Below are 56331 nucleotides of genomic sequence, written 5' to 3'. Positions count from 1 at the left end.
CGATGAGTTCGCGACTTTTGTCGCCCAATTGCCCAGCGCCTATCCGGGCATCACCGCGGTGAGCTGGGATCCGCTGATCGGCGCCCAGCAACGCGCGCCCTTTGAAGCCCAGATAATTGCCGAAGGCTTTCCAGGCTTCCGCGTCAGTGAACACGACGCCTCGGGCGAACTGGTGGCGGCCGGCGAGCGGGACGCCTATGTTCCGGTGACCTTCGTCGAGCCCTTCGCCAGCAACGCCAAGGCACTGGGCTTCGACGTGGCCTCCAAGCCACAACGACGCATCGCCCTGGATCAAGCCCGCGACAGCGCCCGCACGGTGATGACCGCCCCCATCACCCTGATCCAGGACAAGGAGGCACCCCAGCCCGGCGTGCTGCTGCTGCACGCGGTCTACGCCGGCGAGCCGCCGGTCGACCTCGAGCAGCGCCGCCGCCAGTTGCGCGGCTATGCAGCCGCTGTGCTGCGCATGGCCGACCTGATCGACAATGCGCTCGGCGCCTATCCGGCGGACAGCTACCGGCTGCAACTGGAGGACATCACCAATGCCACGCCGCAGCCGCTCTATGGCCAGTCCGAAGCAACAGTGCCGCCCTACGCGGCGGAGCTGGTCTGGCGCGAACGCTTCGAGGTCGGCGGACGCAAGCTGGCGCTTGCCATCTCGCCGACCGAGGCCTTCCTGCAACGCAACCACGGCCTGCAACCCTGGGCGGTGCTCGCCGGCGGGCTGCTGCTGTGCAGCCTGCTCGGCGGCTACCTGCTGACCATCACCGGCCGCGCCGAGCAAATCCGCCATCAGGTCCGGCAACGCACCCTGGAACTGAGCGCCATTCTGGAGAATGCCGCCGAAGGCATCCTGATCTTCGATCAGCAGGGTCTGATCGAACGTGCCAACCCGGCCAGCGCCAGCCTGTTTGGCCACTCCACCAGAGAACTGACAGGGCGCCAGATCGGCGGCCTGATTCCCGCTCTACGCGGATGCTCCGCCGCCGAGCTTGCCGGCCTGCTCGGCAGGCCATGGGAAGTCAGCGCAAGCCAGGCCCAGGCACAGAGCCTGGAGCTGGAAATCAGCCTGAGCCGCTACGAGCTGCCGGGGCGGCGCCTGTATATCTGCATGCTGCGCGACATAGGCCCACGCAAACGGGTCGAACGCCTGAAAAGCGAATTCGTCGCCACCGTCAGCCATGAACTGCGCACGCCGCTGACCTCGATCAAGGGCTCGCTCGGCCTGCTCGCCGCGGGCGCGGTCGGCGAACTGCCCAAACCAGCCCAGGAACTGATCGGCATCGCCCAAAGCAACTCGGAGCGCCTGATCTGCCTGGTCAACGACATCCTCGATGTGGAAAAGCTCGAGTTCGGCCAGGCCGGCATCCACCTCAGCCGCACCGAGCTGCGCCCGCTGCTGCAGGAGGCGCTGGCGCACAACCAGGGCTATGCCGACAGCTTCCAGGTACGCCTGGTTCTGGACGACAGCGCCCTGCCCGAGCAGGTGCTGGTCGAGGTCGACAACCTGCGCCTGCAGCAGGTGCTGAGCAACCTGATCGCCAACGCCGTGAAGTTCTCCGAGGCGCAGCAACGGGTCGAAATCTCGGCGGCGATCGTCGACGCCAGCGTACGCATCCAGGTGCTCGACCATGGCCCGGGGATCGCCGACGATTTCCGCGAGCGCATCTTCCAGAAGTTCGCTCAGGCCGACGGCTCCGACAGCCGCCGCCGCGGCGGCACCGGCCTCGGCCTGAGCATCTGCAAGACCCTGGTGGAGCGCATGAACGGCAAAATTGGCTACAGCAGTGTGCTGGGCGAAGGCAGCACCTTCTACTTCGACCTGCCGCTGACCGAGGCCTGAGTCTGTCTCTTTCGGCGTACCGCCTGGGCCGAGCACGCCCGCTTTCCGGCCAGGAATAGGAACGATCAGCCGGTGGCCGGGCACGGCACGCAGTCGCGAGCGCAGAGATCGACGACCGCCACCCGGCCGTCTACTCGCTTCGCTCGCCCCTGCGGGGTCGCGCTAAAGTGCGTTAGCCGCAAGCGGCTTGCCGAGCCTGTTGTTAACGCCGTATCGGCAACCTAGGTGGTTTTTCAACGGCCTGCCAGCCGCAACCTGTTCGGTGCAGTCTGCCGCGCCAGGCTTTACCCTGACGACCTGGCAGAAGGAGTTAAGCCTGCGCATGTTGATCGTCGAAGACCTGCATAAATCATTCGCCACCGCTCAGGGCCGTCTGCCGGTGTTGCGCGGCGTGCAGTTGCAGCTGGCCGCTGGCACCAGTCTGGCCCTGATGGGCGAGTCCGGCAGCGGCAAGAGCACCCTGCTGCACCTGATCGCCGGTCTGGAGCGGGCCGATAGCGGGCGGATCCTGATCCATGGGCAGGCGTTGAACGGACGCAACGAAGCCGAGCTGGCGCGCTGGCGCCGCGAAGGCATCGGCCTGGTGTTCCAGCAGTACAACCTGATCAGCAGTCTCAACGTCGCCGCCAACCTGGCCTTTCAGGCGCGCCTGGCCGGGCGCCAGGATGCGCAGTGGCAGAGCCATCTGAGCCAGCGTCTGGGGCTTTCGCCCCTGCTCCAGCGCTATCCAGAGCAGCTCTCCGGCGGCCAGCAGCAACGCCTGGCCATTGGCCGCGCCCTGGCCGCGCGACCGCAGCTGGTGCTCGCCGACGAACCCACTGGCAGCCTGGATGAGGCCAGCAGCGAAGCGGTGCTGGAGCTGTTCCTGGAATTGGTGCGCGAGGCTGGCAGCAGCCTGCTGATGGTCACCCACAGCGCCCGCCTGGCGGCCCGTCTGGCCCAGCGCTTGTACCTGCACCAGGGTCGGGTGCAGGCCCTGGAAGGCTGATGGACAAGCTGCGCATTTGTCTGCTGGCGCTGCTCAGCCATTGGCGCCGCCATCCGCTGCAGTTCTTCAGCATCCTGATCGGCCTGTGGCTGGCCACCACCCTGTGGACCGGCGTGCAGGCGCTCAACAGCCAGGCGCGCGGCGATTACGCGCGGGCCAGCGCGGTGCTCGCCGGCCCGGCGCAGGCCCAGCTCGTCCCGCTGCATGGGGAGCGTATCGCCCAGTCGGCCTACATCGGCCTGCGCCGTGCCGGTTGGCCAGTGTCGCCGCTGCTCGAGGGGCGCCTGCGCTTCGCCGGCGAGCCGCCGATCAGCGTGCAGTTACTGGGGATCGAACCCTTGACCCTGCCCGCCGGATTGCAGGTAGCCGGGCAGCCCGGCGAGCGACTCGACCTGGCCAGTTTTCTCGGCGCGCCCGGACAAGCCTGGATTGCCCCGGATACGCTGCAACGCCTGGGTCTGCAGGTCGGCGACCTGGCGCTGACGCTGGACGGTCAGCGCCTGCCGCCCTTGCAGCTGCAGGCACAGCTGGCGCCCGGGGTGATAGTGGTGGACATCGGCCGCGCGCAAACGCTGCTGCACGCGCCCGGCCAGCTGTCGCGCCTGCTGCTGCCTGCCGGCTTCAGCGCGCCGGCGCTGCCGCCCAGGCTGCGCGACAGCCTGCAGCTCCAGCCAGCGGCGGACGGCGACGACCTGCAGCGCCTGACCGACAGCTTCCACCTCAACCTCACGGCGCTGGGCCTGCTGGCCTTCATCGTCGGCCTGTTCATCGTGCATGCCGCCATCGGCCTGGCCCTGGAACAGCGCCGCGCACTGCTGCGCACCCTGCGCGCCTGCGGCGTCAGCCTGGCTACCCTGCTTGGCGCTCTCGGCCTGGAACTCGGTTTGCTGGCCCTGCTCGGCGGCTTGGCCGGGGTCGCCAGCGGCTACCTGCTGGCCAGCCTGCTGCTGCCGGATGTCGCCGCCAGCCTGCGCGGGCTGTACGGCGCGGAAGTAGCCGGACAGCTCAGCCTGTCACCCCTGTGGTGGCTGAGCGGCCTGGCCATCAGCCTGCTCGGCGCCTTACTGGCCGGCGCCAGCAGCCTGCTGCGCGCGGCCCGTCTGCCGTTGTTGGCGCTGGCGCAGCCGCAAGCCTGGCGTGTGGCCCAGGGGCTCTGGCTCAAGCGCCAGGCCCTGGTCGCCTGCGCCTTGTTGCTAGTGGCCTGGGCCGCCTGGCGTTACGGCGACAGCCTGCTGGCCGGCTTCGTTTTACTCGCGAGCCTGCTGCTGGCGGCCGCGTTGCTCCTGCCCGCCCTGCTCGACGGCAGCTTGGCCCTGCTCGCGCGCCTGTGCCGAGGGCCGCTGAGCGAGTGGTTCGTGGCCGACAGCCGCCAGCAATTGCCGGCCCTGTCGCTGGCCTTGATGGCCCTGCTGCTGGCCCTGGCCGCCAGCGTCGGGGTCGGCAGCATGACTCAAGGTTTTCGCCAGACCTTCAGCGGCTGGCTCGAGCAACGCCTGGCCGCCGAGTTGTACCTGGCGCCCCGCGACGGCGCCCAAGCCGACGCCATGATCGGCTGGCTCGAGGATCAGCCCGGGGTCGAGGCAATCCTGCCGCAACGGCGTGTCGAGCTGCGCCTACAGGGTCGGCCGGTGCAGTTGCAGGGCATCGTCGATCATCCCACCTACCGCCAGCACTGGCCCTTGCTGCAAACCCAAGCGGACGCCTGGGACAGGCTGGCGGCGGGCCAGGGGGCGATGCTCAGCGAACAGCTGGCCCGCCATCTGCGGCTAACCCTGGGCGCCACCCTGCAACTGCCGAGCGAGACCGGCGTAGCGCGGCTGCCGGTGGTGGCGCTGTACGCCGACTACGGCAATCCCAAGGGCCATGTGCTGGTCAACGGCGACTGGCTGCGCCGGCACTGGCCGCAAGCCCCCATCAGCAACATCAGCCTGCGCGTGGCCCCCGAGAGGGTTGCAGAGCTGAAGAACGCCCTGGAACAACGCTTCGTCCTGGAGGGCGCGCGACTGATCGACCAACAAGGCCTGAAGAGCTGGTCGACGCAGGTATTCGAACGCACCTTCGCCGCCACCGCGGCGCTCAACAGCCTGACCCTCGGCGTGGCGGGCGTGGCCCTGTTCATCAGCCTGCTGACCCTCGGCCAGAGTCGCCTGAGTCAGCTGGCGCCGCTCTGGGCCCTGGGACTCAGCCGCCCACGTCTGGCCTGGCTGAGCCTGGCGCAGACTTTAATGCTGTCCGGCCTGACGGTGCTGCTGGCCATGCCGCTGGGCCTGTTGCTGGCCTGGTGCCTGGTCGCGGTGGTCAACGTGCAGGCCTTCGGCTGGCGCCTGCCGCTGCATGTATTTCCCGTGCAACTGTTGCAACTGGCCCTGCTCGGCCTGCTCACCAGCCTGCTCGCCGCGGCCGGGCCACTCTGGCAACTGGCGCGCCAGTCTCCTGCCGACCTGCTGAGGCAATTTGCCGATGAACGCTAAGACCGCCTGGCTGCTGAGCCTGCTGCTACTGCTCGGCGCCTGCGAGGAGGCCACGCCACCGCCCCAGGGCTTTGCCGGCCTGGGCCAGGCCAGCGACGCCTTCCTGGCCGTGACGCCTGAGCGCCGCCTGCAATTCCCCGCCGATCATGGCGCCCATCCGGGCTATCGCATCGAGTGGTGGTACGTCACCGCCAACCTGACCGATGAGCAGGGCCACGACTGGGGCGCACAGTGGACCCTGTTCCGCTCGGCCCTGCGCCCCGGCGCCGAACAAAGCGGCTGGAACAGCCCCAACCTGTGGCTGGGCCACGCCGCGCTGAGCGGGCCCTTCGGCCATCAGCTCGCGGAAGCCCTGGCGCGCGGCGGCGTCGGCCAGGCCGGGGTGGAAGCACAGCCGTTTCACGCCTGGATCGATGCCTGGTCGCTGCGCAGCACCCACGGCTCAGGTCTCGATCATTTGCAGATGCAGGCGCGGGGCGAGGCTTTCGCTTACCGCCTGCAACTCGACAGCGAGGGGCCGTTGGTGCTGCATGGCAAGCAGGGCTACAGCGAGAAATCCGGCCAGGGCCAGGCCTCGTATTACTACAGCCAGCCGTTCTATAAAGTCAGCGGCGAAGTCGAACGCGATGGCCAGCGCTATCGGGTCAACGGTCAGGCCTGGCTCGACCGCGAGTGGAGCAGCCAGCCGCTGGCAGCGCAACAGCAGGGCTGGGACTGGTTCTCCCTGCACCTGGAGGGCGGCGCCAAGCTGATGCTGTTCCAGGTGCGCCAGGCCGAGGGCGAGCCGTACCGGGCCGGCACCTGGATCGCCGCCGACGGCCAGACTCGGGCGCTGTCCGCTGAGCAGATTCGCCTGACGCCACTGCACTGGAGTCGCCAGCAAACGGGCCGCCAGGTACCCACCCAGTGGCGGGTGGAAGTGCCTGAGTACCAGCTGTCCTTGGAGGTGCAGGCCATCGACACCCAGGCCTGGATGAGCACACGTTTCCCCTACTGGGAGGGGCCGATCCGCCTGAGCGGCAGCCACCCAGGCCGCGGCTACCTGGAAATGACCGGCTATTGAGCATCCGCCTGCGCAGCCGCTGCACGGACAGCCGCCTTGAATCCTCACGACGGCCTGCCCGGGTGCAGCCTGCAGAACCGAATCAGCTGACGGAACTGGCCACGGCGCCATCGTCCGCTTCCGCCGAATAGGCGCCCGCGATCATCTGCTTGACCTTGTAGGCGCGCCAGCCAAGCATGCGCGCAGTGGTCAGCACCCCGCCCATCAGCGCCCCGCCGACCCCGGCGGTGACCACATCGGAGCCGGTCAGGTAGAAGTTCTTGATCGGCGTCTGCGGGTGAATCCAGTGCTGCTGAAAGCGCTCGACGCTGTGCTCGATGCCATAGATTTCGCCGACCTGGTTCCACTGGAACCACTCGGTGGACAACGGCGTAGACAGCTCGCAGTAGTCCAGCGCCTCACGCAACTGCGGCTGATGCTGGTACAGCGCCTCCAGCAGCACCGTGGTGATCTCCTGCTTGAAGGCCTCGTAGTCTTCGCCGCGCTTGTTCCAGGTGCTGCCCTTCCACCGTTCGAACCATTGCGGGAAGCTCGGCGCGACGATCTCCACCGTGCTCTTGCCGGGGTAGCGGCGGTTCCAGTCCGGATCCTTGGCCGAGGGGAAGGAGATGTAGATCATCGGGAACTCCAGCCCCGGCGAATCCATGAAGCGCTTGACGCTCAAGTCGTGGTCGAACTGCGGGTACAGCCAGAAGTTGGTCTTGGGCAGACCCAGACTGGCGGCATCGCCCTTGAAACCCGCGTAGAGGCACACATGCGAGGCCGAGGGTTCGACCTGCTTGAGGTGCTCGAGCAGACCATGCTGCTCGACCACCTCCTTGGGCAGCAGGCGCTGGTAGGTCGGCAGCAGACCGGCGCAGCTGACCACCGCGTCGGCGCTGATCTCATGGCCATCCTTGACCAGGCGCACGCCATAGGCACGGTTGTCCTTGACCAATACTTGCTCGACGCCGGCGTAGGTGAAGACATGGCCGCCCGCCGCCTCGATCACCGGAATAATGGTTTCGGCGATGCGCACCGAGCCGCCGACCGGGTAGTTGCCGCCGGTGATGTAATGCTTGGCCACCATGGCGTGCATCATGAAGGCGGCTTGCGCCGGCGGCAGGCCATAGTCGCCCCACTGCGCGGTGAGCACGCCGATCAGTTGCTGGTTGCCGGTCAGACCCTCCAGCACCTCGCGGGTGCTCTTGAAGAAATACGCCGGGAACAAATGCTGGCGCAGCTTGTTGTACAGCACGCCCAAGCTGCGCGGCAGCGCCTGACCGGCGAAGAAGCGCGGAATTTTCTGACTGACCTCGGAGATCAGCTCGACATAACGGTCGATGGCCGCGCCCTCCTCGGGGAAATGCTTCTTCACCTCGGCCTTGAAGGCCTCGCGCCCGGCCAGATACCGGAAGGGCTGATCCCCGATGACGATATGGTCGTAGTGCTCATCCATCGGCGCCCATTGCAGCTGGCCATCGCTGATCACATCGAACACCCGACGGATCATCGACCAGGGTTTATGCACCTCGCCGATGTAGTGCACACCCACATCCCACTCGTAGCCGCCCCGCTCGTAGACGTGGGTGTAACCGCCGGCGGTGTAGTGCTGTTCCAGCACGCAGACTTTCTTGCCGGCCTTGGCCAGCAACGCGGCGTTGCACAGCCCGCCTATGCCTGAGCCGATGACGATCGCGTCGTAATGGCTAAGGGCTTTGTGCGGACGAAAACGGCTGCCTGTGCGCTTCATGGAGACTCCAGCGTGTTTTTGTTATGCAAGTATTTGCATAAATATGCCAGTCGAGCGAGAAATGCAACTTTTTGCATATCCATTTAGAATGGCCGCCCCCTTCGACCGCGGACTCAGCATGTCTCTACGTCACGCCATCCTCACCCTGCTGGCAACCGAACCGGCCAGCGGTTACGACATCGTCCGTCGCTTCAAGCAGTCGCTCGGTTACTTCTGGAACGCCAAGCACCAGCAGGTCTACCAGGAACTGCGGCGCCTGAGCGACGAAGGCTGGTTGGAGTGTGCCGAGCAAGCGCAGGCCGACAAGCCGGACAAGAAGGTCTACAGCATCGGCCCGACCGGACGCGCCGAGCTCAAACGCTGGCTGGCCGAACCGGTGCCGCCGAACAAACTCAACGATGCCCTGCTGGTCAAGCTCTTCGCCGGCGCCCTGGCGGAGCCGGACAACCTGCGCGAGGAGATGGCCCGCCATCGCGCCACCCACAACGCCACACTCGACAGTTTGTTGGAGATAGAGCGGCGCTACCTGGCCCTCCCGCCTGCGCAACAGGCCCAGCAGCGTCTGCCCTACCTGACCCTGCGTCGCGGCATCCTCGGCGAACGGGCCTGGCTGGCCTGGGCCGACGAGGTGCAGACGGAGCTGGCGGCACGCGCCGACGGCTGAACCCAGCGCCCCCCTTTCGCTCGCCGGCGCAACCGCGCAGAATCACAGCCTCTGCGCCCCTTGCGCCGCCGCCCCTGGAGACCCTGGAACCATGGCCCTGCACACCTGGCTGCTGTACCTCACCGCCGTCATCGGCCTGGTGCTGACCCCCGGCCCCAACAGCCTGCTGGTGCTGACCCACGGAACCCTCTACGGATACAAGAAGGCTCTGTGGACCACCGCCGGTGGGGTGATCGGCTTCGCCGTGCTGATGGCCCTGTCGATGTTCGGCATCGGCGCCCTGCTGCAAGCCTCGGCCAACGCCTTGAGCGTGCTCAAGTGGATCGGCGGCGGCTACCTGATCTGGCTCGGCTTCCAGCTCTGGCGCGCGCCGCCGCTGCACCTCGAATCCTCCGGCCGGGCCAGCGACAAACCCGGCCCGAGCCTGTTCCGCCAGGGACTGTTGTCGGCGCTGTCCAACCCCAAGGTGATCCTGTTCTTCGGTGCCTTCCTGCCGCAGTTCCTCGACCCCCAGGGCGATCTGCTGCTGCAGTTCGCGGTGATGGCGCTGACTTTCGCCGCGGTCGAAGCACTGGCGGAATTACTTCTGGCCCGCGCGGCCCACCGCATCCGCCCCTGGCTGCAGCGCAGCGGCAGAGGCTTCAACCGCTGCTGCGGCGGGCTGTTCGCGCTGATGGGCGCGGCGCTGCCGCTGACCCGCTGAAGACCTTCAGGCGACCAAACCGAGCGGGTTCGGGATCTACGCCTGCCGAATCAAACCGGCGATATCGGCGACCCGGGCGCTGAGATCGTCCTCGATGCGCTGGACTTCCTGACGATGGCGCTGCTCCAGCTCGACCTGCTGGGCACACAGCTTCAAGGCCGTCAGCACCAGCAGGCGGTCGCCGATCAGGGTCGGCGCGGCGGCCTTGGTCTCGGCCAGCAGCTGCTTCAGCAGCAACACCGAATCGTTCAGGGCCTGCTGCTTGCTGGTCGGCGCCTTGATGCTGTAGTCATTGCCGAGGATGGAAATGACCGTGACCGTTTCACCGACCTGGCTCATACGTTGGCAGCACTCGCGTTGGCGTGGCTACCGCTGGCCAGTTCGACCAGGGCCTGGATACGCGCAGCGGCGCTGCTGTGCAGTTCTTCCTGCTCCAGCGCGCTCAGCTGCAGGGTCTCGTTTTCATCCTTGAGCTGCGCCAGCTCGTTGCTCAATTGCGCGTTGGTGCCGCGCAGCGCCTTGTTCTCTTGTACAAGGTCACTGACGAGCTGTTCCAACTGACTTAGGCTACTTTCCAACATATTGATTACTCGAGCTTTTTGGCGGGCCGCCACAATAAAGAAAAGCCCCGGGAGAAGCCAGGTGTCGGCGCACACCATTGTCGACCACAAGTTGCCCTCGCGAGGTCGGGGTTTTGCAGTCGCCAACCCCGCAGGACAAGCACACTTCAGTCGCTCGGACAGCCCCGGCCCACAGTGAGTTCCCCGTGGCGGGCAGGCGTCGCAGCCGTAAGCCGGGCGCACAACTCGCATACCGGCAATACCACCGCCATGGCTCGGCCAACCCAGGTAGTTTTTCAACGGCCTGCTAAGCGCCCCCACAGCACAAGCCACCCCTGACCAGACCTCCCCCTGCCGCATTATCGCGCCTATGCCGGTTTGAGCACCCGGTACAGACGCCCCAGCGCCATTACCCCGAGCAGCACCAGCGCGCCGGCCAGCACTCCCAGCAGCATGTCCAGCAGGGTCGGGGTAATCGCCGCCAGTGCGCCGCCGAGCACAGGCACGGTTTGCAGGCCGTGGGCGAAACCTGCAATCAGCGCGTGAGCGGCCGGAATGCCGTGGCTGAGGATGCCGCCGCCGACCATGAACATGGCCACGGTGCCGATCAGCGCCAGGCTCTTCATCAGATAGGGCGCGGCGCTGAGGATGCCCGCGCCGATGCTGCGCTGCAGGCGTTCGAGCAGCCCGCTGCCACTGCGCCGGGAGAGGTACAGGCCGCCGTCGTCCAGTTTGACGATGCCAGCCACCAGCCCATAGACCCCGCCAGTCATCAGCAGGGCGATGCCGGCGAGCACGGCGAGCTGAGTGCCCAACGGCTGACCGGTCACGGTGCCGAGGCTGATGACGATGATTTCCGCCGAGAGGATGAAGTCGGTACGCACTGCGCCCTTGATCTTGTCGCGCTCGAAGGCGACCAGGTCGATGACGGGGTTGACCAGCGCCGCCGTCAACTCGGCCTTGTGTGCCTGCGCCTCATCTTGGCTGTGCAGCAGTTTGTGGGCCAGTTTCTCGAAACCTTCATAGCAGAGGAAAGCGCCGCCGAGCATCAGCAACGGGGTCACCGCCCAGGGCGCCAGCAGGCTGATGAGCAGCGCCGCCGGCACCAGAATCAGCTTATTCAGCAGCGATCCCTTGGCCACCGCCCAGACCACCGGCAGCTCGCGCTCGGCCTTGACCCCCGCCACCTGCTGGGCATTGAGCGCCAGATCGTCGCCGAGCACGCCGGCAGTTTTCTTCGCCGCGACCTTGGTCATCAGCGCTACGTCGTCGAGCATGCTGGCGATATCGTCAAGCAGAGCTAACAGGCTGGTTCCGGCCACGGGTATTTTCCTCGATAAGCAGATTCTGCACGGCGCGCTCGGTCGCCGTCGCCAGTTACGCGCGACATAGTAGATCAGCCCTGCCGACCGGTTGGAAATAACCAGCGGCCAAGGCCGAATCTTGCAGAAAATCAGGGCGTGGCAGGGCGGATATCGAATCCGCTCTTGGCTTCGCTGACGATGCGCAGGTGCTGGCTTTCGCCCTCTTCTACTCGCACCGCCAGTTCACGGCGCAGCCGGCCTTTGCCGCAGAGGCTGTCGTCATCCGGGTCGATGCCGATGCCGACCACCCGGTTGCCCGCCGGTACATGGAAGCGCACCTGTTCGCCGATGCCGATGCGTGCCGCCACTTGGCGGTCGACCAGCACGGCGACGTAACAGCCGCCGCCGAGCATGCCCAGGTCACGGTTGACCACGATCAGTCCGCTACCCTCGACCGGCTGTTGGTAGGCCAGCAGGCGCTCGCCGGGCACTGCGCTCACCTTGTCGGAAGCGGCCTGAAAGGACGAGCAGCCGGCTAGCGCCAGCAAAGGCAGTACTGCACAGATCAATCGCATGGGAATCCTTCATGGGGTGGATTATCGAAGTGCCGACGCACAGGACGCCGGTTCAGTATTGACGGTGCGGTTGCCGTGCTCAAGTAAAGCAGCCGGATTCAGGTTCTGCAGTCGGTACGCGCCATTGCCTTGCCGGACAGTGCCTGGCCTATCGGCCGCTGAAAAGGCTATGCCCCAGTGACGTGGCGCATGAGCGGTCGTGCTTGTGCAGAAACGGATTTATCCGCGCATTTCGCGGCTGAAGCCGCTCCAACGGAATAGACGCGTTCACCACAGTTAACGGGGTGACGGGGACATAGCCTTTGGTTATCCACGCACCGCGATCCCCCCCTGGCGGCCCGCACGGCTACTGAGTTAACTCGGGTTCGGATGGCTGAGATTCTGAGAGCAGGCGCGGCGACGAGCCATAGCGGGCGCGGTATCAGGATCGCAGACACCGAAATTGAACCCGCGCCACAGGCTGCTAGCGGCCTGATCGATTAATCCGTTTGTCCATGGACTCAAGCCTGTGCGCAACCTTGTAGGAGGCGCGCCCCGCGGCGAATGCAGCCCGCAGGGCTGCCAAGTTGTGGGAGCGCGGTGCAGGACAACGGCTTCGCCCCGAGGTCGGGCCGCCCACAGATAAGACTCAAGCCGGCGAATGTGAGCTAATCAACTAGCCAAACAGGCTGCTAGGCTTCCAGGGGACATGCCCACGGCAAAAGCTAGCCGCACGACGGCAAGGCGGGGACGCCCGCGTCGCCGACTGATTGCAACGCCGCCAGGCCGCGCGCAGGCGTTTTGCAACGGCCTGTTAACCGCACCATCCATGCGAGGGCTTGGCCATGCCTGCCGACAGCTCTGTGCGCTCAAGCGGGGTGCCCGTGGCGGCCCCCTGGGTCGCCATGGCGCTGATGCTAGTGCTGGGCCTGCAGGGCTGCGGCGAGTCGCCGCGCCCCGACCTGAAGCGCCTCTACCAGCTCGGCACGACCCACTCCGAGGCCGCGCCGGTGATCCTGATCCCCGGGGCCTTCGGCAGCGTCCTGCGCGACCGGGTCAGCGGCGAGGAAATCTGGCCGGGCGCCTGGTGGCGCATCCTGTTCTCCACCTACCCGGAGCTGGCGCTGGATATCGATCCGCAGACGAATGCGCCCCGACCGTCGCGGCTGGAGGCTGCTGGTATTGCCGAGCAGGCGCTGCGCCGCGACTTCTACCGACCCATCCTGGAAACCTTGACGCAATTTGGCGGCTACGCCCGCGCCCAACCCGGTACGCCGGCGCGCCAAGGCGAGCGGCGCTTCTATATCCTTTCCTACGACTGGCGTCAGGACACCCTGGAGAGCGTGCGAGCCCTGGATCGGCTGATAGAGGCCGTGCGCCGCGATTACGCCGACCCGACCCTGCGCGTCGATATGGTGGCGCACAGCATGGGCGGCCTGATCGCGCGCTACTACTTGCGCTTCGGCACTCGCGATGTACTGGACGGCGAGCCGCATCTGGTGACCATGGATCGGGCAGACCGGGTGCGTAAACTAGTGCTATTGGGCACGCCCAATCTGGGCTCGGTCAGCTCCTTGCACGCCTTTATCAATGGCGAGCAGATCGTCTGGCGGCGTATTTCGCCGCGCACGCTGGCCACCTTTCCCAGCGGCTACCAGCTATTTCCCCACCCGCTGAACAACTGGCTGGTGGATATCGAGGGCAAACCCCGCCACGACGACTTGTTCGACCCCAAGACCTGGGAACGTATGGGCTGGTCCGTCTACGCCGCTAACCTGGCCGCCGCGCCCGACGCGCCGGTGCTGCAGCGCTATTTCACCCAGCAACTGGAGCGCGCCCGGCGCCTAGCCTGGATGCTCTCGGTGCCGGAACCGGTATCGCCGATTCGCTATGTGCTGTTCGGTGGCGGCTGCCACATGACGCCGGCGCGCCTGCTGATGGAGACGGTCGAGGGACGCGAAATGGTGCGACTCAGCCCCTCGGAGATCACCGCGCCCCGGCCGGGGGTGCGCTACCAGGAGCTGATGATCGAACCCGGCGACGGTCGCGTCACCAAGCCGTCGTTACTGGCGCGGGAGACCCTCGACCCTGGCGCGCCGCAGAGCGAGTACACCTTCCTGCCGGTGGACTATGCGTTCTTCCTGTGCGAGAACCACGCGCTGCTGACGGGCAACATCAACTTCCAGGACAACCTGCTCCACGTACTCCTGTCACGCCAGAACCCCCTCAAGAACCCATAGCATTGCCGCTCCTACGCCCCCTCCAGGCCCATTGGGGGGCGCCATTAGCGGCGGGGCGAAGCGCGCCTCGGCGCGGAAGCAAGCAGGATTCGCCGTCCATCAACCGGGTCGATGGCCACTAGTTCAACTATCGATTTCCGCGTGGGGCCCGATAATGGTTTCATCGCCTTCGCGATAGCCCCCGCGCCAGCGCCCGACGCAGCGACCCGCCCTCCACCGCGAGTGGCACAGCGGCTGCCGGCGCCCGCAGGCCGTCGTCATAACGCTCGACCGGCACCAGGCCGCGTGCCGGATCCGGGCTGATCCCTCCCCATGATGATAGGAAGCGCCATGCCCGATCTTTCCGCCTACCCCATCACCCGCAAATGGCCCGCCAGCCAGCCCGAACGCCTGCAGCTGTACTCGCTGCCCACACCCAACGGGGTCAAGGTGTCGATCATGCTGGAGGAAACCGGCCTGGCCTACGAACCGCACCTGGTCAGCTTCGAGCACAACGAGCAGCTGTCGCCCGAGTTCCTCTCGCTCAACCCGAACAACAAGATCCCCGCCATCCTCGACCCCAACGGCCCGGGCGGCCAGCCGCTGGCGCTGTTCGAATCCGGCGCCATCCTGCTCTATCTGGCGGAGAAGACCGGCCAGTTGATCCCCCAGGACGCCGCCGGCCGCTACCAGTGCATCCAGTGGCTGATGTTCCAGATGGGCGGCATCGGCCCGATGTTCGGCCAGGTCGGTTTCTTCAACAAGTTCGCCGGCAAGGACTATGAGGACAAGCGTCCGCTGCAGCGCTACGTCGAGGAAGCCAAGCGCCTGCTCGGCGTGCTCGACCGGCACCTGGACGGCCGCGACTGGATCATGGGCGAGGCCTACAGCATCGCCGACATCGCCACCTTCCCCTGGGTGCGCAACCTGATCGGCTTCTACCAGGCCGGCGAACTGGTGCAGATCGAGCGCTTCGCCAATGTCAGCCGCGTGCTGGACGCCTTTCTCACACGCCCGGCGGTGATCCGCGGCCTGACCATCCCGGCACGCGACTGAGCCGATCCAAGGTGCGCAGATCCGCGGCTGCGGGTATCTTCTGCGCACCGCCGTTATCCAGGATCTAGCCGTCCCATGCGCACTCCCCTTATCCAGGCCGCCCTGCTCTGCGCCGCGGCGCTGTGCTCGATCACCACCCAGGCCAGGGTCGAAGTCGAAGCGACCCAACACCAGCGCCTCGGCCCGCTACTGGCCGCCAGGATTTCCGAGGACATCGCCCCCGGCGACTACGAAACCCTGCTCAGGGGCCTGCGCGCTCACCCGGGCAAATTCGCCCGCAAGATCGTACTGCTGGACAACATCGGCGGCAGCGCCCCGGAAGCCATGCGCATCGGCCGCCTGCTGCGCGAGACCGGCTTCGACGCCCTGGTGCCCGCTGACGGCGTCTGCCAGGGCAGCTGCATCTACCTGCTGGCCGCCGGCCACAAGAAGACCGTACGCGGCTATGTCGGCCTGCACCGTCCGCCCTTCCCCGCCGGCGACTCGGCCCAGGCGCAAGCCGCCCACCAGGGCCAGCGCTACAGCCCGACCGCCTACTTGCGCGAAATGAACATCCCCAGCCGCCTGGCCGACGAGATGCAGCGCATCGCCCCGCACAATATGCGCGTGCTCTCGGCCCAGGAACTGGCCGGCTACGGGCTGAACTAACCCGGCTCGCTTTCAGGCAGCCTGGGCTGCCATGGCTGGAAAAGTCTTTGCGGCATGCCACGGGATGGCAACGGCCCGTTACGGCTGACCGCAACCGGCCCAAAACCGGCAACCGGCCAGAAGCGGGCGTTCAGGCCGTGAAAATATGAGAAATAAATCACTTCCCTTCTCCCCACAGGGTTAAGCCCAGTGGCCCGTGTGGTCAGTTCAATTAGTCAATTTCGGCGCTTGAGCCCACGGAAGCTCTGTCGGTAGCTGCTCGGGGAGACCGCGAAGCTGCGGCCAAAGTGATGGCGCAAGGACACGGGCGAACCGAAACCGGCCAATTCGGCGATGCTGTCGATGGGCTGATCGGTACTCTCCAGCAGGCGTTGGCTCAGGGCCAGGCGCTCGGCCAGCAACCAGTCGCCCACCGTGGTGCCGGTGAGCTGACGGAAGTGCCGGGTAAAGCTGCGCCGGCTCATCAGCACCTTGTCCGCCAGGCTGTCCAGGCTATGCGCTTGATCCAGATTGGCCCGCACCCAGTCGAGCAGATCGCTGAGGCGGTCATCGCGCGCCGTCGCCGGCAACGGTTGTTCGATGAACTGGGCCTGGCCGCCCTGTCGATGGGGCGGTACCACCAAGCGCCGCGCCACCTTGTTCGCCACCTTGGCACCGCAGTGCTGGCGCAGCAGGTGCAAACAGCAATCGATGCCGGCGGCGGTACCGGCCGAGGTCAACAGGTTGCCATCGTCGACATAGAGCACATCGGCATCCAGGCGTACGGCCGGGAAGCGCTCGGCGAACACCCTCGCCCAGGCCCAATGGGTGGTTGCCAGGCGCCCATCGAGCAGGCCGGCTTCGGCCAGCACGAATGCCCCCAGGCACAGCCCCACCAGATGAGCGCCGCGCTCATGGGCGGCGACCAGCGCATCGAGTAGCGCCTGCGACGGGCGCTGATCCGGGTTGTGCCAGCTCGGCACGATGATCGTCTGCGCATCGAGCAGTGCCTCCAAACCCTGCTCGACGTGCAGCTCGAAGCCGGCTGTGCTGGTCAGCCGGCCTGGCTCGGCCGCACACACCACCAACTGGTAGTTGCACTCACCCGGCAAGGACTCGCCGAACACCAGGCAAGGCACGGACAGGTGAAACGGGCTGATGCGGTCGAACGCGAGCACGGCGACGCGATGGGGCGGCATGACTTGGCTCCCGGGCAAAGGCTTGGCCCGATCTTAGCGTAGTTTGACTTTCGGGCCACTCACCGCATGCCCCCTTACAAGAGAACAATCGGCTGCAACACCTACCCACCCGGAGCATCGCCATGAATCAACAGCCCAAACGCGCCCTGATCGTCATCGACGTGCAGAACGAATACGTCAGCGGCAACCTGCGCATCGAATACCCGAACATCGAGCTGTCCCTGGCCAACATTGCCAAGGCCATGGACGCGGCCCACGCCGCCGACATTCCTGTGGTGGTAGTCCAGCACCTGACCGCGGAAGGTTCGCCGCTGTTCGCCCGTGGCAGCCAGACAGCCGAGCTGCATCCGTTGGTAGCCGAGCGACCGTGCGACCATCTGATCCAGAAGAGCATGCCCAGCGCCTTCGTCGGCACCGACCTCGGCCAATGGCTGCGCGAACGCGAGATCGACACCCTCAGCGTGGTCGGCTACATGACCCAACACTGCGACGACTCGACAGTGCGCCAGGCCCGCCACGAAGGCTGGCAGGTCGAGCTGCTGCACGACGCCACGGGTTCGCCGCCCTACCGCAACAGCCTGGGCGCGGCCACTGCCGAGGAAATCCACCGGGTGTTCAGCATCGTCATGCACACCGGCTTCGCCGCCGTGCTCGGCACCGATGAATGGCTGGCCGCCCTGGAAAGCGCTGAGGTGCCACAGGCGGACAACATCTACCTGTCCAATCAACGCGCCGTCCGCGAGCGCTGAGCAGTGAACCTGTGGCCTCACCCAAACAGGCACGGCCCCGCGCTCAGCCGCCCGGCCGACGAGAGGCAGCGCAGCGCACCGCACAATATGCGCGTGCTCTCGGCCCAGGAACTGGCCGGCTACGGGCTGAACCAACCCGGCTCGCTTTCAGGCAGCCTGGGCTGCCATGGGTGGGAAAGGCGTTGCAGCATGCCACGGAATGGCCACGGCCCGTTACGGCTGACCGTAACCGACCCAAAGCTACCTCTTAGGGAATATAAATCTGTCCCCTTTTTCCGTCGCCCGTACCGAGCGGATGCTGATGCGCAAAACTGACTTTATCGAATCAAGCAGTTTCAGTACGCAGTGCTAAGCTTTCTGACTTATCGGCCCGTATTGGGGTTGTCGATCCACCAACAACGGTAGCGCGATACTTGGCACGAACACCGAAAAATCAGAGGTGAATAAAATGACTATTCACATGACAGATAAAGAAGCCATCAACCTTGTGGTTCGAAACTATGTAGAAGGCATGGTATTCGCAAACGAAGCGCTACTGCGGACGGCCTTCCACCCATCTTGTCGCATCATCGGCCATTACCATGGAGAGCTTGAGTGGTTATCCCTCGATGATTTTATAAGCGCCATCATTGCTGAAGGCCCAGCGGCAAAAGATGTAAAACCCTTTTTTGAGATACACGACGTAAATATCACAGGTGATGCAGCAGCCGTAAAAGTAATCGATGACTATATCGGAATGAGATTTACCGATTACCTATCACTACTCAAAATCAACCAGCGCTGGATGGTTGTTAATAAGCTGTATTACTACCATAAATAGCAGATCGATAAGCATCCATGCCGCACCATCCATATTAAGCGAGCGATTATGGACGACATAAGGCCCACAAAAGCTACAGGGCTAAATCTCACTGCGGAACACGTCGCTCGTGTTGAGCGTTTTGAGCCCGATCCTGGGCCAGAACCAGGGACGACCGAACACACCGATGCAGAGCTTGATGCGCTGGTTGAGACACTATTGTTTGAATACAACCCGGAAGAGCTTTGGGTCTTTGCCTATGGCTCACTGATATGGAATCCGGAGTTCGATTTTTTGGAGAGCCGCAGCGCCACCGCCTACGGCTGGCATAGATCATTCTGCCTCAAACTTACTCGCTGGCGCGGCACGCGCGAGCTACCAGCCCTGATGCTGGCTCTTGACCGGGGCGGAAGCTGCAATGGCTTGGTATACCGGCTTCCAGCGCACGACCATTTCAAGCAACTGGGACTGTTAATGCGTCGGGAAATTGATGCAAATCCACCGACTAATGTTCCTCGCTGGCTTTCGGTTAAAACCGAGGCTGGGGTAATACGTGCATTAGCCTTTGTCGCTGCACGTGACGGAATGGCCTATGCAGGAAAGTTGCCCCTGGAAAAAGTGGCACATATATTGGCTCGCGCAGCAGGGCACTGGGGGTCATCGGCCCACTATCTGTTCCGTACTGTGACAATGCTGGAGGAGCATGGAATTCGGGACTGTAATATGTTGCGGATACAGAGCCTTGTCGCTTGGGAAATCGAACAAACCTTCCGGCCTATAGCGAGCTGACCTTGTTAGCCTAGCTCACCTAGAATTTTGGCACCGGCTTCGAGAGTCTGAAAGGGGTCGACTCCGGCCCGTCACGACCGGCAGCAATCGACCCATAGTTGCCTGCGACAACCGGCAGAAACCGGCCAAAAGCGGGCGCTCAGGCCGTGAAAATATGAACAATAAATCACTCCCCTTTTCCCCACTTAGGCCTTAGTAACGGTAGCCACCGGCGGCGATGGCCGCCTGCAGCTCGCGGGTCAGCGGCACATAGCGGTCACCACCGGGCAGCCAGGCATACAGCGGGTCGCTGCAGCGTTCGAGGTCATAGGCCTGCTCCTTCAACGGCGCCTTCTTGTGCTTGAAGGTGCCTGTGGTTTCCATTTGCGCGCTCAGACGCAAGAACAGCGGCACTGCGTAGGCCGGCAGTTGCTGGCGCAGATGCGTGAGTAGAGCGTGGAAGTCGAAGTCCTGCGGCGGGCAATCCAGGCGGATGCAGGCCATGCCGGCGCGGCCATTGGTGTTGGCCACCTCGACGCCGTAGACCACGGTTTCGCTGACCTGCGCGACGCCGTCGAGCACCGCCTCGACCTGGGTGGTGGAGACGTTCTCGCCCTTCCAGCGAAAGGTATCGCCCAGGCGGTCGACGAACTGCGCATGGCGAAAGCCCATGTTGCGCATCAGGTCGCCGGTGTTGAACCAGGCGTCGCCCGATTCGAACACGTCGCGCAGGATGCAGCGCTCGGTGTCGCGAGCATTGGTGTAACCGTGAAACGGCGACTTGTCGGTGATCTTGCCCAGCAGAAGACCAGCCTCGCCCTTGGCCACGCGCTGCAGGTGGCCGTTCTCACGCAGCGGCGCCTCACGCTCCTGGTCGTAGCGGACGATGGCGTAGGGATAGGGCGAGAAGCCCACGGTGTTGTCCAGATTGAGCAGGTTGGTGAAGCCGATGTTGCCCTCGCTGGAGGCATACAGCTCGACCACCCGCTCGACCGCGAAGCGCTGTTTGAACGTCTGCCAGATGCTCGGGCGCAGGCCATTGCCGACCATCACGCGGATCGGGTTGTCGACATCGTCGGAGCGTACGGGCTGGTCGAGCAGGTAGCGGCACAGCTCGCCAACGTAGCCGAAGGCGGTCGCCCGGTGGCGCTGCACCTCGTCCCAGAAACGGCTGGCGCTGAACTTGCGCACCATGATCAGCGCCCCCTGGCCGGCCAACACCGAACCCCAGCACACCACCATGGCGGTGGCGTGGTAGAAGGGCAGGCTGACATACATGCGATCCTCGCGGCCCAGGCGCACGGCAGCGAAGCCAAAGGCACCGTAGCCCTTCATAAAGCGCCCGTGGTTGAACACCACGGCCTTCGGCAGCCCGGTGGTGCCCGAGGTGTAGATGTAGAAGCAGGGGTCGTCGGCGCGCACCGCGCGTTCCAGCAGCGGCGCGTCGGCGGGATAGTCGTGCAGCGCAGCGGCCGGATTCTGCCAGCCGGCCGGCACCTCGCCGGGATCGCGCCAAGTCGGGCGGTCGGCAAAGTAGTGGCAGGCGTCGGCGGGCAGCGCCACCTCGCCTGCGACTTCGCTGAAGGCGCAGAACAGTTCCTCGCCGACCAGCACCATGCGTGGCGCCGCCAGGGCGATGCTGTGGGCAAGTATGCGGCCACGCTGGCTGCTGTTGATCAGCGCGCTGACCGCACCGAGCTTGGCACAGGCGACAACCCCGGCGAGCAACTCGAAGCGGTTCTCGAACATCAGCGCCACGCTGTCGCCCTGGCGCAGACCCTGGGCACGCAGATAGTGCGCCAACTGGTTGGCCCAGCTGTCGAACTCGGCGTAGCTGAGTTGTTCGTCGTCCTGAATCAGCGCCACGCCGTTCGGGTTGTCGCGCGCCGCCGCCTCAATGCAACTGGCCAGGTTGGCGGGATAGTCGCCACGGCTGCGGTTGCCGATATACAGCCCCTTGACGATGCCCGGCAGGTCGACGAGCAGGCGTGGCAGGCGGGACAGCAGGCGGGGCAAGGTGATCAGGTCGGCATGACTCATGGCGCAAGACTCCAGGCGGTACGAAGTACTCGGTGTTGTTTGCCGGTCAATCTAGTCAGTCGACGCGGTGCTGTTAATAGCCTGGGGTCGCATCGCAATGGCAATTTGTCTCAGGTTCGGCGCACAATCGAACGCCCCTTGACTGAAAAGAGGATTGCCCATGCCGCTGGTATACACGCCTAGCGCGACTGCCTCGCAGTTGCTGGATCTGTACCTGTCGCTGCAGGGGTTCGCCCTGATCGGCCCGGACGATCTGCAAGAACTGGGCGTCGAACCGGAACAGTTGAAGAACGTGGACATGCGCGTGCCGGTGCACTGGGCATTGCACCTCTGGCAGCGTGCGGCCAGCCGTGGCGCGCGCCCTGAGATCGGCCTACTGGTCGGCCAACAGCGCCATTTGCACACCCGCGGGCCAGTCGCCCAACTGGCCGCGCAGAGCGCCACGCTGGGCGAGTCGATAGAACTGTTTTGCCGCTATATCCCGGTAATGAGCGAGTGCGAGAACCTGCGCGTCGAGCCATTGGGCGGGCGGGTGCGTATCCATTTCCTGTTCAACGCGCCGCTGCTCGGCCACGCCGTAGCCTGCGAGCACAGCGTCAGTTCGGCGCTGTGCTGGGCGCGTCAGCTCACCAACGTGCGGCTGATGCCGCAGGCCGTGGGCTTTCGCCACGCGGCACTGGCGGTGCCGGCGATCTATCGACAGGTGTTCGGGGTGCAACCACGCTTCGGCGAGGCGTTCGATTACCTGGATCTTCTGGAGACTGATCTGCTGCTACCGATACCGGGTGCCAACGCCTACCTCAAGGGGCTGATGCAGCAACGCGTGAGTGCCATGCAGGCCCAGTTGCCGGCGCAGCACAGCACCCGTCTGCAGGTGTTGCAGCTGATCGAGCAGAGCCTGCTCGGTGGCGATCTGTCGGCGCAGAGCGTGGCGCTGCGCCTGGGTATCAGCAGGCAAACCCTGCATCGCCACCTGCGCGAGGAGGACTGCTGCTTCTCCGAACTACTGGCCCAGGTGCGGCGCCAGCATGCGCTGCAACGTCTGCAGCAGCCGGGTTGCCGGATTGAGGCACTCAGCCGCGAGCTGGGCTTCGCCGAGCCGAGTGCCTTCTACAAGGCGTTCAAGGGCTGGTTCGGCCAGTCGCCCAAGGCCTACCAACAGCACACCCGGATCAATGGGGCCAGGATCAATGGGGTCAGCGTCATTGATTCTTAGCTTCCCGATACTCCGCAGACTTTCTGTCCCCCCCCCAGGGGAATCGCCCGCCGCCTGTCTTGGCTTCGATTTTGGCCTTGAACCGATCATCGCCCAAAACCCACACCTTGTTCGCGGCCTCACGGATTACAGTCACTTCCCGCTCCGGCGCTCTATCCCAAAACAGTGGCCGCTAGGCACTCTGCCACCCCACTTCCGGGTTGCCTAGCTAAAATCAATGACTCTGGCCCCATTGATTGATCGATCTTGTTGCCAACGACATGGCGCTCGTTAGGGCTGAACCGTGCGGGGGCATAGAGCGACACCGCCAGCAGCAGTCGACGTCTATCCGTGTCGTGTTTTTATCGTCCGATGACCTTGCAGGAGAGCGTGAGCCTGAAGGCCCAAGTGATCATGGGTTAGCGCGCCTTGCGCTCGGCTTCCTCAATTTCGGCGAAGGCCTTGCGATACTCGGACTGGGAGGCGTATTCGCCGACCACTTTTTCGGCGGAGCCGCCCGACACTAGGTCACCGCTCTTTGCGTCGCGCGCAAAGGTGATCACATAGCGTTGGCCGTGCAGTTCGAGGAAAAGGTTGTGGTAGTCCTGCGGCTTGTTGGGCTCGGCGAAGGCGCTGTAGGCATAACGGACGCGCTTGCTTAAATCTGGAGGATCATCGAGCAGCGACTCTCTCTCGAGTTCGGGGAACTCCCAACGGAGTCGGCTACTGGCGATCAGCGGAAGCTCTTCGTACTGCGCGGAAGTAAAAGGCATGGATTTGCTGCGCAGCATGGTGACATTGCTGGCGCCGCCATCCACTTCGATATGACGGGGCTGGTACATCCCGCTGGCGAACCACTGGCTGGCATCGAACATCTCTTCGACCTCGAAGCCGCCGTAATACATCATGATTTTCTTGGGCATAGTGCCCTCCTTGGCATTCAGATAAAGCCCGGCGCCGATGATCGCAGCCAGGGCCAGGGTCCATAAAAGCCGCTTCCGCGGCCTCAAGCGCTTCATAGTGGCCGGTACTCCCGCAACGTGGCCGGAACGCCCGTGGGCGTGTCACCGGCACGGACACCGCGTACGGCGCCTTCATCGTCCAGCGGGTAACCGATCAATCGATCGTTCTTATCGCGGCTGTCGGCATGCCGCACTATGGCTTCATCCTGAGCGGTGGCGGTTTTACGCGGTGGCAGCGGGACTTTCTCGTTGGGCAGTAGGACGTTGTCATCCTTCTTTTCCAGCCGATAAGCCGTCAGGCGTTTCCGATAACCGCTGAGTTGGAGCTCGTAGCGATCGAGTGCCTGTTCATCCGCTGCGACTTTCCCCCTCGCGCTTTCCACCCCGGCCCTGTCGCTGAGATCCCCATACGTCTGGTCGTAGTTGCTGCGCCGTGGAAACGCCCAGACCGTGGCCTGGGTGCTATTGGCCATGAGCTGAGCCAGGCTTTTTTCGTACAGCGGGTCTTCGTCTTCACCGACCTGCAGGTCAGCCTGGATGCCGAGGCCGGTACGGCAGGCGTAGGAATAGACCTTGGCGCCGAGATCGAAAGCCTCCGGTTTGAGCATCTGCGCCTGGGCATCGCGCAGGCGGTAGCTGTCGACCTTGTCCAGTTCATAACCGAATTCGATGGAACCGACCCCCCGGTGTCAGGCTAGTTGTCGCCTGAGCTGATTTATCAAAACGATAGATCGGGGGCGTCAAAGAGAGCTGCAATGTCGAGCTATTCACCTGAGCGTAAAGCTGCCCTTATCCGTAAATTACTACCACCACAAAACATGACTGTGGCCGAGTTGTCGCGTCAAGAAGGCATCTGCCAAGCCACCCTGTATGCTTGGCGCACTAAGCTCAAAGCAGGAGGCGCAGTAGTGCCTGGAGACAAAAACAAAGCCGATAACTGGCCAGCTGAAGCCAAGTTCGCTGCGGTGCTGCATGCGGCGACCTTGAGCGAGATCGAGCTCAGCGAATACTGTCGCAGCAAAGGCTTGTATCCCGAGCAAATCAGCGCGTGGCGCCAAGCCTGCATTACCGGCCAGATGTCCGCCAAAGCGCAGCTCAAGGCTGAGCGTGAACAGGCCCGTGCGGACAAGAAACGCATCGCCGAGCTGGAGCGTGAGCTGCGGCGCAAGGACAAGGCGCTGGCGGAAACTGCCGCCATCCTGGTGTTGCGAAAAAAGATGAATGCCTTCTGGGGAAACGACGGCGAGGACGTCTGACCTCACTGCCAGAACGGCAACAACTCGTTGAACGCTTCAACCACGCCGTCGCTTCTGGTGCGCGCAAGGCGGTTGCCTGCGCAGAGGTCGGACTGTCGCTACGCAGCCTGCAACGCTGGGCACTGACACCTGTCATACAGGCCGATGAACGTACGACCACGCTACGCCCGCGACCGCTCAATGCCCTGAGCGCTGAGGAGCGCCGCACCATCCTGGATGTCTGCAACAGCCCGCCATTCGCCAGCTTGCCGCCGAGTCAGATCGTGCCGAGGCTGGCCGATCAAGGCCGTTACCTGGCCTCAGAGGCGACCTTTTACCGTGTACTGAAAGCCGCTGATCAGCAGCATCAACGCGGCCGCAGCCATGCGCCGCACAAGCACGCCGCGCCGACCACGCACAGCGCAACGAAGAGCAACCAGGTCTGGTCGTGGGACATCACCTACCTGCAGTCGCCGGTGCGCGGGCAGTATTACTACCTGTATTTGATCGAGGACATCTACAGCCGCAAGGCCGTGGGCTGGGAGGTTTACGAGCACGAAAGCGGCGAGCGGGCGGCCGAACTGATGCAGCGCACCGTGCTCGGCGAGCGCTGCGCGGGTCAACCCCTGGTGCTGCACTCGGACAATGGCGCGCCGATGAAATCGGTGACGCTGCTGAGCAAGCTGTACGACCTGGGCATCACCCCATCGCGCGGACGACCGCGGGTGAGCAACGACAACCCCTACTCTGAGTCGCTGTTTAGAACCCTGAAATACTGCCCGCAATGGCCGCAGGATGGCTTTGCCGATTTGGACGCAGCACGCAGCTGGGTGCGCGACTTTATCCGCTGGTACAACCATGAACACCGCCACAGTCGCATCCGCTTCGTGACCCCGGCGCAGCGTCATCGTGGCGAGGATCATCAGGTGCTGGCCAAGCGTCATGTGCTGTACCAGCAAGCCCGTCATAAACACCCGCATCGCTGGTCAGGGGCCACGCGAAATTGGCAACCTATCGGCGCCGTCACACTCAACCCAGAGCGGGAGAAGCCGCCACTGAAAATAGCAGCTTAAAAACACGGCTGACGCGACAACTACCTTGCAAAACGCCGCGACCAGGCCATGGGAGAAGAAGTCGAGTTGCTTGATCTCGCGCTTCTTGCCGATGCGCTGGTTGATGAAGTCGACCAGCTGCGCGATGGAGTCCAGTTCGCGGTACTTGGCGCCGTAGCGCGACTCGACCACGACCTTGACCCGGTCCAGCAGCTGGCGCTCGTAGTCCTCGGTGAAGATCAGGAAGATGCGTTGGGTCGAATCGTTGGCGGTCGCGGGCGGGTACAGACGGGCTTGGCGGATACCCTGATTGATAAAACGCATCTTGTTGCCTTTCTGCCCGCGCAGGCTCTCCAGCAATGTCATAGGCGAGGCGCCGACCACGGTGATGAAGTCCTGCTGCAGTGAGACCGGAATCAGCGTGGTGCCGTGCTGCGCACTGGTCTTGCCCTGATGAGGCTGAGTCATTGGGTTCCGTCCTTAGAAGTCGATACCTTTGCTCTTGAGGTAGTTGGCCGCATCCCGGCCCCAGCGCACGACCACCGACTGCGCTTCGTCGGTAAACACCCGCTCGGTGTTGCCGTAGCCGTTGGTGTAGCCGACAAAGCGCTGGCCGTCGCTGCACTCCACGCAGTAGAGCGCGCCTTCGACCGGCTGGCCGCCATTTTCGTCGACGAGTTGGTACTGCTCGCTGTGCCTGGGCAGTATCTGCGGCGCGGTGAAAGGCGCGGCACCCGCTTGAGTGCCGACCAACACATCACCCGAACCGGTGACGATGATGCCGCCATGCGCCGTGGCGCTGCCCTGGAAAGCGATCGGTTTGCCGTTGATCAGGATGCTACCGATGCCCTCCGTAACCGCGTCGCCGCAGGCCGTGCTATCGCCGACCCGCAAGGCGGGCAGGTTATTGATCAGCACATCGGGCGAGCCGCTGGTGGTGGGGTTGGTGCCGTGGCCTGGGAGAGGGCAGGCATTCAAATCGCTGAGACGGGAGGCTGGTTTGGCCATAGATGACATCCTTGTTCAATGATGTGGGCAATCCTATCGGGTATCGGATATTCCCCGTGTGGCTAAGTTCACCTTTGCCGCAGCGGACAGCGATTGGCTTGATTGCCTGCCGATGGCCGCAATTAATCGGCTGTAAATTGCGCAAGTTTTTGCGCAGCTTGCAGGACGATCTTGCCGGGCAAGGGCGGCCCAGGCTCGCTAGAGGCCAAGCAGGCCTGCCTGGCCAGGTGGTTGACACCGGCGGTAGATAGCAAGCGCCCCGCCGCCCCGCCTCTACTCAGGTTGAGGTGCTGAGAGGCGGGGGGGTCAGAAAGTCTGCGGAGTATCGGGAAGCTAAGAATCAATGACACTGACCTTATTGATCGGGTTCGGTCTGGTCACTCGATGTGGACGGGGTAGAAATCGGCAGGAGCGGTCAGTCGCGACAGGCAGGAACCGGCCAAAAGCTGCCTGTCGCGACCGGGTAATTACGGCCAGAATTCGGCATTGCAAAACAAGGCGTCATCCGCCAAGGCTTCGTAAAGCACCTTCTTCCATCCATTGATCAGCAAGCTAGCTGCATTAGCGCCTGAACGGAGGAAATCAGAGAACGCTTCTGGGGGCTGCTTGCTGAAATAGTTCACACGCAAGTCCATCAGGATGCTGAGTTCTGAGCTCGCTTGGATGCTGTAGCGCTCGGCAATCCCGAACAGGTCAAAATGATTAACTACCCTGGCCGTGTCCTCATCACTCCAGTCATCCGGTGGACTGGCGCTGTAGATGATCGTGCAGGGGCTGGTATGGGATATGGAAACACTGATCCACCTTTCCTCGAAAAATTGTCGTTTATCCAGGTACGGATGAAGCGGCTGCCGATGCGGGTGGTCAATCAGGGGGTTGCGCTTGTCAGTGTTGCAATCACGGCAGGCAGGGATCAGGTTCTGGGGAACGATCGCCAGCTTCGGATAGTTGGCTTTTGGCAAATAGTGATCCAGCGTTCGAGGCTGCCCTATTCCTCCACATGTCGGACAATGGTCACCTGCAGCCACCAAGATAGAGTCGTATAGCGCTCGTCCAGGCTCTCGCTGCACCATGTAGTATTCATATAGGTGAACCAACTCGCTTTTTCGAATGTCATCGATCACGAAGGGATCTTCCCCCTTGGCCACCCTCAAATAGGGTAACTCCCAGGTCGATCCGGCAGCGACTCTTGCGATGAATTCAGCGGCGTTGGCTGTGATACCTGGAAGAATGCCCCTCATCCTGTCTCGCTGTTGATCATCGATGATCGCAGCGGTGCAGGCCATGTAGGCCTCCTCAGGGGTGCAGTTTGGGGCTAACAGTTGCTTCATGCCTGCCCCTTCGAATCACGCTCAGCGATTAACGCCCGAAGCACTGCCTGCCCTTCGAGCCCCAATCTCCCACCAAATTTTCGAAGGATAGCCTCAAAGCTTTGTTCCTCGGCAGCTTCAGCAGCAAGCAGTGTATGAAAACCCGAGGATGCCACCTCCAAGCCAAAAACTTCTCGGGTCAGAATCCCTACGTTCTCACCGAACGTCTCGACTGTTGGCCGCTGTGCTGATGCCACCAAATTAGACCGATGAATTTTCCATACACACGACGCAGGAATTTCTTGGAGCACTACGGGCGAATGCGTGGCCACGATCGCTACACCGTTGCGATCCAGAAGCAACTCACTCAACGCCCGAATCAATGCCGATAGCAGCGGCGGATGCAAATGGCTCTCGGGTTCATCCATCAGGACGAGAGTTTTTTCTTCGACCCGTTCGACTAGCTTGGTGATAGTCAGCAGCACGATCGAATGGCCAGAGCTGAGGTTTGAAAAAACTTCGTCAGCTGCCGTAATCCATTCTTCGCCACTCAAGGACAGGAGCCGTTCGAATCCCAAACCTGCGAAATTCTCGTCAGACTGCAGGGTTGTGACGGCCTGCCGCCAGCGATTACGCTTATACGTATCCCGCAGGCACCCTCTCATACCGGCAATGAAGTCAGATTTGAGGGCGTCCCGGCGCTTCAACTCATGCCATGCGTCCTCACCTTTTGACTTTAATCCGACATAGAAAAAGCAGGTGCCTTTGGCTGGGTCAGGCTGTTCCGGAGGCGGGTCAAAGGGGTCAAATGCGCTAAAGGATACGAGCACTACGCTGCTGAAAAAATCCGGGGCAATAATCGCCCGCTGCTGCCCCCAAAACTGAACCTGGGAGATGGCATCTGCACCAGTGTGGCCGGTATGAATGGCTTTGGTGATGCCGTTGAGGATGGTGGTTTTTCCGATGCCATTTCGCCCGATCAGCGCGTGCACATTTGTTTGGGGCGTCGAATCAACGTCTACATCGAAACTCAACTCAATCCCGGCGGTAGAGCTGTCAGCTTGCTTCTTGTAGACGAAGGAAAAATTGGTTCGGACAGCACCACCAAGAAGGACTCGCGTAAATTGATTTTTGACACTGGTCAGGCTGATATCGCGCAACAACGAGATTGAGAACACCGGCTCATCTTTTATCGTTTCCAGAATTTCAGGGTTGGCAACGATGTCATTCATTCCACGTAGGAAGTCAAACCGCAGCGACCCCGAGGATGAGTTCGCAATTTTCTGGTAGTACTCGACATTGGTACCGAGTGAAAAGAAGCCCTCTGGAAGCCCCTCAAAAGAATCCGGAAGCTTGGATCGAGTGGACGTGGAAGTATCCTGTCCTTTGAACCCGATCTTGACGTTCTCAAGGTCGTGGGCTTGGCCAAATTCGTCAAATACGATCACATAGAACATCGTGATGAAGCTGTGATCGTTCCAGCGGTCGTATTTCAGGTAAGCAGCACCGACGCCGGCGCTTGGGAATTTATCTTCCCTGCTTAGTATGTGAAATTCCATTTTTCCCTGCTCGTAGTAGAGCCCTATGCTCAACAGCCAACATGATCGGATTGCATGGATGATGTCATTTCGATCTCACAACCACAAATTATTGGCTGTAAAGCCGGGACTCAACGCAGAATCTCAGAAGGATTACAGCATCGACCTTCTCCTCGCGCTAATGGTGTCTGACAACTAGAGGGACAGATTTATTTATTGAGCTGGCCGTCCGCTTTTGGCCGGCAGCGGGCACATCTGACAGGCGGTACCCGTCACTTGCCGCTCTTCGAACCGCCTCATCATCGCCTCGCGCGCCTTGTCAGTGATTGGGCGACTCGGCGCCGAGCGCGAGTGATTTTAATCCACGATCTGTTCCACAGCGGTATCGACGGCCTTGTCCTGTATACGCTCTTTCGGCTTTGTCTGATTACGTCGTGCTTGTCCGCGCTGCCGCTTGGCCTGCTGTTTAGCATGCAGCGCCTGAGCCGCCGTCACCATGCCAACTGCCTGGCCGCTTAAGTCCAAGCGCGGCGCATTCTCCGTCATGCTCGCCCAGTATCGACTTCCTCGGCACCAGGTAGCGATGCCCTGCTTGAGCTGTTCGCAGGATATTCCGAGCAGCTCCAGGTGTTGCTCGGCATCCTTGAAAATGCCCTCCTTTAACGGAGCCTTGGGGGCCGGATTGACCGGGAAGGCCAATGGAAAGTGCTTCTGCAATCGCCAGATCGCTTCGACCGCAGGATCTTGCTCGCTAGGCTTCGTCTGCAGAGAAGGATTCCGCATACGCTGCTTCGTACTATCAGTCTTTACCTGCACTTTTTCGGCCCGCAGGCGGTCGCGTAGCTCAGCTAGTTGTTCAAAACCCATCGTTCAGTTCGCAGCTTCATGGTTGATTCGTGGTGCAAGGTTATCCCATTCAGTCTTTTGACACAGCCTGGGCCGAAAGCGGACTGCATCCAAGGGGTGCTATCGGCCAGGAGCGGACCGTCGAGGGCGTTTACGAAATCAGGGGCGATTCAGCCTACAGACACTTTTGCTAGCTGATCGCCGGAGCTGTCTGTAAGTGCAAAGTTTTCAAGGCGGGCAGCCGTATTTGCACGGGGGTGCTGACGGTAGCCACCCCTTACAAAGATATGCGACCGCCCTATTCCTCAAAAGGAAGAACAGCCGCTGCAATCTTTTCCGCAATCTCAGCAACAGAATCATGAGCAGTCGTAAAGCCAGCGAGATCAGGCAGTATCCCGCTGTATTGCCTAACGTCATCAAATGTAACGCCGTGAAGCACGGGAATAAGAGTGGATTTGTTCAGCAAAGCCCCCAACTCCCGCTCGGTCCAGAACCTCCCAGTAAGATATGCCGGGGTCAACAGCGCTATACCGGTTCTAGCCTTCCTCAAGCCTGCATCCATCTGAAGTGACTGGCTTCGGCCTGGAACAATGGCTACCTCATCAAACCAAACAGCCACCCCAAGCCCCTCCAAACAGGACCGCAGTTCGCCTGCCATGTGAGCACCATCAATCCGGGCATAGCTCAAGAACGAGTCGTATTCCCTAGGGTCGGCGAACGCAACTGCCTGATGCACCCGATCCGCCAGTTGCCTCTCTGAGTCGGTGTATTGGAGCGAGCCCGTGGACGAACGTAAGCTGCGATTAAGTTCAGCAATGAGCTTTGCGTTGTGCTGAGCAGCACGGCGGTTGTGCGCATTGACTTCAACCTCAACTTTTCGATTGTGCGCTTCAACATTGTGGTTATGGGCGTTTATCTGCGCCTGAACCTTTCGGTTATGTGCATCAATCTGACGATTGTGAGCTTCAACTCGCCGCTTGTTTTCACGATTTACCCGGTCAACCTCACGATTTAGCTGCTGCCGTGCTTTGCGCTCCGCCTCACGAATGCGACGCAGCAATTCAGCCTGACTAATTGCCATAGATCACCTCCTGCTTCCGCCTTACTAGCGGAGCTTGTTAGTTAGCCAGTCGTTAACATCTTGAGGACCTTGCCCGTAGTAGGGGCAAGACAGGCTGATTACGTACAGGTTGTCGTTCTTGTCCAGATAACCGGATAACGAGTTGAAAATCTGTTGAGGCGAGGCCGCGGCTTCGATTGCATATGAAGATTCTGAGAGTCGAGCCCAAGGGTATTCCTTAACAGCCTTCAGAATCTGGCTATGCCGCTGCCCGGGATTATTGAGGTCATAGGTGACGAGATATGTAGCCATGACTCCTCCTCAGCGCTTCTTGTTGGACTGAGAAAGGGTTGAGGCAGCGAGAGCCTTGGTGGTCTCGCTGTACTTCTCCGACAGGAGCACCCGAGACGCTTTCGCCTCCATCGCTTTTCCGGTTTCTTTGGACGAAGAGGACTGGGAAAGGACTGACCCAGCGAGACTCTTGGCGATGGCCGATGCATTCGGGTCACGCAGCGTTTCCGCCGCCTGCTTGGCGACGCCTGAGGACGTTTGCTTGGAATTTGGCATGATAGGCTCTCCTATGTTGCCGGTTCAGTAGAACCAAACCCTAAAAGGAGAACCGTTCAGCAGTTGAGCAGTTGACGCTTCCGCCACTTGTTGGCTCAATGTGAACCCTTATCAGGATCTAGCACGGTCACTACCGTCTGGCCTCTGGTGGTGCGAATGGGTACGTTTCGGTCGCCAAACTTCTACGTACTCATTCGCAGACTTTACCTTCTGCTCAGCCCTCATTCGAGGCAGTAGCTACGCTGAAAAACCCAACATATAGGTGTCTTCAGCGCTTGAAACACAAGATAGTGCGGTGTCTGCACAAGCGCAAGCCTATAAATCTCGACTGCCTGTGGATAAATCTGTGGGTTAATTTGGGGTAAGTTTCGCAACGCCCCGCCAATACTGTGTTTTTCACCAGTGTACCGTTCGTCGCCCAATTAAAATTTTCCACAGCAGGAAAAGTGGCTGCTACCGTCTGGAGCATTCCCAGCAGACAGAAACAGCTCTCACGATTAAAACGTCTCACAAGCGCCCCGCCTTAGACGACGTTCATTTCGCTGCGCCCTGAAGAGCGTTCTTGGAAAGGGAGCTAGATTGGAGGAACAATCGGGGATCACGGTATTGATGCTGATGGGCAGCTCTTGGCCGTTTTCTGCCTGTCGCCACCGCCTGCTCCGGGCCGGCTGCTGCCGGTTGTGATCGGCCAGCCAGGTAGCCTGAATACGGCACAGGTGGAAAACGCTCCGCGGGTTTTCCACCCTACGTGGATTTGACGGCTGTGTAGGGTGGACAACGTTTACTTGTCCACCAGCTTCTGCGATTGGCCGGTTCCTGCCAGTCAGGATAGACCGAACCAAGCCACTCATGGCCGGCTCAAGTCAACCTGACTGATTGCTATCGCCCTTCGGGCTTGCCCATCACTCCGCACGGGGCTAGAGTGCGCCGGTCACGGTCAATCCCGTGGCCGGGTGTCAGAACCTGACTGTCTGGGGCGCGGTAGCGCCATAGCTGAATAGCCGGCGCTTTTTTTGTGTCTGGCTATCGCATTTCTATGGTGGGCCGTGCGGGGCAGGCTTCGGCCTGGCCGGTTCCCTCGGACGCCGGTTTCTGACCCCCGTACGGTCCGCCACCCAACCGTGTCAGAACGGCGGTGACGGCTCCTTAATCAGTTCGAGGAGCATAAGGAAAATGCGCTACCCACCTTTTACCCAAGGGCTCCACCTTGGGCTTTGCTGTTTGTCATCCGCCTCCGCCCTGGAGGTGCGTCATGACTAGTTCCAACCCTGTTGTTATCCCCTTCCCGAAACGTGTCGAGCCGCTTGATTGCGGCACTGTCACTGCCTGTCATTTTCAGGCGGCGGCCGAGTTGCGGGTGGCGATGCTGCACAAGATGTTCAACATTCTGGCTCGCTCGGGAGTGGCTGCACCCGCCGCAACGGACTTGCACGAGCTCTGCCAGAACGCCCGCGAGCTGCTCAACGATGTGGTGGTGCTGTACCGCAGTTCGTTGGCACAGGGGAGGGCTGGCGATGACTAAGCCCTGTACCAGTTACCTGCCCAGCCACGACGGCCAGAGCGGCGCGGCGATCGAGTGGCCGTGGGATTGCCAGCAGGCCTTCGACAAGGGCGTGACCTGCGCCCAGACCTGGCTGAGCAACGACGACACCGGCTGGCTGTGGGCCAACCTGATCATCGAGCGCGACGTGCTGCCTGGCGGGCTGCAACGGCGGGCCTTCGAGGTCGGTTTCCTCAGCCGGGTGCACCAGCGTTTGTGTTCGCCGTTCGGCGGTAATCATCAGGCCAGGAAGACCTGTTTGAGCCTTTGAACCTAGGGCGTTACTCGCTGCAGGCCAGTACGCCGGCAGCTATCAACCAAGTTGCGCAAGTTATTGCGCAACTTGGTTTTTTGCTGTGAATCGGGCCATAAACCCACGATATTCAATTGCATCCGCTAGGCGCTTTGTCGCAAGGTTTGTGGGTTAGGACGGAGCAAGGCACAGGCTCAACCCCTGCGGCTGATCGGGATTTATGACAAATGTGGCAATGGCTGCCCGCGTTACCGAGGACAGCCCAGGCTCAGCGTTGACAGCCCGCATGGCCAGCCACTAGTCTGCCCCCATGAAGCCGATCATGCTCGACACCACCACGACTACCGCGACCGCTTATGGCGGGTCGTGGGGTGAATCGTTGAGCTGAAAAAAGCGAACCGACCCCAAGGCCCCGCCAGCGATGGACGGGGCCTTTTCGTTTCTCCGTCCTGACTGGCATATCAAGGAGAGACACCATGCCCAACCCCGCCGCCAAGCGCCCTGCCCTGTTGATCGTCGATATGCAGGTCGGCCTGTTCCACGGCCCGGAGCGGCCCTACCAGGGGCAGCGCGTCCTGGCCAATATCAACCGGCTGATCGGTAAGGCGCGCAGCGCCGACGCCCCGATTTTTGCCGCGCGGCACAGCGGGCCGGCGGGCTCGCCCATCGAGCCGGGCAGCCCGCTCTGGCAGTTGCTGCCCGAGCTGGAAGTGGAGGCGGCGACGGACTGGCTATTCGACAAGACCCGGCCGAGCTGCTTCTTCGCCACCGACCTGGCCGAGCGGCTCGCCTCTGCCGGCGTCGATCGATTGGTCATCGCCGGCATGAAGACCCAGTATTGCATCGACAGCACCTGCCGCATGGCGGCGGAGCTGGGCCTGCAGCCGGTGCTGGTGGCAGACGCGCACACTTGCATGGACACGCCCGTGGCCTCGGCCCAGACCATCATCGAGCACCACAACCTGACCCTGGGCGGCCCCTTCGTGCAGCTGCTGAGCACGGATGAGCTGCAGTTTGGCTCGCCTGCGCGAATGCCGTAGAGAAAGGCTCTGTACCCGCTAGGTGTTGCATGGAGGCGGCAGGTTTTGTCTGCTGCGCATGCTGGTGTGGGCAGGATCAGCAGTACTCGCCACCCCGTAGCCCGGATGCAATCCGGGAAGCGCTGGCAGCCGCACAAGCCTTCCCCGGATTGCATCCGGGCTACAAGGCGCGCGCTGCCAGGGTGGACAGCGCAAAGCCTTCAGCATTAACGCCCCACGTTAAGTGTTTGCAACACGTAACTAGGACATAGCCTAGAGAAAAGGGAGCAGAGCAAACCCATGCCTCGATGAGCAGTGGCGGAAACGCTGCGCGGGTTTTCCACGGGGTGGCCATCCACCCTACGCGAACTTGAGGGTTGGGGAGGGTGGACAATCCTTACTTGTCCGCCCGCCTCTGCGACTGGCTGCAAGGCTGTCGGCTGGCTGGGTTGGGCACAGCAAAACGTCAGACGCCGCCAAGCGTCTTTATCAGCCAAACACACTCACTGTCTGTCGGCTGACCACGGCCACCTTGCCGTTCTTGTCCCACAGGGTGGAATCGATATGGCTATAGCCGTTTGCCGAGCCTTGAATGTCCGCCTGGTATTGCCACCAGTCATTGGCGCTGCAATCGGCCGGCACTTCCACAAAGCTGATAGCCCAGGTCAACGAACTGCCCGAGGCGGGTTTCTTCAACATGCTGAAAACGGCCGGCGGCCAAGCGTCCAGCAGGGCCAACAGTTCCGCCACCGAGATGGCGCCCTCTGCGTCTTCGCGCAACCTGATCCAACCGCCCATTGCCGTTTGCTCCGTCCCCATGAACGGCATCTTGCCCAGGGTATAGCGGTAATCGAAATAGCGGGTGAAGTCCGGGGTCAACCCGGAGATAAATGGGAAGGCTTGCACCTCATCCGGGGCGTAAAAAACCGGTGCCTTGTCAGGTTCCACCCGCACCATGGATTCCCGGTCGCCACCGAAGCTGGCCAGCACCACGGCACAGACCTGGTCGTTTTGATAGGCCGTGGCTTGCACTTGGGTGGCGGCTTTGCCTTCACGCAATACTTTGACGATGACGTCCATTGCACCCGGGGCAACGGGGGCGACAAACGACACCATGATGGAGCGAACCGGTCTGCCTTGCGCCACCTGCGGGGTGATTTTCTCGTACATGGCAGCGGCCACCATGCCGCCAAAGGTAGCTCGACCCTGCCCCCATTTTTCGGGAATGGTCACTGTGCGCGAAGCGCTTTCACGTACCGCCGCCATGGTATCGCCGAAACTCATAATTCATCCCTAATTAGTTAATAAATGAAAAATCAAAGACCACAAACTCGACTCAGGACGCCAGCTTGCCGACAACCAACTGCTTATCCAAAAAACCAATGACTTTTTCAGCGTATTCTTTGGGTTGCGCGGCATACGCATGGGTATGCGTGGCCCCTGGCACTTGCCAGAATTCCGTTTGCGTTCTGTGCCTCAGGGCTTGCCATAACAGTTCCCCATCTTTAACCGGGGTGAATTCATCGGCGTCGCCATAAATCATCAACAGACCTGGGCTGCCCACTAGGTTTTCGGCGGCATGGGTCGGGCGCAAACTGCGCTCGCCGGCGGGATAAACTATTTTGGAAAGCTGTATGCCCAACTTGGGGATCGGGTAGCGGGACCAAAAATGCAATAAGGTCGGAAACGCCGACTCCAGCACCGCCGCCTTGAAGGGGTGTTCAGGCTGCGCCATGGCACACACGCTCATGGCCGCGCCCATGGAGGCACCCACTACCGCCACGGGCAAGTCGGGGTAGCGGGCTTGCAAGGCTTGCCCGGCGGCCAGCACATCCAGTGGATAGTCCATGGTGGTGGAGGTGCTTTCACCAAAGCCATTCAAATCGAAAACCATCACGTGGTAGCCCGCCTGACGTAGCAGTTCGGCGTGCCCATATTTCATCCAGAAGCCTTTGGCCACCACGCCCATGGGATGGGACATCAGCACCGCGCCCTTGGCCTGCGGTGTGTGTGCAGGCGCCAACAGCGCGGCAATGCGGGCGCCGGATTGACTGTCGACACTCAAACGCTGCCAGTGATCCTGGTCGACGCTTTCCGGCCAGCGCCAGGGCCTGGCAAAGCGGCCAAAAAACGGTTTCTTGAATAATCGATAGGCGGTGTTTTTCATGGCGGCAATCCCGTTGTGCTAGCCCGGAGAAGGGCGTGATAGGCCCATAGTGGCCATTGCCCCCAGCAACCACCATGAGCAAAAATGACGAATTACATGCGATTTTTGCCAACCGCACACATGGCTCTGCCACGGGAAAATAAACATGAACGTCTGCATATTGATGGCGGATCAATGCTCATCCACCAGCGTTGCCGCCACCCTGGAATTTTTTGAAACCGCCAATGTGCTGCACCACTATGCCGTCAGAAAAAGCGCCCGCGATCGGCTGGACAGCCCCGCTCTATTCAAGGTGGAAACGGCCTCTATGGATGGGCAAAGTGTCGCTTGCACAGGCGGACTCAGGTTAACGCCCGACACAGCCGTTACAGGGGTGCACAGCCCGCAACTGATTGTTGTGCCGGGCTTCATGTTCAACATTCTGGGCGTGCTGCCCACGCTGGCCGGCATGATTGAATGGCTGCAACAGCAACATCGGCAAGGCTGTTACATCGCCAGTATGTGCACCGGGGCATTTGTAACCGCCCAAGCGGGGTTATTGGATGGCCGCTGCGCCACCACCCACTGGGTGTTCAGCGAGCAGTTTGCGCAACGCTTCCCCCAAGTGAAATTACAGACCGAACGCACCGTCACCGATGATGGTCAGATGATGTGCTCGGGCGGCTCCACCAGCGGCAGTGATTTATTGCTGTACCTGATTCGAAAATTTGCATCGCCCCAGTTGGCTGCCGAGTGTGCAAAAAAATTGTTGGTGGATGTCTCCGCGCGCAGCCAAACCCCTTATTCCTGCACCACCTTCAAGAAAAACCACACCGACGCCGACATTCTCAAAATTCAGATCTGGTTAGAAAACCGCATCGGCAACAGCATCCATATGGAACAGGTGGCCGATGAATTTGGCTTAAGCATGCGCAATTTTATCCGCCGCTTCAAAGAAGCCACGCAACAGACCCCCATTCAGTATTTGCAAAACCTGCGCATTGAAAAAGCCAAACATTTACTGGAAAGCAGCCAACAAGCGTTCGACCAAATCACGCTGCAGGTTGGCTATGAAGATGAGAATTCCTTCAGACGCTTATTTAAACAACGGGTGGGACTGTCGCCGACGGCCTACCGCAAACGCTTTGAAAATGTTCGACATTGACGGCCAACTGGCGGCCACCGCTTAACAGGCCGTTGAGAATGTAGGCGAAGCGGCCAAGACCAGGCACGCGGCGCCGCGCCGGCCGGCGTACTGCTGCGCGAGTACGCCCTACCGGTGATCAGGCTTCGACCTGGCTCCACTGCTTGTTCAGGCGCTTGTCCGACACCGCGATCTTGGTGCCGAGCTGCTGAGCGAATAGCGAGACGCGGTATTCCTCGAGCATCCAGCGATACAGCAGCAGTTGTGGGTCGCGCTTGCCTTCCTGGGCGTGTTTGGCCAGACGCGCCTGGTATTGCTGCCAATAACCGGCCAGCTCACCGCTCCAGACTCGGTCGCGCTGCAACTGGGCGCCAATTTTCTCGCAACGCTGCTCGATGGCCTTGAGGTAACGCGGCAGTTCTTTGAGCCATTCGGCCGGGGTTTCGCGGACGAAACCGGGGTAGACCAGGTTGCCCAGTTGCTGCTTGATGTCGTTGAGGGCGATGGCCTGGGCCAGGTCGATCTTGCCCTTGAAACGTTTCTGCAGGCCGTGCCAAGCCTTAAGGATTTCCAGGGTGAGCTTGGCCAGGCGCTCGGCATGCGCCGTCCAGTCGCCACGCTTGCTCTCGGCCAAAGTAGCTAGGGCGGCGCCGTCCCTCGGCAACGGCTGCTGCCCTTCGAGGACGCAGCTGTCCAGGCTGGCCAAAAGGATGTCTTCGACCAGTGCCTCGACCCGGCCCATGTCGCGGTACAGCAAGCCCAACTCGGTCAGGCCCGGCAATTTGCCCCGCAGGTACTTGGCCGGTTCGGCCAGCTGCTGCAACAGCAGACGCTGCAGGGCTCGGCGGTGCTGGTATTCGGCCTCGGCCTGGGTCGAGAAGCGCTCTTCCTTGACCGTGCCCGCCTCTTCCACCAGCGCCGGGTAAACGGTCATCGACAGGCCGGCAATCTGCTGCTGGGTCTTTTCCGCCACCTGGGCGAAGGCCTTGGCCTCCACCGTTTTCGGCGTTTTATCGGTTCGCGGAATCGCCAACGCGGCCTGACTGGCCTCGGCAAAGCGCGCGCACAGCTCGGCCAGGTCGCGGCCTTCGCCGAGGAACTTGCCCTGGGCGTCGACCACTTCCAGGTTCATCTTCAAGTGGTTTTCCAGCTGCGCCTCGGCCTCGATCCAGGCCTCCTCGGGCACCCGCGCGCCGGTCATGCGCGTCAGCTCGCGGCCCAGGGCTTCGGGCAGGTTGCCCTGGCCAAGGCTCAACTTGCTCAACGCGGCGCCGACGAAATCCGGCACCGGGACGAAATTCTTGCGCAAGGCTTTCGGCAGGTTGCGCACCAGGGCCACGCACTTGGCCTCCAGCAGGCCGGGCACCAGCCATTGCAGGCGCTCGCCCGGCAGTTGCGGCAGCAGCGGAGCCGGCACGCGCAGGGTGACGCCGTCACGCGGGTGGTTGGGCTCGAAGTGGTAGCTCAGCGGCAGGCTCAAGTCACCCAGGCGCAGCATATCCGGGTACTGCGCGGCGGTGATTTCCTTGGCGTCGCGGGCCAGCACGTCTTCCTCGCGCATGACCAGCAGCTGCGGATTCTTCGCGCTCTCGATCTTGTACCAGCTGTCGAAGGTCGCAGCCTGATGGATCTCAGCCGGCAACCGCGCCTCGTAATAGCCAAACAGGGTTTCTTCGTCGGCGAGGATGTCACGCCGACGGGCCTTGGCCTCCAACGCGTCGAGCTGCTCGAGCAGCTGGCGGTTGGCGCTCAGGCACTTGGCCCGGGAGAGGATTTCGCCGCCGACCAGGCCCTCGCGGATAAACAGCTCGCGCGACACCGGCGGGTCGATGGGGCCGTAATGCACCGGCCGGCGGCCGACCACGATCAGGCCGTAGAGGCTGATCTGCTCGTAAGCCACGACCTGGCCGCGCTTCTTCTCCCAGTGCGGCTCCAGGTGGTTCTTCTTGATCAGGTGCGGCGCCAACGGCTCGATCCAGTCCGGTTCGATCTTCGCCACCATGCGGGCGAACAGCTTGGTGGTCTCAACCAGCTCGGCGGTCATGATCCAATTGGGCTTCTTTCTACCCAGCCCGGAGGACGGATGCACCCAGAAGCGCCGCTGGCGGGCGCCGAGGTAGTCGCCTTCTTCGGTCTTCTGGCCGATCTGGCTGAGCAGGCCGGAGAGGATCGCCTTGTGCACCTTGGCGTAGTCGATGCTGCGTTGCTGGGCTTCGTCCTTGGCGGCCTCGACCTTGCTGGACAAGCCTGCGGCGTTGTCCACCCTACGGCTACCCTGCCCGCTGCTGCCTTCCGATAACTTCAGTTCGCGGGCGATCAGCACCAACTGGCGATGGGCATCGCGCCACTCGCGCAGGCGCAGGTAGTTGAGGAAGTTCTTCCGGCACCAGCTGCGCAGTGCACTGGAGCCGAGAGCCTGGCGCTGCTCCTCGAAACCGCGCCAGAGGTTGATCAGCGCGGCGAAATCGGAGTCGACATCCTTCCACTGCGCATGGGCCTGGTCGGCAGCCTGCTGGCGATCCGCGGGGCGCTCGCGCACGTCCTGCACCGACAGGGCACTGGCGATGATCAGCACTTCATCGAGGCTGCCCTGCTTGGCGCCTTCCAGCACCATGCGCGCCAGGCGCGGGTCGACCGGCAGGCGCGCCAATTGGCGGCCCAACGGGGTCAGTTGACCTTCGCGGCTGACCGCCGAGAGTTCCTGCAACAGGGTGAAGCCGTCGGTGATGGCCTTGCCGTCTGGCGGCTCGATAAAGGGAAAGTCTTCGATCTCGCCCAGGCGCAGATGGAGCATCTGCAGGATCACCGCCGCCAGGTTGGTACGCAGGATTTCCGGATCGGTGAACTCGGGGCGGCCGAGGAAATCTTCCTCGCTGTACAGGCGCACGCAGATGCCCGGTTCGACCCGCCCGCAGCGGCCCTTGCGCTGGTTGGCGCTGGCCTGGGACACGGCTTCGATGGGCAGGCGCTGGATCTTGGCGCGATAGCTGTAGCGGCTGATGCGTGCCGTGCCGCTGTCGATCACGTAGCGGATGCCCGGCACGGTCAGCGAGGTCTCGGCGACGTTGGTGGCCAAAACGATCTTGCGTCCCGCCATCGGCTGGAAGATCTTCTGTTGCTCGGCGGGAGTCAGTCGGGCATACAGCGGCAGGACTTCGGTGAAGCGCAGGTTGGCCCGGCGCAGCACTTCGGCGGCGTCGCGGATCTCCCGCTCGCCGGGCAGGAACACCAGCACGTCGCCGGGGCGCTTGCCCTCGCTCTTCTCGAACGCGGCGATCTCGTCGAGGCTGGCGAGGATCGCCTGGTCGACCGACAGATCCTCCTCGACCCGGTTGCCCTCCTCGTCCTGCTCGGACGTCAGCGGCCGGTACCAGGTCTCGACCGGATAGGTGCGCCCGGAGACTTCGACGATGGGCGCGTCGCCGAAATGCTTGGAGAAACGCTGCAGGTCGATGGTCGCCGAGGTGATGATCAGCTTGAGGTCGGGCCGGCGCGCCAGCAGGGTTTTCAGATAGCCGAGGAGAAAATCGATGTTGAGGCTGCGCTCGTGGGCCTCGTCGATGATCAGGGTGTCGTACTTGTCGAGGAAACGGTCGTGCTGGGTCTCGGCCAGCAGGATGCCGTCGGTCATCAGCTTGATCAGGCTGCGCTCGTTGCTCTTGTCCTCGAAACGCACCTGATAGCCGACCAGCTCGCCCAGCGGCGTGCCGATTTCCTCGGCGACCCGGGTCGCCACGCTGCGCGCGGCCAGCCGCCGCGGCTGGGTGTGGCCGATCAAGCCGTGCACGCCGCGGCCCAGCTCCAGGCAGATCTTCGGCAGCTGGGTGGTTTTGCCCGAGCCGGTTTCGCCGGCGATCACCACCACCTGATGCTTGACGATGGCCGCCTTGATCTCGTCGCGCTTGGCGGCGATCGGCAAGGCGTCGTCGTAACGCATGGCCGGCACGCTGAGACGGCGCGCCTCGACCTTGGCGGCGGAAGCCTGAAAACGTTCGAGCCACTGCGCCAGCTTGGCCTCGTCCGGCCGCTTGCTCAGCTCGTGGAGCTGGCGACGCAAGCGGTGGCGGTCGGCGTAGAGGGCGTGCTCGAGGTTTTTCTGCAACTGGTCGAGGGCGGGTAACGGGTCGGTCATCGGGCAGCCGTGAGCATATTCGTGAGGGCCGCGATTGTCGCAGATTTCACCGCAACCCCGAAGAACGCATCCAGAGTGCGGCCCACAGGCTAAGCCCGCCATGACCTAAGAGACTGACTCAGGTGCCCGAATCAAAAGGCTCTGTACCCGTTAGGTGTTGTATCACCAGGCGCGAACTGCCTGCGATCCGTAGGAGGCCCGACCTCGGGGCGAGCTTTGGCTATACCCGCGAAACGATGGGCAGGCAGCCCTGCGGGCTGCATTCGCCGCGGGGTCGCGCCTCCTACAAGAGATCGCGCATGCAACACATAATTGAGACATAGCCAATCAAAAGGCCGCGTCGCGGTACACCTGCTCGCCGCCGAGCAGGGTCCAGAGCACCTGGGTCTGGCCGAGCTGCTCCAGCGGCAACTGGAAGATGTCGCGATCCAGCACCACCAGGTCGGCCTGCTTGCCGACTTCCAGCGAACCGGTGTCCCGTTCCTGGCGCAGGCTGTAGGCGGCATCCAGGGTGTAGGCACGCACCGCCGCTTGCAGGTTCGGCAGGCTGCGCTCGCCCAGGCTCAGGGCATTCTGCATGATGCCCAGGGGCGACAGCGGGTTGACGTCCCAATCGGAGCTGAGGGTGACCCGCGCACCGGCGTCATGCAGCTGACGCAGCGGCAGCAGCTGGTAGGCACGCTGGCCGATCAAGGGCTGGTTGTCCTTGAGGAAAGGCGGCGCGAAGTAGCGACTCGGCTGGAAGTCGGCGGTGACGTTCAATTGCTTGAAGCGCGGCCTGTCGGCCTCGTCCACCAGTTCGAGGTGGGTCAGACGATGACGGCCCTGGCCGCCGCCGGCCTGGATGGCGTCCAGGGCATCGTTCACCGCCTGGTCGCCGATGGCATGGATATGCATGTCGAAGCCCGCGTCCGACAGCTCACTGACATAGCGTTGCAGGCGCTCGGGAGTGAAGTAATACAGGCCCTTGCGCTCGCCCCCCGGCAGGCTGTGCAGGTAGGGCTGCTGCAAGCGCGCGGTGCTGTTGTGGATGATGCCGTCGACGTAGAACTTGATCTGATTGACCCGCAGCAGGCTGTGCTCATCGCCGGGTCGATACAGGGCCTTGAGTGTGGCCAGTTGCTCTTCGTCGTCCAGCGATGGATAGGCCCACAGGCCGAGGGAGGTGCGCGCCTTCAGTTCGTCGCGTTGGGCGGCCTTCTGCCAGGCCTCGAGGTGACCGCGACGCCAGAATACCCGGGCGTCGGCCACCGAGGTGATGCCGTTCCTGGCCAGCTCATCCTGGCCCGCCAACACGGCCTGGTAGTAGACCTCCGCGAGCGCCCTGGACGGCGGCAATGCCTGATCCAGGGCCAGATCGCCGGCATTGTCCAGCACCAGGCCGGTGGGCCGGCCGTCCTCGTCGCGCATGATCACGCCGCCGACCGGGTCGGGGGTGTTTGCGTCGATGCCGGCCAGCTCCAGGCCCTTGGAGTTGAGCCAGTAGGAGTGCGAAGTCTCCTCCATCAGGGTCACCGGACGATCCGCCACCACGGCGTCGAGCAGGTCGCGCGGGGCCTCCTCTTCTGCCAATAGGCGGTGCAGAGCGAAGCCCCAGCCCACCAACCAGTCGCCCTCGTCCTCGGCATTGCAGGCACTCAGCTGCTCCAGCCACTGCGGCACGCCATCCTCGGGACTGAGGGTGCAATCGCCCTGGGCCTCGGAAGAGGCATCCAGCACGTGGGCGTGGCTGTCCTGAAAACCCGGCAACACCAGACGCCCCTGCAGGTCGACCTGTTCGGTCTGTTCATCGACATAGGCCTGCAGCGCCTGGCTATCGCCCACGGCGAGAATGCGTCCGTCCGCGTCTATGGCCAGGGCGCTGGCCCATGGCTGCTGTTCGTTCACCGTGTAGAACTTGCCGTTGTGCAACAGCGTGGCCGCCGATTCGGCGGCCTGCAGGGCGGAACTGGCCAACAGCAGCAGGCCGGTAAAGCTTAGGGAAGCGCGCATAGAAACCTCTAAAACCTGGTCGGAGAGCAGCCTACTGAGCCGCCTCCGGATGAACACATGAGTCTCGGTTGACGCCGGTGTGCCGTCAGCGGCCGGCAGCGGTCTTGAACGTGGTCCAGGTGCGCATGCGCGCACGCATGTCGCGCTGCGGGATGTCCTTACCGGGGATCAGCCGCGCGTAACCGGCCTCGCTCGGGTAGATGTCCGGGTTGTCGCGCATCTGCGGGTCGACAGCGGCACGCGCCTTGGCGTTGGAGGTGGGGTAGCCGGTGAAGCTGGAGATGGCCGCCATATTCTCCGGGCGCATGACGAAGTTGATGAAGGCGTAGGCGTATTCCGGGTGTTTGGCGTCAGCCGGAATCGCCATGGTATCCATCCACACCGTGGTGCCTTCGCTGGGGATGCGGTACTGGAAATCCATCTGCTTGCCGGCAGCGTCGGCCGCGCGCTGAGCCTGGGTCATATCGCCGCTGTAGCCGAGCGACAGGCACAGGTTGCCGTTGACCAGGTTGGTGACCGGCTGCGACTGCAGTTTGGTCACATGGGGGCGCAGCTGCATCAGCAGGGCTTGCGCCGCCGCCAGATCTTGCGCCTTGCCGCTGCGCGGATCGCGCCCCAGGTAGTGCAGCGCCACCGCCAAGACTTCGTCGGGCGAGTCGATCAGGGAAATCCCGCAGTCGGCGAACTTGGCCGCCAGCTCCGGCTTGAACAGCAGATCCAGGCTGTTCACCGGTGCACCGGGCGCGCGCTGATTGATCATCTCGGCGTTATAGGTCAGGCCAACCGTGCCCCAGGTGTAAGGCACAGTGGCATCGCGGGACTTGGGGTACTGGGCGTGCAGCGCCTGCAGTCCCGGCTCGATGTCGTCCAGTTCGGTCAGTTTGGATTTGTCCAGCGGCTGCAGGGCGCCGGCGCGCATCAGCCGCTCGGCTACGGTGTCGCCGGGGAAGATCAGGTCGTAGCCGCTGCCGCCGGCCATCATCTTGGCCTCCAACGTCTCGCTGCTGTCCATCACGTCGTAGACCACGCGGATGCCGGTTTCGGCGGTGAACTTGGCCAGGGTGTCCTCGGCGAAGTAGTCGGCCCAGTTGTACAGGTTCATCACCTTCTCTGCGGCCAGCAGTGGCTGGCTCAACAGCCCCAGGCCGATGGCCAGAGCGGCCAGTGGTTGGCTGTGCTTATACATCGAGTGCTCCTCGCGCCGTCCAGCGCACATGGGATTGACGACCGTCCAGGCCCAGCAGGGATCCGTACATTTCCGGACGACGGTCACGGTAGATGCCCCAGGTCAGGCGCTCTTCGCGCATGGCCGCCAGGTCGAGGCTCTGCACCAGCACGCCGGTCGAGTCGCGGTCGGCCTCGGCCAACAGCTTGCCCTTGTGGTTGCTGATAAAGGACGAGCCGTAGAAGCTCATCGCCAACTCGGGGTCGTTGCTCGCCTGCTCACGGCCGACGCGGTTGGCGGCGACCACCGGCAGGATATTGGCGGCGGCATGGCCGCGCATGGCCATCTGCCAATGATCGCGTGAGTCCAGCGCCGCGGCGCCCGGCTCGGAGCCGATGGCGGTGGGAAACAACAACACTTCGGCGCCCATCAGGGCCAGGCAGCGGGCCGTCTCGGGAAACCACTGATCCCAGCAGATACCCAGGCCGAGGCGGCCATAGGCGCTGTCCCAGACCCTGAAGCCGGTGTCGCCGGGGCTGAAGTACTCCTTCTCCTGGTAGCCGATGGCGTTGGGGATGTGGGTCTTGCGGTAGACGCCGAGCAAACGGCCATCGGCATCGGCCACGCTCAGCGAGTTGAAGTAGGCGTTGCCGGCCTTCTCGAACCAGGAGAGCGGCAGCACCACGGCCAATTCTTTGGCCAGCGCGGCGAAGCGCTTGAGCACTTGGCTGTCGCGGTATTCCTCGGCCAGCGCCAGGTGTTTATGATCCTGCTCGATGCAGAAATACGGGGTGGCGAACAGCTCCTGCAACAGGATCACCTGGGCGCCCTGAGCCGCCGCTTGGCGTACCAGCTGCTCGGCCTGGTCGAGGTTGCGGCCGAGATCCCAGCTGCAGGCGAACTGGGTGGTGGCGATGGTCAGCATGCTCATCGGCTCACCCCTTCGCCGGCCAGGCCGGCTGTTGCTGGGTGATGCAGTGCACGCCGCCGCCGCCATGGGCCAGTTGGTCGATCCGCACCGGCACCACTTCGCGCCCGGGGAAAGCCATGGCCAGGGTCTCGGCAGCGACCCGGTCGGCGGCGATGCCGTAGGCCGGCATGATCACGGCGCCATTGGCGATGTAGAAGTTGGTGTAGGAGGCGCAGAACACCTCGGCCTCCGTATCCAGCGCAGCGCTGGCCTCGTACAGCTCGAGCAGCTCGAACTGACGGCCACGGGCGTCGCTGGCCAATTCCAGGGCACGACGGTTCTCGCGCACCACCTCGGCATACACCGAACCCTGGTCATGGGTGGCGTCCACCAGCAGCGCGCCGGGGCGGGCGAAGGCGCACACGCCGTCGACGTGGCCGTCGGTCATGTCGCCGGTGACGTAGTCCGGATCGCCCGGCAGCCAGATGGTCTTCTGCACCCCGAGCAGGCGGGCGAAGATGTCTTCCATCTCGGCCTTGCTCAGGCCCGGATTGCGATTGGGATTGAGCAGCACCGACTCGGTGGTGATCAGCGTGCCCTCGCCGTCCACATGGATGGCGCCGCCCTCGTTGGCCAGCGGCGTGCCGAAACACTCCAGGCCCAGGCCGTTGAGCACGCGCCGGGCCAGGCTCTCGTCCAACTCATGGGCCGACTTGCCGCCCCAGGCGTTGAAGCGCCAGCTGACCCCGGCCAGGCCCAGTTGCGGGTGGCAGACGAAACTCGGCCCGCTGTCACGGCACCAGCTGTCGTTGACTGCCAGCTCGATCAGCTCGACGCCTGGCCCACACAGTGCCCGGGCGCGTTCGCCGGCGGACGGGTCGACCACCAGTTTGACCGGTTCGAAGCGGGCGATGGCGTTGGCCACCCGGGCGAAGTCTTCCTGCACCTGGGCCAGGGTTACGCCCCAGGTGTTCTCCCACAGCGCCTGGTTGTGCGGCCAGACCATCCAGGTGGCGGCGTGTTGGGCCCATTCGGCCGGCATCCACCAGCCCGTTTGCTGCGTGTCGTTCGGTTGCATGACAAGTGCCTTTCAGTTAAGTAGTTGTTATCACTGAAAACCGCCTGAGCGGCCATGACACCCATGCTATGCCCCTAAAAATCACAGAACAAACGATGGATTTTGCCCACAAATGATTAGCAGGACTTATCGATCATGCTCAAACACTGGCCACCCCTGAACGCCCTGCGCGGCTTCGAAGCCGCCGCCCGCCTGGGCAGTTTCCACAAGGCCGCCGAGGAGTTGCACCTCACCCAGTCGGCCATCAGCCAGCAGATCCGCAGCCTGGAAGGTTATCTGGAACAGCCGCTGTTCTACCGCAGCGGGCGTAGCGTCAGCCTGACCGACGCCGGCCACGACCTGCTCAGCACCACCCAGTCGCTGTTGCAGCAATTGGCCGTGGGCATTCGTCGCCTGGAGCAATACAGCAAACCCAACCAATTGGTGGTCAACACCACCCCGGCCTTCGCCCGCCACTGGCTGCTGCCGCGCCTGGGCGACTTCCGGCGGCGCCATGCCGAGATCGATCTGTGGCTGTTCACCACCGACGAGGCCCCGGACATGGCCAGCCAGACCATCGACATCGCCGTGCGTGACGACATCAGCGCCCAGGCCGAATGCAGCTTCCGGGTGCTGCTGCACGACCGCCTCTACCCGGCCTGCCACCCCGCGCTGCTGCAAACGCCCACGGCCGAGCGCAGCACCCTGCACGGCGAGCGGGAAATGGACTGGAGCCACTGGGAGGTCGAAGCCGGCGTGGATGTCGGCCAGCAGGGCCATGGCCTGAATTTCTCCGACCCCGGCCTGCTGCTGGACGCCGCCTGCCAGGGCCTGGGCATCGCCCTGGTCAGCCAACTGCTGGCGCAACAGGCCAGAGCCAGCGGGCTGCTGCAAGCGCTGGCCGAACAGCGCGTGCGCGGCCCCAACTGGGCCTGGCTGATTCATCGCGACAGCGAGCACAGCCCGCTGACCCGCAGTTTCTGCGACTGGCTGGAACAGCAGCTGAGCGCCAGCGGCGCGGCCTGAGATCGCGCGCCGGGTTAGCGATCATCGCTCAGATCTGAAACTGGCCGACCAGGCGCTGCAGGCGCTCGCCAAGCTGGTTGAGCTCGCGCGAGGTCTGCGCACCCTGGGCGGCTTCGCCAGCGACCCCGTCCACACCCACGGCGATCTGGTGCACGCTGCGGTTGATCTCTTCGGCCACGGCAGTCTGCTCTTCGGCCGCGCTGGCGATCTGCGCATTCATCGAGTTGATGGTGCCGATCAGGCTGGCGATGGCTTGCAGCGAGACACCGGCGCAGGTGGCCTGCTCGCGGGTGTTCTCGCCCATCTCGCTGGCACGCTGCATGGCCTTCACCGACTCGCTGGTGGCGCTCTGCAAGCGGTTGATCATGCTCTGGATCTCGCCGGTGCTCTGCTGGGTGCGGCTGGCCAGGGCGCGAACTTCGTCGGCGACCACGGCAAAACCGCGGCCCGCCTCGCCGGCGCGTGCCGCCTCGATCGCCGCATTGAGCGCCAGCAAGTTGGTTTGCTCGGCAATCGAGCGGATCACCTCGAGCACGCCGACGATGCCTTGCACATCCTGGCGCAGATTTTCCAGTGAGGTGCTGCTGCTACGCACTTCGCCCACCAGATCGTGGATGCTCTCGATACTCTGATCCACCACGCGCTTGGCGGACTGGCCTTCCAGGTCAGTCTCGCGCGCCGCTTCGGCGGCGTGTTGCGCACTGTTGGCCACTTCCTGGGCGGCGGCGGACATCTGATTGATCGCCGTGGCCACCTGATCGGTCTCCTGGCGCTGCCCTTCCATGGCCTGCTCCGAGCGTTGCGCCTGGCTGGACACCGCACCGACCAGGCTGGAGAGCTGGGTAGTGGTAGCCGCCACCTGGCACACCAGGCCGTGGATTTTTTCGACGAACTGGTTGAACGATAGCGCCAGCTCTCCCAGCTCATCCTGACTGGTCACTGGCAGGCGATAAGTCAGGTTGCCGTTGCCAGCAGCCATGTCGTCGAGATTGCTCTTGATGTGCAACAGCGGGCGGAGAATGGAGTTGCTCATGACGACGGCGAGCCCCCCCATCAGTAGCAGCAGGGCGGACGCCGAACCGATCATGATCAGCAGCAGGTTGTCGATGCGCGCCTGAAACTCGGCGCGTGCCTGCTGCACATCGCGCTCGACCCCGTCGAGATTCACCGAGGTGCCAAAGGCCAGATTCCACTTAGGCAGGTAGGCGGCGTAACCAACCTTGGGCACCAGCACTTTGCCGTCGCCGAGGACGAAGCTGTAATTGACGTAGTGGCTGCCGTCTTTACCGGCACGCACCAGTTCACGAATGGCATAGACCCCGTTGGGGTCGCGGTAATCGGCGAAGCTCTCGCCGATGCGCTCGTTGCCATTGGCCTGGAATACGCGCAGCGATTCACCGTCGTAGCCCCAGAAGTAACCTTCCGCGCCGTAGGACAGGCGCTTGAGCACCGCCACCGCCTGCTCGCGCGCAGCCATGTCGTTGGCGGCTGAAGCTTGATAGATGGGCGCGATGGCGTTCATCGCCAGATCCACGTACTGCTTGATTTCGATCCGTCGATCCTGAGTCAGCTTTTCGCGGGTGCCGGCCTCCTGCTGATCGGCCAACTGCTGCAGGGTGAACACCGCTAGGGTGCTGAGCAGCAGCGTCAACAGCAGCACCGGAACCAGGGCCAACAACAGGACTTTGGAGCGCAACCGAAGTGTGGCGAGCATGAGGGCAGTACCTTGGCAGTGAGGATTATGCGCACATGAACCCGGTCCGACTGTGGTCAGACCAGTGACCCACGTACATTTTTTTAGCAATCCTACGACATACTCGCCAATAGACAAGAAAAAACCCGCCGCAGCGGGTTTTTTCAGACCATTGCCCTCAAGCCTTGGCCAGTTTCTTCAGCTCCTGGTCGCGCAGTTCGCGGCGCAGGATCTTGCCGACGTTGGTGGTCGGCAGCGTATCGCGGAACTCCACGACTCTCGGCACCTTGTAGCCGGTGACATTGGCGCGCATGTGCTGCATGACCTGCTCCTTGGTCAGGTTCACGCCCGGCTTGGCGACCACGAACAGCTTGATCGCTTCGCCGGATTTCTCGTCCGGGATGCCGATGGCCGCGCACTGCAGCACGCCTGGCAGGGTGGCCAGCACGTCCTCCAGCTCGTTCGGGTAGACGTTGAAGCCGGACACCAGAATCATGTCTTTCTTGCGGTCGACGATGCGCAGGTAACCGTCTTCCTGGATCACCGCGATGTCGCCGGTTTTCAGCCAGCCGGCGGCGTCGAGGATTTCGTCGGTGGCATCCTGGCGTTGCCAGTAGCCCTTCATCACCTGCGGACCCTTGACGCACAACTCGCCCACCGCGCCGAGGGGCAGTTCGTTGCCTTCGTCGTCGATCACCTTGCACTGGGTCGAGGGCACCGGAATACCGATAGTGCCCAGCTGGATGGCCTGAACCGGGTTGACCGTGGCCACCGGACTGGTTTCGGTCATGCCGAAGCCTTCGCAGAGCGGGCTGCCGGTCACCTGGGTCCAGCGCTCGGCAGTGGCCAATTGCAGGGCCATGCCGCCAGACAGGGTGACTTTCAGAGAGGAGAAGTCGAGTTTCTGGAAGTCCTCGCTGTTGCACAAGGCGACGAACAGGGTATTGAGGCCGACGAAACCGCTGAACTTGTAACGCGCCAGATCCTTAACCATGCCCGGCAGGTCCCGCGGGTTGGTGATCAGCACGTTATGGTTGCCGATCAGCATCATGGCCATGCAATGGAAGGTGAAAGCATAGATGTGATAGAGCGGCAGCGGCGCAATCACGACTTCGCTGCCTTCATTCATGTTCGACGCCATCATCGCGCGGGCCTGCAGCATGTTCGCCACCAGATTGCGGTGAGTCAGCATCGCGCCCTTGGCCACCCCGGTGGTGCCACCGGTGTACTGCAGTACGGCGATCTCGCCGTTGGCCGGGTTGGCTTCCTTGACCGGCTTGCCACGGCCTTTGCTCAGGGCTTCGGTGAACTTGACGGCGTGCGGCAGTTTGTAGGCCGGCACCATCTTCTTCACGTACTTGACCACACTGTTGATCAGCAGGCGCTTGAGCGGCGGCAGCATATCGCCGACTTCGCTGATGATGACCGTCTTGATCCCGGTCTTGGGCAACACTTGTTCGACCAGGTGAGCCATGTTGGCCAAGCTGACCAGAGCCTTGGCGCCGGAATCGTTGAATTGGTGTTCCATTTCCCGCGCGGTGTACAGCGGGTTGGTGTTGACCACGACCAGGCCGGCGCGAATGGCGCCGAACACCACGACCGGGTATTGCAGGACGTTGGGCAGTTGCACGGCAATGCGATCGCCAGGCTGCAGGCTCGTGTGCTGTTGCAGGTAGGCGGCGAAAGCACCGGACAACTCATACAGTTCGCCGTAGGTGATGGTCTTGCCGAGATTGCTGAAGGCCGGCTTGTCGGCGAAACGCTGGCAGGACTGTTTCAGTACCGCCTGGATATTCGGGTACTGATCGGGATCGATTTCGGCAGCAATCCCAAGGGGATACTTATCCTTCCAAAAATTTTCGGTCACGGAAGCCCACTCCTAAGCAACAGCTGATCTTCACCGCGCAGAGGCGGTTGTTTATTGTGTGTTTACTCACTTTCCAGACTGGCAAACGGCCAAAAAGCGGGCCGAGAGTAGCAGCTTTGCCTGGGAGCGCCTAGCACCAAACTCTGCCTTACCAGTAACGAAAGTGACGAATACTATCATTCTGGTCACTTTTAGGACGAGCCTATCAGGCGCCCGCTGCGCTTGTAGGACAAGGCTTGCGGCAACTGGTCCGCGACCTGGAGGAGAACGTAGCCCGGATGAAGTCCGGGCTACGGCGCTGCGCGGTCTACGCGATATCGCGCAGCTCACGACGGAGGATCTTGCCCACCGGGGTCATCGGCAAGGAATCGCGGAAGACGATGTGCTTGGGCACCTTGTAGCCGGTGAAGTTTTCCCTGCAGTAAGCCGTCAGCGCCTCGGCACTGAGACCGCCTGCGCGGGCGACGACGAACAGCTTGACCGCCTCGCCGGATTTTTCGTCGGGCACCCCGATGGCCGCGCAGCTGGCGACCTGCGGGTGGGCCATGACCACGTCTTCGATCTCGTTGGGGTACACGTTGAAGCCGGAGACGATGATCATGTCCTTCTTGCGGTCGACGATGCGCACGAAGCCGTCCGGGTCGATTACCGCGATGTCGCCGGTCTTGAACCAGCCCTTGGCGTCCAAAACTTCGGCGGTGGCCTCTTCGCGCTGCCAGTAGCCCTTCATCACTTGCGGGCCTTTGATGCACAGCTCGCCCCGCTCGCCCAGGGGCTGCTCGCAACCGTCGTCGTCGATCACCTTGAACGCGGTGCCCGGCACCGGGATGCCCACCGTGCCCAGACGCGCCCGGGTACCGTAGGGGTTGCTGCTGGCCACTGGCGCAGTCTCGGTGAGGCCGTAGCCTTCCACCACCGCACAGCCGGTAATGGCCTGCCAACGCTCGGCGGTGGCCTTGACCAGCGCGGTGCCGCCGGAGTTGGTGACCTTGAGCCTGGAGAAATCGAGGTTCTTGAACTCGGGGTGATCCATCAGCGCGACGAACAGGGTATTGAGGCCCAGCAGCGCGGAGAACCGCCACTTGCCCAATTCCTTGACGAAGCCGGGAATATCGCGTGGATTACTGATCAGTACGCTGAGATTGCCGTTGACCATCATGCACATGCAGTTCGCGGTAAAGGCGTAGATGTGATAGAGCGGCAACGGCGCGATCATGATTTCCTGGCCCTGCTTCATCAGCGGGGTACCGTCGTCGCCGAGCTGCGACAAGCAGGCATCGACCTGCTGCATGTTGGCCACCAGGTTGCCGTGGGTCAGCATGGCGCCCTTGGCCACCCCAGTGGTGCCGCCGGTGTATTGCAGCACCGCGATATCGTCGTGGCCGACCGCGACCGGCTTGACCCCGTGCCCATGCCCCTGCTGGAGCGCCGCCTTGAACGACACCGCCTGGGGCAGGCGGTAGTCCGGCACCATTTTCTTGACCTTCTTTACCAGGGTATTGACCAGCCAGCCCTTGAGGCTCGGCAACATGTCACCCATCCGGGCCTCGATCAGGTAGTCGATTTCGGTATCCGCCAGCACGTCCTGCACCAATTTGCCGAACATGTTCAGGTAGACCAGGGCGCGCACCCCGGCATCCTTGAACTGGTGACGCATCTCGCGGGCGGTGTACAGCGGGTTGGTGTTGACCACGATCAGCCCGGCGCGCATGGCACCGAACACGGCTATCGGGTATTGCAGAATGTTGGGCATCTGCACGGCGATGCGCTCGCCGGGCTGCAGGTCGGTGTGCTTTTGCAGATAACTGGCAAAGGCGCCGGACAGACGATCGAGCTCGGCGTAGGTCAGGGTCACCCCCATATTGCTGAACGCCGGACGGTCGGCGAATTTCTTGCACGAGCGCTCGAACACCTCGACCACCGACTTGTAGGCACCCATGTCGATATCGTTGGGCACGCCAGTCGGACGTTTGTCGCTCCAGAAATCAGGCTGCATTATTTTTATCCTCTTACCCTGATAGGTGCCTGTCTCGCGGAGTCCGCCATGGCAAAAGCCGCGACGACGGCTGACAAGGAACTGCCGCCGACGTTAGCAGCTCCGGACAGGAGCGCAAATACTTGCGGGGCGTCATTGACAGCGTGAATCTTCGATCACGCCATTCGGCTGGGAAAAGCCTGCGCGCAAGCTCTACAATGCCGAACTCTCGCAGGCCGAAGGATTCGCCATGCAGCACAATGCTTTTTGGCTCGATAGCAGCGACGCCGCACCGCTCTACGTGAACCGCTGGTTCGCCGAACAGCCGCCGAAAGCGGTGGTGATGGTGGCCCATGGCATGGCCGAACACAGCGCACGCTACGCCCGCCTGGGCGCGGCCCTGGTCGCTGCGGGCTTCGAGCTTTACGCCCACGACCAGCGCGGCCACGGCAGGACGGCCGAACACGGCCACCTCGGCCACTATGCCGACGCCAACGGCTGGAACCTGGTGGTGAGTGACCTGGCCCGCCTCAACCACCATATTCGCCAGCAGCATCCACAGGTGCCGATCTTCCTGCTGGGCCACAGCATGGGCAGCTACATCGCTCAGGCCTACCTGATGCAACACAGCTGCAGCCTGCAAGGAGCGATTCTGTCCGGTTCCAACTACCAGCCCCTGGCGCTGTACCGCGCGGCGCGGCTGATTGCCCGTTTCGAGCGCTGGCGTCAGGGGCCGACCGGCCAAAGCGCCCTGATCGAGTTGATTTCCTTCGGCTCGTTCAATAAAGCCTTCAAGCCCAATCGCACTCGCTTCGACTGGCTGAGCCGCGACCCTGGCGAAGTGGATGCCTACCTCAACGACCCGCTCTGCGGCTTCCGCTGCAGCAACCAGCTGTGGCTCGACCTGCTCGGCGGCCTGCTGCACATCACCCCGCCACGCAACCTGGCGCAGATCGACTGCAAACTGCCGTTGCTGGTGATCGGCGGAGCCTGCGACCCGGTCAGCGACGGCAAGCGTTTGACCGACCTGGCCAACGCCCTGCGCCAGGCCGGCCACACCCAGGTGCAATTGAAGCTATATCCGGATGCTCGCCACGAGCTGCTCAACGAGAGCAACCGCGCCGACGTCACCACCGACTTGATCGCCTGGCTGGAACAGGCCCTGAGCCATCCCCGCCAGCTTCACCCACAACCCCAGGAGACACACCCATGAGTCAAAGCAGCAACACGCCTTACGACATTCTCGAAATAGGCCAGACCGCCAGCTACAGCAAGACCGTCGAAGAGCGCGACATCCAGCTGTTCGCCGCGGTGTCCGGCGACCGCAACCCGGTGCACCTGGATGCCGAATATGCCGCCACCACCATGTTCAAGCAGCGCATCGCCCATGGCATGTTCAGCGGCGCCCTGATCAGCGCGGCAGTAGCCTGCGAGCTGCCCGGCCCCGGCACCATCTACCTGGGTCAGAGCATGCGTTTCACCGCGCCGGTGAAGCTCGGCGACACCCTCACCGTACGTCTGGAAATCCTCGAGAAACTGCCGAAATTCCGCGTGCGCGTCGCCACCCGGGTGTTCAATCAGAACGACGAACTGGTGGTCGACGGCGAAGCGGAAATCCTCGCCCCGCGCAAACAGCAGACCGTCGAGCTGGCCGAGCTGCCGCCGATCAGCATCGGCTAAGTACGCCCGCTGACCCGACTGCCCGATAAACCGCCACACTGGCGGTTTAGCTTTTCCTCAGCCGTCGCCCGCACTCAATCGGAGCACTCCATGTCCCTGTCCATGTACCAAGCATCCATCCCGGTGTTCACCCGCCAACTGAACAACCTGTCGACCATCCTCGGCATTGCCGCCGCCGACGCCGAGACCCGGAAGATCGACCCCAGCGTATTACTCAATGCCCGCCTGGCCCCGGACATGTTCCCGCTGAGCCGCCAGGTGCAGATCGCCTGCGATACCGCCCAGGCCGGCATCGCCCTGCTGGCCGGCATCGATGCCCCGCACCAGGCCGATGACGAAACCAGCTTCGCCGATCTGCAGGCGCGCATCGCCGCTACCCTGAGCTTTCTGCAAGGCCTCGGCGCCGCGCAGATCGACGGCAGCGAGGAGCGCACCGTGACCCTCTCGCGGCGCGGCAAGGACACCCACTTCCAGGGCCAGCTCTTCCTGCTCGACCACGTGATGCCCAACTTCTATTTCCACTGCACCACCGCCTACGCCATCCTGCGCCATAACGGTGTGGCAATCGGCAAGCGCGACTTCCTCGGCACTCGCTGAGCCTTGCGCCCAGAAAGCGATCG

At 62.8% G+C, this 56331-nt stretch carries 49 protein-coding genes and 1 pseudogene (1 of these 50 only partly in view); 22 read left to right on the top strand and 28 right to left on the bottom strand.

Annotated features, from left to right (window positions below):
• The 4 genes from P8H27_RS10765 to P8H27_RS10750 form a co-directional block, all read left to right on the top strand.
• Positions 1–1843 carry the 3' portion of a CHASE domain-containing protein gene (locus P8H27_RS10765; protein ID WP_289637399.1) on the top strand. It extends 797 nt beyond the left edge of the window, so only the last 1843 of its 2640 coding nucleotides appear in the window; its start codon lies beyond the left edge, outside the window; it ends in the stop codon at positions 1841–1843.
• 322 nt (positions 1844–2165) lie between these two features.
• Complete coding sequence (locus P8H27_RS10760; protein WP_289637398.1) at positions 2166–2831, top strand: ABC transporter ATP-binding protein; 666 nt, start codon at positions 2166–2168, stop codon at positions 2829–2831.
• Positions 2831–5302, top strand: coding sequence for an FtsX-like permease family protein (locus P8H27_RS10755; protein WP_289637397.1), 2472 nt, complete (start codon positions 2831–2833; stop codon positions 5300–5302). The genes P8H27_RS10760 and P8H27_RS10755 overlap by 1 nt, the downstream gene beginning before the upstream one ends.
• Positions 5292–6365, top strand: a complete 1074-nt coding sequence (locus tag P8H27_RS10750) for a lipocalin-like domain-containing protein (protein ID WP_289637395.1) — start codon at positions 5292–5294, stop codon at positions 6363–6365. Before P8H27_RS10755 ends, P8H27_RS10750 begins: the two co-directional genes overlap by 11 nt.
• A gap of 82 nt (positions 6366–6447) precedes the next feature.
• On the opposite strand, the gene P8H27_RS10745 is transcribed toward P8H27_RS10750, so the two are convergent.
• Positions 6448–8097 (bottom strand): NAD(P)/FAD-dependent oxidoreductase, encoded by a 1650-nt coding sequence (locus P8H27_RS10745; protein ID WP_289637393.1) that lies wholly within the window; start codon positions 8095–8097, stop codon positions 6448–6450.
• A gap of 118 nt (positions 8098–8215) precedes the next feature.
• Here P8H27_RS10745 and P8H27_RS10740 point away from each other — a divergent pair, with 118 nt between their 5' ends.
• Both P8H27_RS10740 and P8H27_RS10735 read left to right on the top strand, forming a co-directional pair.
• Complete coding sequence (locus P8H27_RS10740) at positions 8216–8761, top strand: PadR family transcriptional regulator (protein WP_289637391.1); 546 nt, start codon at positions 8216–8218, stop codon at positions 8759–8761.
• A 91-nt stretch (positions 8762–8852) separates the two neighbouring features.
• On the top strand, positions 8853–9464 hold the full coding sequence (locus tag P8H27_RS10735) for a LysE family translocator (RefSeq protein ID WP_289637389.1): 612 nt from the start codon (positions 8853–8855) through the stop codon (positions 9462–9464).
• Between the two features lie 36 nt (positions 9465–9500).
• Here P8H27_RS10735 and P8H27_RS10730 read toward each other — a convergent pair whose 3' ends face one another.
• The 4 genes from P8H27_RS10730 to P8H27_RS10715 form a co-directional block, all read right to left on the bottom strand.
• Positions 9501–9803 carry a cell division protein ZapA gene (locus tag P8H27_RS10730; protein ID WP_289637388.1) on the bottom strand — a complete coding sequence of 101 codons (303 nt, stop codon included), beginning with the start codon at positions 9801–9803 and terminating at the stop codon, positions 9501–9503.
• On the bottom strand, positions 9800–10045 hold the full coding sequence (locus tag P8H27_RS10725; protein ID WP_289637386.1) for a hypothetical protein: 246 nt from the start codon (positions 10043–10045) through the stop codon (positions 9800–9802). Before P8H27_RS10725 ends, P8H27_RS10730 begins: the two co-directional genes overlap by 4 nt.
• A 347-nt stretch (positions 10046–10392) precedes the next feature.
• The gene (locus P8H27_RS10720; protein ID WP_289637384.1) at positions 10393–11346 is read right to left on the bottom strand and encodes a DUF808 domain-containing protein; all 954 of its coding nucleotides are present in this window, start codon (positions 11344–11346) and stop codon (positions 10393–10395) included.
• A gap of 131 nt (positions 11347–11477) precedes the next feature.
• Positions 11478–11903: a 3-isopropylmalate dehydratase gene (locus tag P8H27_RS10715; protein ID WP_289637383.1), complete on the bottom strand. Its 426-nt coding sequence runs from the start codon at positions 11901–11903 to the stop codon at positions 11478–11480.
• 824 nt (positions 11904–12727) lie between these two features.
• Here P8H27_RS10715 and P8H27_RS10710 point away from each other — a divergent pair.
• The 3 genes from P8H27_RS10710 to P8H27_RS10700 all read left to right on the top strand — a co-directional run bounded on the left by P8H27_RS10710 (position 12728) and on the right by P8H27_RS10700 (position 15805).
• Positions 12728–14122: a triacylglycerol lipase gene (locus P8H27_RS10710; RefSeq protein ID WP_289637382.1), complete on the top strand. Its 1395-nt coding sequence runs from the start codon at positions 12728–12730 to the stop codon at positions 14120–14122.
• A gap of 330 nt (positions 14123–14452) precedes the next feature.
• Complete coding sequence (locus P8H27_RS10705) at positions 14453–15157, top strand: glutathione S-transferase N-terminal domain-containing protein (RefSeq protein WP_289637380.1); 705 nt, start codon at positions 14453–14455, stop codon at positions 15155–15157.
• Between the two features lie 75 nt (positions 15158–15232).
• Entirely contained in the window at positions 15233–15805 is a 573-nt protein-coding gene (locus P8H27_RS10700; RefSeq protein ID WP_289637379.1) for a hypothetical protein, read from the top strand.
• Between the two features lie 215 nt (positions 15806–16020).
• On the opposite strand, the gene P8H27_RS10695 is transcribed toward P8H27_RS10700, so the two are convergent.
• Positions 16021–16983 carry a helix-turn-helix domain-containing protein gene (locus P8H27_RS10695; protein ID WP_289637378.1) on the bottom strand — a complete coding sequence of 321 codons (963 nt, stop codon included), beginning with the start codon at positions 16981–16983 and terminating at the stop codon, positions 16021–16023.
• Between the two features lie 122 nt (positions 16984–17105).
• Between P8H27_RS10695 and P8H27_RS10690 the strand changes: the two genes are divergently transcribed.
• From P8H27_RS10690 to P8H27_RS10680, 3 genes are all read left to right on the top strand, one after another.
• Positions 17106–17732, top strand: coding sequence for a cysteine hydrolase family protein (locus tag P8H27_RS10690; protein ID WP_289637377.1), 627 nt, complete (start codon positions 17106–17108; stop codon positions 17730–17732).
• Between the two features lie 448 nt (positions 17733–18180).
• Positions 18181–18552 (top strand): nuclear transport factor 2 family protein, encoded by a 372-nt coding sequence (locus P8H27_RS10685; RefSeq protein ID WP_289637375.1) that lies wholly within the window; start codon positions 18181–18183, stop codon positions 18550–18552.
• A 48-nt stretch (positions 18553–18600) separates the two neighbouring features.
• Positions 18601–19320: a gamma-glutamylcyclotransferase gene (locus P8H27_RS10680; protein ID WP_289637373.1), complete on the top strand. Its 720-nt coding sequence runs from the start codon at positions 18601–18603 to the stop codon at positions 19318–19320.
• Between the two features lie 192 nt (positions 19321–19512).
• On the opposite strand, the gene P8H27_RS10675 is transcribed toward P8H27_RS10680, so the two are convergent.
• The gene (locus tag P8H27_RS10675; protein ID WP_289637372.1) at positions 19513–21339 is read right to left on the bottom strand and encodes a long-chain-acyl-CoA synthetase; all 1827 of its coding nucleotides are present in this window, start codon (positions 21337–21339) and stop codon (positions 19513–19515) included.
• Between the two features lie 160 nt (positions 21340–21499).
• Here P8H27_RS10675 and P8H27_RS10670 point away from each other — a divergent pair, with 160 nt between their 5' ends.
• Complete coding sequence (locus P8H27_RS10670; RefSeq protein ID WP_289637370.1) at positions 21500–22555, top strand: AraC family transcriptional regulator; 1056 nt, start codon at positions 21500–21502, stop codon at positions 22553–22555.
• Between the two features lie 398 nt (positions 22556–22953).
• On the opposite strand, the gene P8H27_RS10665 is transcribed toward P8H27_RS10670, so the two are convergent.
• Both P8H27_RS10665 and P8H27_RS10660 read right to left on the bottom strand, forming a co-directional pair.
• On the bottom strand, positions 22954–23457 hold the full coding sequence (locus P8H27_RS10665; protein ID WP_289637368.1) for a hypothetical protein: 504 nt from the start codon (positions 23455–23457) through the stop codon (positions 22954–22956).
• Positions 23458–23549: 92 nt separating this feature from the next.
• Complete coding sequence (locus tag P8H27_RS10660; protein WP_289637367.1) at positions 23550–24104, bottom strand: hypothetical protein; 555 nt, start codon at positions 24102–24104, stop codon at positions 23550–23552.
• A 147-nt stretch (positions 24105–24251) separates the two neighbouring features.
• On the opposite strand from P8H27_RS10660, the gene P8H27_RS10655 reads away from it, so the two are divergent.
• Positions 24252–25804 (top strand): IS3 family transposase gene (locus tag P8H27_RS10655; protein ID WP_289637366.1). Its coding sequence is split into 2 segments (ribosomal slippage): positions 24252–24714 and positions 24714–25804, totalling 1554 coding nucleotides; the frame shifts between segments, so codons are not numbered across the junction.
• Here the strand turns inward: P8H27_RS10655 and P8H27_RS10650 are convergent.
• From P8H27_RS10650 to P8H27_RS10615, 8 genes are all read right to left on the bottom strand, one after another.
• On the bottom strand, positions 25718–26251 hold the full coding sequence (locus P8H27_RS10650; RefSeq protein ID WP_289637365.1) for a hypothetical protein: 534 nt from the start codon (positions 26249–26251) through the stop codon (positions 25718–25720). The two genes, P8H27_RS10655 and P8H27_RS10650, sit on opposite strands and share 87 nt — an antisense overlap.
• Before the next feature lie 12 nt (positions 26252–26263).
• On the bottom strand, positions 26264–26791 hold the full coding sequence (locus tag P8H27_RS10645; RefSeq protein ID WP_289637364.1) for a PAAR domain-containing protein: 528 nt from the start codon (positions 26789–26791) through the stop codon (positions 26264–26266).
• Between the two features lie 467 nt (positions 26792–27258).
• A complete protein-coding gene (locus P8H27_RS10640) occupies positions 27259–28122 on the bottom strand; it encodes an HNH endonuclease (RefSeq protein ID WP_289637363.1) in 864 nt (287 codons plus the stop codon).
• Positions 28119–29660 (bottom strand): AAA family ATPase, encoded by a 1542-nt coding sequence (locus tag P8H27_RS10635; protein ID WP_289637362.1) that lies wholly within the window; start codon positions 29658–29660, stop codon positions 28119–28121. The genes P8H27_RS10640 and P8H27_RS10635 overlap by 4 nt, the downstream gene beginning before the upstream one ends.
• A 336-nt stretch (positions 29661–29996) precedes the next feature.
• The gene (locus tag P8H27_RS10630; RefSeq protein WP_289637360.1) at positions 29997–30506 is read right to left on the bottom strand and encodes a ProQ/FinO family protein; all 510 of its coding nucleotides are present in this window, start codon (positions 30504–30506) and stop codon (positions 29997–29999) included.
• A gap of 277 nt (positions 30507–30783) precedes the next feature.
• Positions 30784–31566 carry a toll/interleukin-1 receptor domain-containing protein gene (locus P8H27_RS10625; RefSeq protein ID WP_289637358.1) on the bottom strand — a complete coding sequence of 261 codons (783 nt, stop codon included), beginning with the start codon at positions 31564–31566 and terminating at the stop codon, positions 30784–30786.
• Positions 31567–31590: 24 nt separating this feature from the next.
• On the bottom strand, positions 31591–31857 hold the full coding sequence (locus P8H27_RS10620) for a hypothetical protein (protein WP_289637356.1): 267 nt from the start codon (positions 31855–31857) through the stop codon (positions 31591–31593).
• A 9-nt stretch (positions 31858–31866) separates the two neighbouring features.
• The gene (locus tag P8H27_RS10615; protein ID WP_289637354.1) at positions 31867–32112 is read right to left on the bottom strand and encodes a hypothetical protein; all 246 of its coding nucleotides are present in this window, start codon (positions 32110–32112) and stop codon (positions 31867–31869) included.
• Positions 32113–33364: 1252 nt separating this feature from the next.
• Between P8H27_RS10615 and P8H27_RS10610 the strand changes: the two genes are divergently transcribed.
• The 3 genes from P8H27_RS10610 to P8H27_RS10600 all read left to right on the top strand — a co-directional run bounded on the left by P8H27_RS10610 (position 33365) and on the right by P8H27_RS10600 (position 34945).
• On the top strand, positions 33365–33634 hold the full coding sequence (locus tag P8H27_RS10610) for a hypothetical protein (protein ID WP_289637353.1): 270 nt from the start codon (positions 33365–33367) through the stop codon (positions 33632–33634).
• Entirely contained in the window at positions 33627–33923 is a 297-nt protein-coding gene (locus P8H27_RS10605) for a LasR-specific antiactivator QslA (protein ID WP_289637351.1), read from the top strand. Before P8H27_RS10610 ends, P8H27_RS10605 begins: the two co-directional genes overlap by 8 nt.
• A 458-nt stretch (positions 33924–34381) precedes the next feature.
• Complete coding sequence (locus P8H27_RS10600; protein ID WP_289637350.1) at positions 34382–34945, top strand: cysteine hydrolase family protein; 564 nt, start codon at positions 34382–34384, stop codon at positions 34943–34945.
• Positions 34946–35413: 468 nt separating this feature from the next.
• Here the strand turns inward: P8H27_RS10600 and P8H27_RS10595 are convergent, their stop codons facing one another.
• A complete protein-coding gene (locus P8H27_RS10595; RefSeq protein WP_289637348.1) occupies positions 35414–36208 on the bottom strand; it encodes an acyl-CoA thioesterase II in 795 nt (264 codons plus the stop codon).
• Between the two features lie 52 nt (positions 36209–36260).
• Positions 36261–37091, bottom strand: a complete 831-nt coding sequence (locus P8H27_RS10590) for a S9 family peptidase (protein ID WP_289637347.1) — start codon at positions 37089–37091, stop codon at positions 36261–36263.
• Between the two features lie 145 nt (positions 37092–37236).
• Here P8H27_RS10590 and P8H27_RS10585 point away from each other — a divergent pair, with 145 nt between their 5' ends.
• The gene (locus tag P8H27_RS10585; RefSeq protein WP_289637346.1) at positions 37237–38235 is read left to right on the top strand and encodes a GlxA family transcriptional regulator; all 999 of its coding nucleotides are present in this window, start codon (positions 37237–37239) and stop codon (positions 38233–38235) included.
• A gap of 118 nt (positions 38236–38353) precedes the next feature.
• On the opposite strand, the gene hrpA is transcribed toward P8H27_RS10585, so the two are convergent.
• The 5 genes from hrpA to P8H27_RS10560 form a co-directional block, all read right to left on the bottom strand.
• Complete coding sequence (gene hrpA / locus P8H27_RS10580) at positions 38354–42346, bottom strand: ATP-dependent RNA helicase HrpA (RefSeq protein ID WP_289637345.1); 3993 nt, start codon at positions 42344–42346, stop codon at positions 38354–38356.
• A 327-nt stretch (positions 42347–42673) separates the two neighbouring features.
• A complete protein-coding gene (locus tag P8H27_RS10575) occupies positions 42674–44338 on the bottom strand; it encodes an amidohydrolase (protein WP_289637343.1) in 1665 nt (554 codons plus the stop codon).
• Between the two features lie 85 nt (positions 44339–44423).
• Positions 44424–45524 carry an extracellular solute-binding protein gene (locus P8H27_RS10570; protein ID WP_289637341.1) on the bottom strand — a complete coding sequence of 367 codons (1101 nt, stop codon included), beginning with the start codon at positions 45522–45524 and terminating at the stop codon, positions 44424–44426.
• A complete protein-coding gene (aguB, locus tag P8H27_RS10565; RefSeq protein WP_289637339.1) occupies positions 45517–46434 on the bottom strand; it encodes an N-carbamoylputrescine amidase in 918 nt (305 codons plus the stop codon). The genes P8H27_RS10570 and aguB overlap by 8 nt, the downstream gene beginning before the upstream one ends.
• A 4-nt stretch (positions 46435–46438) precedes the next feature.
• Positions 46439–47491 carry an agmatine/peptidylarginine deiminase gene (locus P8H27_RS10560; protein WP_289637337.1) on the bottom strand — a complete coding sequence of 351 codons (1053 nt, stop codon included), beginning with the start codon at positions 47489–47491 and terminating at the stop codon, positions 46439–46441.
• Positions 47492–47626: 135 nt separating this feature from the next.
• On the opposite strand from P8H27_RS10560, the gene P8H27_RS10555 reads away from it, so the two are divergent.
• Positions 47627–48496, top strand: coding sequence for a LysR family transcriptional regulator (locus P8H27_RS10555; protein ID WP_289637335.1), 870 nt, complete (start codon positions 47627–47629; stop codon positions 48494–48496).
• A gap of 28 nt (positions 48497–48524) precedes the next feature.
• Here P8H27_RS10555 and P8H27_RS20650 read toward each other — a convergent pair whose 3' ends face one another.
• The 4 genes and pseudogenes from P8H27_RS20650 to fadD2 all read right to left on the bottom strand — a co-directional run bounded on the left by P8H27_RS20650 (position 48525) and on the right by fadD2 (position 54052).
• Positions 48525–49280 carry a methyl-accepting chemotaxis protein gene (locus P8H27_RS20650; protein ID WP_374761344.1) on the bottom strand — a complete coding sequence of 252 codons (756 nt, stop codon included), beginning with the start codon at positions 49278–49280 and terminating at the stop codon, positions 48525–48527.
• Positions 49281–49382: 102 nt separating this feature from the next.
• Positions 49383–50210, bottom strand: a pseudogene (locus P8H27_RS20645) (cache domain-containing protein); the annotation flags it as partial.
• A gap of 157 nt (positions 50211–50367) precedes the next feature.
• On the bottom strand, positions 50368–52056 hold the full coding sequence (gene fadD1 / locus P8H27_RS10545; RefSeq protein WP_289637330.1) for a long-chain-fatty-acid--CoA ligase FadD1: 1689 nt from the start codon (positions 52054–52056) through the stop codon (positions 50368–50370).
• Positions 52057–52363: 307 nt separating this feature from the next.
• Complete coding sequence (gene fadD2, locus P8H27_RS10540; protein WP_289637328.1) at positions 52364–54052, bottom strand: long-chain-fatty-acid--CoA ligase FadD2; 1689 nt, start codon at positions 54050–54052, stop codon at positions 52364–52366.
• A gap of 229 nt (positions 54053–54281) precedes the next feature.
• On the opposite strand from fadD2, the gene P8H27_RS10535 reads away from it, so the two are divergent.
• The 3 genes from P8H27_RS10535 to P8H27_RS10525 all read left to right on the top strand — a co-directional run bounded on the left by P8H27_RS10535 (position 54282) and on the right by P8H27_RS10525 (position 56308).
• Positions 54282–55244, top strand: a complete 963-nt coding sequence (locus P8H27_RS10535) for an alpha/beta hydrolase (protein ID WP_289637327.1) — start codon at positions 54282–54284, stop codon at positions 55242–55244.
• Positions 55241–55711 carry a MaoC family dehydratase gene (locus P8H27_RS10530; RefSeq protein ID WP_289637326.1) on the top strand — a complete coding sequence of 157 codons (471 nt, stop codon included), beginning with the start codon at positions 55241–55243 and terminating at the stop codon, positions 55709–55711. The genes P8H27_RS10535 and P8H27_RS10530 overlap by 4 nt, the downstream gene beginning before the upstream one ends.
• Before the next feature lie 90 nt (positions 55712–55801).
• A complete protein-coding gene (locus tag P8H27_RS10525) occupies positions 55802–56308 on the top strand; it encodes a DUF1993 family protein (protein ID WP_289637325.1) in 507 nt (168 codons plus the stop codon).
• Positions 56309–56331 lie beyond the last annotated feature (23 nt).

Origin of the sequence: Pseudomonas sp. sp1636, from assembly GCF_030376615.1 — a bacterium.
Lineage (GTDB): Bacteria > Pseudomonadota > Gammaproteobacteria > Pseudomonadales > Pseudomonadaceae > Aquipseudomonas.
Note: the sequence above shows the minus strand (reverse complement) of the source record. Positions and strands in the feature narration are given on the sequence as shown.

What these genes read in the sequence shown, in the direction of transcription:
- P8H27_RS10760 (WP_289637398.1), top strand. Translation starts at nt 2,166, where the DNA reads ATGTTGATCGTCGAAGACCTGCATAAATCATTCGCCACCGCTCAGGGC.
- P8H27_RS10755 (WP_289637397.1), top strand. Translation starts at nt 2,831, where the DNA reads ATGGACAAGCTGCGCATTTGTCTGCTGGCGCTGCTCAGCCATTGGCGC.
- P8H27_RS10750 (WP_289637395.1), top strand. Translation starts at nt 5,292, where the DNA reads ATGAACGCTAAGACCGCCTGGCTGCTGAGCCTGCTGCTACTGCTCGGC.
- P8H27_RS10745 (WP_289637393.1), bottom strand. Translation starts at nt 8,097, where the DNA reads ATGAAGCGCACAGGCAGCCGTTTTCGTCCGCACAAAGCCCTTAGCCAT.
- P8H27_RS10740 (WP_289637391.1), top strand. Translation starts at nt 8,216, where the DNA reads ATGTCTCTACGTCACGCCATCCTCACCCTGCTGGCAACCGAACCGGCC.
- P8H27_RS10735 (WP_289637389.1), top strand. Translation starts at nt 8,853, where the DNA reads ATGGCCCTGCACACCTGGCTGCTGTACCTCACCGCCGTCATCGGCCTG.
- P8H27_RS10730 (WP_289637388.1), bottom strand. Translation starts at nt 9,803, where the DNA reads ATGAGCCAGGTCGGTGAAACGGTCACGGTCATTTCCATCCTCGGCAAT.
- P8H27_RS10725 (WP_289637386.1), bottom strand. Translation starts at nt 10,045, where the DNA reads ATGTTGGAAAGTAGCCTAAGTCAGTTGGAACAGCTCGTCAGTGACCTT.
- P8H27_RS10715 (WP_289637383.1), bottom strand. Translation starts at nt 11,903, where the DNA reads ATGCGATTGATCTGTGCAGTACTGCCTTTGCTGGCGCTAGCCGGCTGC.
- P8H27_RS10710 (WP_289637382.1), top strand. Translation starts at nt 12,728, where the DNA reads ATGCCTGCCGACAGCTCTGTGCGCTCAAGCGGGGTGCCCGTGGCGGCC.
- P8H27_RS10705 (WP_289637380.1), top strand. Translation starts at nt 14,453, where the DNA reads ATGCCCGATCTTTCCGCCTACCCCATCACCCGCAAATGGCCCGCCAGC.
- P8H27_RS10700 (WP_289637379.1), top strand. Translation starts at nt 15,233, where the DNA reads ATGCGCACTCCCCTTATCCAGGCCGCCCTGCTCTGCGCCGCGGCGCTG.
- P8H27_RS10695 (WP_289637378.1), bottom strand. Translation starts at nt 16,983, where the DNA reads ATGCCGCCCCATCGCGTCGCCGTGCTCGCGTTCGACCGCATCAGCCCG.
- P8H27_RS10690 (WP_289637377.1), top strand. Translation starts at nt 17,106, where the DNA reads ATGAATCAACAGCCCAAACGCGCCCTGATCGTCATCGACGTGCAGAAC.
- P8H27_RS10685 (WP_289637375.1), top strand. Translation starts at nt 18,181, where the DNA reads ATGACTATTCACATGACAGATAAAGAAGCCATCAACCTTGTGGTTCGA.
- P8H27_RS10680 (WP_289637373.1), top strand. Translation starts at nt 18,601, where the DNA reads ATGGACGACATAAGGCCCACAAAAGCTACAGGGCTAAATCTCACTGCG.
- P8H27_RS10675 (WP_289637372.1), bottom strand. Translation starts at nt 21,339, where the DNA reads ATGAGTCATGCCGACCTGATCACCTTGCCCCGCCTGCTGTCCCGCCTG.
- P8H27_RS10670 (WP_289637370.1), top strand. Translation starts at nt 21,500, where the DNA reads ATGCCGCTGGTATACACGCCTAGCGCGACTGCCTCGCAGTTGCTGGAT.
- P8H27_RS10665 (WP_289637368.1), bottom strand. Translation starts at nt 23,457, where the DNA reads ATGCCCAAGAAAATCATGATGTATTACGGCGGCTTCGAGGTCGAAGAG.
- P8H27_RS10660 (WP_289637367.1), bottom strand. Translation starts at nt 24,104, where the DNA reads ATGCTCAAACCGGAGGCTTTCGATCTCGGCGCCAAGGTCTATTCCTAC.
- P8H27_RS10650 (WP_289637365.1), bottom strand. Translation starts at nt 26,251, where the DNA reads ATGACTCAGCCTCATCAGGGCAAGACCAGTGCGCAGCACGGCACCACG.
- P8H27_RS10645 (WP_289637364.1), bottom strand. Translation starts at nt 26,791, where the DNA reads ATGGCCAAACCAGCCTCCCGTCTCAGCGATTTGAATGCCTGCCCTCTC.
- P8H27_RS10640 (WP_289637363.1), bottom strand. Translation starts at nt 28,122, where the DNA reads ATGAAGCAACTGTTAGCCCCAAACTGCACCCCTGAGGAGGCCTACATG.
- P8H27_RS10635 (WP_289637362.1), bottom strand. Translation starts at nt 29,660, where the DNA reads ATGGAATTTCACATACTAAGCAGGGAAGATAAATTCCCAAGCGCCGGC.
- P8H27_RS10630 (WP_289637360.1), bottom strand. Translation starts at nt 30,506, where the DNA reads ATGGGTTTTGAACAACTAGCTGAGCTACGCGACCGCCTGCGGGCCGAA.
- P8H27_RS10625 (WP_289637358.1), bottom strand. Translation starts at nt 31,566, where the DNA reads ATGGCAATTAGTCAGGCTGAATTGCTGCGTCGCATTCGTGAGGCGGAG.
- P8H27_RS10620 (WP_289637356.1), bottom strand. Translation starts at nt 31,857, where the DNA reads ATGGCTACATATCTCGTCACCTATGACCTCAATAATCCCGGGCAGCGG.
- P8H27_RS10615 (WP_289637354.1), bottom strand. Translation starts at nt 32,112, where the DNA reads ATGCCAAATTCCAAGCAAACGTCCTCAGGCGTCGCCAAGCAGGCGGCG.
- P8H27_RS10610 (WP_289637353.1), top strand. Translation starts at nt 33,365, where the DNA reads ATGACTAGTTCCAACCCTGTTGTTATCCCCTTCCCGAAACGTGTCGAG.
- P8H27_RS10605 (WP_289637351.1), top strand. Translation starts at nt 33,627, where the DNA reads ATGACTAAGCCCTGTACCAGTTACCTGCCCAGCCACGACGGCCAGAGC.
- P8H27_RS10600 (WP_289637350.1), top strand. Translation starts at nt 34,382, where the DNA reads ATGCCCAACCCCGCCGCCAAGCGCCCTGCCCTGTTGATCGTCGATATG.
- P8H27_RS10595 (WP_289637348.1), bottom strand. Translation starts at nt 36,208, where the DNA reads ATGAGTTTCGGCGATACCATGGCGGCGGTACGTGAAAGCGCTTCGCGC.
- P8H27_RS10590 (WP_289637347.1), bottom strand. Translation starts at nt 37,091, where the DNA reads ATGAAAAACACCGCCTATCGATTATTCAAGAAACCGTTTTTTGGCCGC.
- P8H27_RS10585 (WP_289637346.1), top strand. Translation starts at nt 37,237, where the DNA reads ATGAACGTCTGCATATTGATGGCGGATCAATGCTCATCCACCAGCGTT.
- hrpA (WP_289637345.1), bottom strand. Translation starts at nt 42,346, where the DNA reads ATGACCGACCCGTTACCCGCCCTCGACCAGTTGCAGAAAAACCTCGAG.
- P8H27_RS10575 (WP_289637343.1), bottom strand. Translation starts at nt 44,338, where the DNA reads ATGCGCGCTTCCCTAAGCTTTACCGGCCTGCTGCTGTTGGCCAGTTCC.
- P8H27_RS10570 (WP_289637341.1), bottom strand. Translation starts at nt 45,524, where the DNA reads ATGTATAAGCACAGCCAACCACTGGCCGCTCTGGCCATCGGCCTGGGG.
- aguB (WP_289637339.1), bottom strand. Translation starts at nt 46,434, where the DNA reads ATGAGCATGCTGACCATCGCCACCACCCAGTTCGCCTGCAGCTGGGAT.
- P8H27_RS10560 (WP_289637337.1), bottom strand. Translation starts at nt 47,491, where the DNA reads ATGCAACCGAACGACACGCAGCAAACGGGCTGGTGGATGCCGGCCGAA.
- P8H27_RS10555 (WP_289637335.1), top strand. Translation starts at nt 47,627, where the DNA reads ATGCTCAAACACTGGCCACCCCTGAACGCCCTGCGCGGCTTCGAAGCC.
- P8H27_RS20650 (WP_374761344.1), bottom strand. Translation starts at nt 49,280, where the DNA reads ATGGAAGGGCAGCGCCAGGAGACCGATCAGGTGGCCACGGCGATCAAT.
- fadD2 (WP_289637328.1), bottom strand. Translation starts at nt 54,052, where the DNA reads ATGCAGCCTGATTTCTGGAGCGACAAACGTCCGACTGGCGTGCCCAAC.
- P8H27_RS10535 (WP_289637327.1), top strand. Translation starts at nt 54,282, where the DNA reads ATGCAGCACAATGCTTTTTGGCTCGATAGCAGCGACGCCGCACCGCTC.
- P8H27_RS10530 (WP_289637326.1), top strand. Translation starts at nt 55,241, where the DNA reads ATGAGTCAAAGCAGCAACACGCCTTACGACATTCTCGAAATAGGCCAG.
- P8H27_RS10525 (WP_289637325.1), top strand. Translation starts at nt 55,802, where the DNA reads ATGTCCCTGTCCATGTACCAAGCATCCATCCCGGTGTTCACCCGCCAA.